The organism is Solicola agrisoli, assembly GCF_049059935.1.
In the GTDB taxonomy this organism is placed as follows: domain Bacteria; phylum Actinomycetota; class Actinomycetes; order Propionibacteriales; family Nocardioidaceae; genus JAURVT01.
The window spans coordinates 1-55316 of the sequence record NZ_JBMGQR010000020.1 but is presented as its reverse complement, the minus strand read 5'-3'; the positions used below and the strand labels follow the sequence as shown (position 1 = coordinate 55316).

The following is a 55316-nucleotide window of genomic DNA, read 5'->3' as shown; positions in this document are numbered from 1 at the left end:
GGTGGTCGCCGTAGCCGGGCACCTGGACCGACGTGGCCCACCCCTGGTCGGCGAAGGCCCAGCCGAACGCGGCGCCGTAGAAGGCCTGCGCGGCGGCGGGGTCGGCGGTGTGCAGGTTGCTGAAGTTCCAGGCGCCGGGCACGTTGGCCGCCTGCGCACCGAGCCGGCGGCGTGCCTGCCACAACCGGAACTCCGCGCCCTCGGGATCGCGCAGCACCGCCGCGCGTCCGCCGGGGCCCGCGTCCTCCGGCGGTGAGACCACGGTCGCGCCCAGACCCGTGAGGTGCGCGGCCGCCTCGTCCGCGTCGGCCACCGCGACGTACGTGCTCCACGACGGCTCGCCGTCGGCCGGGCCGCCGATGCCGGCCACGTCCTGGCCGCCCAGCGTGGCCACCACGTAGCGGCCCGGCGCGCCCGGCGGCATCGCCTCGGTGAACGACCAGCCGAGCAGGCCGCCGTAGAAGGCGAGCGCGGCGTCGACGTCGGGCTGCTCGGTGTCGATCCAGCAGGTGACGCCCGGGGGATAGGTCCGTGGCTGCTGGTCGCCTGCTCCGGTCATGGCGTCCTCCTCGGTCGGGGCACCAGGTCTACCGGGCCTACCCTCGCCCTGTGAACCCCTCGCGCACGGTCGACCACGTCCGCGACCAGGCCGCCGCGTGCGGACGGCGCGGGTCGGCCATGTACGAGGACCTGCTCACCCGGCTCGCCGACGACCTCGACGCCGGTGGCCCGACCGCCGACGTGCTGCGCGGCCACGAGGCCGACCCCGGCCCGTCCGCGCTGGCGCTGCGACTGGTCGGCGGCCTGCACCGGCTCGTCCTCGACGGCACCGTGCCCGCCCTCGCGGCCTCCTACCCGACCGTCGGCGGTCGCTGGGACGGCGACGCGGCCTGGCCGGTCGTCCTCGGGGCGCTGGTCGAGCACCGCGAGACCCTGCGCGCAGTGCTCGACAGCGCCCCGCAGACCAACGACCCGGGACGCTCGGCCGCCCTGCTCGGCGGGCTGATGCACGTGCTCGACGCCCACCCGCTGCCCGTCCGGCTGTGGGAGCTGGGCTGCAGCGCCGGCCTCAACCTGCGCTTCGACGCGTGGGACTACCGGTTCGACGGCGGCACCTGGGGCGTTCCCGACAGCCCGGTGCGGCTGGACGACTGCTGGCGCGGCCCGACCCCGCCGGTGCGCGAGACCGTCGACGTCGTCGAGCGCGTGGGCGTCGACCTCGCGCCGATCGACGTCACCACCGCCGACGGACGGCTGCGGCTGCTGTCGTACGTCTGGCCCGACCAGGCCGACCGCGTGGCCCGGCTCCGTGGCGCGCTGGAGGTGGCCGCCGAGATGCCCGTCGACCTGCTGGTCGCGAGCGCCGGCGACGCGCTCGACGAGCTCGACGTGGAGGCCGGCGTCGTCACCGTGGTGTGGCACTCCTTCGTCCGGCAGTACCTGGACCGGGCCGAGCAGGACCGGGTGTCCGCCCGGCTGGCCGAGATCGGCGGCCACGCCACCGCCGAGGCCCCGTTCGCGCACCTGCAGGTCGAGCCCGTCCGTCGGGACGACGCCTTCGAGAACCTCGTCCGGCTGACCACCTGGCCGGGGGGCTCGAGCCGGGTGCTGGGAGGATCGGCAGCGCACGGGGTTCCGACGACCTGGGAGTGACCATGACCGACGCCGCTGAGCTCTGGATCGTCCGCCACGGCGCGACGGAGTGGTCGCGCAACGGGCGCCACACGTCCGTCACCGACCTGCCCCTGCTGCCCGACGGCGAGAGCGAGGCGCGTCTGCTCGCGTCGCGGCTGGCCGAGATCGAGTTCGCAGCGGTGTTCTCCAGCCCGCGCGCCCGCGCGCTGCGCACCGCCGAGCTCGCGGGGTTCCCCGACGCGGTGGTCGACGAGGACCTCGCCGAGTGGTCGTACGGCGACTACGAGGGCCGGACGGGCGACGAGATCCGCGGCGAGCGTCCCGGCTGGTCGCTGTGGTCCGACGGTGCACCCGGCGGCGAGACCGGCCACCAGGTCTCGGCACGGCTGGACCGCGTCGTCGCCGAGGTCGAGGCCCGCGGCGGCCGCACCCTGGTCTTCGCCCACGGCCACAGCTCGCGCGCCCTCGCCGCACGCTGGCTCGGCCGCCCCGTCGCCGACGGCGGGATCTTCCACCTCGACACCGCCACCCTCAGCCAGCTCGGCCACGAGCACGGTCGCCGCGCCGTGATCCGCTGGAACGCCTGAGCCTCGTCTGAGGTGGGCGGCCGGCGGCGGGGCCGTCACCGGGGAATCGGTGTACGACCGTGTGGGCCGGTCATACGCCGATTCCTCCGTCGGCAGGGGCTGGGCCACGGCGGCTCCCGACCCCACGTGACCCCCCTCACCCTGGCTACCCACGGGTAACGTCGCTCGGCCATGATGGCCCGACACCCGTCACCGATCGAGGGAGCGCCCCATGCAGTTCGGCCGCAGCTACGAGGAGTTCGAGGTCGGTGCGACCTACAAGCACTGGCCCGGCAAGACGATCACCGAGTACGACGACCACCTGTTCTGCCTGCTCACCATGAACCACCACCCGCTGCACCTCGACGCGAACTACGCGGGCGAGACCACGCAGTTCGGCAAGAACGTGGTGGTGGGCAACTACGTCTACTCGCTGCTGCTCGGCATGAGCGTGCCCGACGTGTCCGGCAAGGCGATCGCGAACCTCGAGGTCGAGTCGCTGCGCCACGTCGCGCCGACCTTCCACGGCGACACCGTCTACGGCGAGACCACCGTGCTCGACAAGCGCGAGTCGCAGTCCAAGGACGACCGCGGCGTGGTGCACGTCGAGACCAAGGGCTACAACCAGGACGGCACCCTGGTGTGCATCTTCCGCCGCAAGGTGATGGTGCCCAAGCAGAGCTACCTCGACGCCCGCGGCGGCGAGCAGCCCGGCCGTCCCACGCTGGTCGAGTGAGACCGGACGGCGCGCCCGGCCTACCCTGACGACGTGCGCATCGACCTCCACACCCACTCCACGCGCTCGGACGGCACGGACACCCCGGCCGAGCTCGTCGCGAACGCGGTGGCGGCCGGGCTCGACGTCGTCGCGCTCACGGACCACGACGCCACCACGGGCTGGGACGCCGCCACGCAGGCCGCCGAGGGGGCGCCGCTCGAGCTGGTCCGGGGTCTGGAGATCTCGTGCCGTCACCACGGAGCGGGCGTGCACCTGCTCGCGTACGAGCCCGACGCCGCGCACCCCGGCCTGCACGCCGAGCTGCGTCGGGTGCTCGAGGGACGCAACGACCGCCTGCCGCGGACGCTCGCCAAGCTGGCCGACCTCGGCTACCCGGTCACCGCCGAGCAGGTGGCGGCGGTGTCCGGCGACGCGGCGGCCACCGGGCGACCGCACATCGCGGACGCGATGGTGGGGCTGGGCTACGTCGTCGACCGCGACGAGGCCTTCGGGCGGTTCCTGATGCCGGGCCGGCCGGCGTACGTCGACCGCTACGCCGCCGACCTCGAGACGATGATCGGCCTGGTCCGCGACGCGGGCGGGGTCACCGTGGTCGCGCACCCGTGGTCGCGGGGGAGCGGGCGGGTCCTCGACGCCGACGCGTTCGCGCACCTGCGCGACGCCGGGCTGACGGGCATCGAGGTCGACCACAACGACCACACCCCCGACAAGCGCGAGGCCCTGCGTGGTCTCGCGGGCGACCTCGACCTCGTCGCCACCGGGTCGAGCGACTACCACGGCACCGGCAAGGTCGGCTTCGACCTCGGCTGCCACACCACCGACCCCGAGCAGCTGGAGCGCCTGCGCGACGCGTGGCACGAGTCGGCCCGGGTCGCCGCGCGAGCCGGGGACGTCCTCTAGGGTCTGCGCATGCGTCCGTCGTCACGGGCCGCGCTGTGGGGCCTGCTCGGGACCGCTGCCGTCGCCGCGCTCCTCGTCTCGCCCGTGCCCGGTGCGCCCACCGCGTCGGCCGGCGCGTCCTCGGAGCCGCCGAGCATCGTGATGATCCACATGGACGACGTCTCGACCGACCTGGTGCGCACGATGCCCGAGCTGCGACGGCTGGCCGCGCGCAGCGCCCGGTTCCGCAACGCGTTCGTCGCCGACTCCCTGTGCTGCACCTCGCGCGCGAGCACGTTCACCGGCCAGTACCCGCACAACACCGGCGTGCGCACGAACTACACCGGCCCCGACCCGTCGCACCCGGTGGGCGGCTACGCGGCCTTCGAGAAGTACGGCAACCTGGCGCGCTCGTTCAACGTGGCCCTGCACGGCCAGGCGCCGGTGCGCTACGACACCGCGATCATGGGCAAGTACGTCAACGCCTTCGGGCCCAGGAGGGGCGTGCCACCGGGCTGGACGACGTTCGAGGCCGTGCTGGCCGACGGCTACCAGCAGTACGGGTACCGGATGACGAAGGCCGTCCGGGACGCACGGGGCCGCCGCGTCCTGACCACCCGGCGCTACGGCACGCGCCCCCAGGACTACGGCACCACCGTGCAGGAGCGTCGCGCGCTCAGGTACGTCCGCACGCACGAGAGGCGCACCCGGCCGTACTACCTGCAGATCTCGACCTACGCGGCGCACGCGCGCACGTCGGCACCGGCTCGCCCGGGCGACCCGCAGTTCGTCCCGGCGCCACGCGACCTCCCCGGCGGAACGAAGCCGGCGGGCAACTGCGGACGCGTGGCCTGCGGCTCGCTCGACGCCGGCCTGCTGCCGGGCTACGGCGACCGCTCGGCCGACAACGCGGCGGTGAGGGACGACGGCACACGGGTGGCCTGGCGCGGCGACAAGGCCCTGACGCCTGCCGTGCGCGCCACCCTCACCAAGCGCCTGCGCAACCGGGCGCAGATGGTGCAGGCCGTCGACCGCATGATCGGCAAGGTGCGCCGCTCGGTCGGCCCGAACACCTACGTCGTGATCACCTCCGACAACGGGTACCGGCTCGGTCAGCTGAGCATGCCCAACGGCAAGGCGACGCCGTACGACGCGGACGTGCGCGTCCCGCTCATCGTCAGCGGGCCCGGCGTGCGGCCCGGCACGCGGGACCAGGTGGTCTCCAACGTCGACCTCGCCTCGACCTTCGAGCAGATCGCCGGCGTCGCGCCGCGCGTCCGGCGAGACGGCCGCTCCTTCCTCGACGTGCTGCGCGACCCGGCGGCGGTCGGCGGTCGGGTCGCGTTCTTCGAGCACCGGCAGCCCGCGTCGGTGCCCGGCGACCCCGACAAGGAGTCGAGCACCCGCCTGGTGCCGTCCTACGTCGCGGCTCGCTCGGCGGACGCGCTGCTCGTCAAGCTCGACCTCGACCCGGGGCCGGGCGTGGAGGTCGGCTGGGAGTTCTACCGGGGACTGTCGCGCCCGGGCGGCTACGAGGCGACCAACACGTACACCACGGCGGACCCGACGGTGCGATGGCTGCAGCAGCGCATCGCGGCGTTCGAGGGGTGCTCGGGCGTCGTCTGCCGGACGGCGACGCTGTAGCCCTCAGACCAGGTGGCGGTCGAAGAACCGCGTGGTGCGGCGCATCGATCGGGCGAACTGGTCGTAGAACGTGTGGCCCTCGCGCTCGTAGGTGACGAGCTCGACGTCGCCGCCGGCGGCCTTCATCGCCTCGACGGTCGCACGGGCCCAGCGCGGCGGGCACGTGTCGTCCTGCTCGCCCTGCTGGACGAGCAGCGGCTGGGCGATGTCGCCGAGGTAGGGACGCGACGACGCCTCGCGCCAGAACGTCGGGTTCGTGTCCGGTCGCCCGTAGCGGCGCCACAGCTCGGCGACGGCCTCGTCACGCCCGCCGTCGTCCAGGTAGAACTGGCGCACGTTGTCGATCGCGACCGAGCTGGTGGGGGCGTAGACCACCGCGGCCTTGACGAGGTCGGGCCGGGCGATCAGCGCGTTGTAGGTGACCGGGCCGCCCATCGAGCGTCCGAAGTAGCCCATCCGCGCACCGTCGAGCTCGGCGACGTCGGAGTCGCGGACGGCGAGCGCGGCGTTGACGACGTCGACCGAGTACGGCAGGCGCAGCTCGACGTCGACGTCCGGGTCGTCGTCGGAACCGGCGTGGTTGCGGTAGTCGACGTGCAGCACGGCGTAGCCCTCGCGCGCCAGGTAGTCCTGCTCGCGCATCATCCCCTGGCCGGTCCGGTAGACGGCGGGATCGATGTAGCCGTGGTTGAGGATCAGCACCGGGAACGGCCCGGCGCCGCGGGGCACGTTCATCACGCCGGAGATGCGCAGGCCGTCGCCGCGGAAGGTGGCGGCGTAGCGGACGTAGGCGTCGTCGCGGTCGAGGACGCGTCCGAGCCGGAGGTCGCCGCCGTCGTACTCGCGGGTCTTGAGCGCGGGCACCGACACGGGGTTCGGGGGTGGCGCGCTGGCCGTCGGCGACGGGCTGGGCGAGGCCGACGGCGTGGTGGGCGGGGGCGTCGTCGTGGACGGCGAGGGCGTCGGCGCGTCGGAGGACCCGCTGCAGCCCACCACCGCCGTCGCGGCGAGCGGCACGGTCACGGCGAGGAGTCGTCGTCGGGTCAGCACCCCACCATCCTCCCCGACCCGGCAAGGTGGACCCCGTGATCGTGACCTTCGACCTGTTCAGCGCCCTGACCGACTCGCGCTCCGGCGCCACCGCCGCGCTCGTCGCGACGGGCCGCGACGCCGACGAGGCCGGCGCCCTCTACGACGCGTGGGACGCCCGCAACAAGCGCCTGCAGGCGGACTGCACGACGTGGGAGTCGTTCCACGACCTGTCGTTGCAGGCGCTGGGCCAGACGTACGCCGAGCGCGGCGTCGTGGGTGACGCTCCCGGCGACCTCGCCGCGCTCTGGGCGTCGATCGGCGCCTGGCCGCTGTGGCCCGACGTCGCGGACGGCGTGGCGGCGGTGGCGGGGCAGGCCCGTGTCGGCCTGCTGTCGAACGTCGACGACTTCCTCGTGGTCCGCACCCGCGGCCACGCGCTCGTCGACCCGGAGCTGGCCCTGACGTCGGAGCGGCTCGGTGCCTACAAGCCGGGGGAGCGGATCTACCGCCTCGCCCAGCAGGTGGCCGCCGACGCCGGCCACGAGCTCGTGCACGTGGCGGCGTCGGCACGCGACGTGCGCGGCGCGCTCGAGGCGGGCGTGCGCACCGTGCGCCTGGCACGGCCGGGCCACCGCGTGGATCCCGACGGCCCGGTGCCCGAGCACGAGGTCGAGGACGCCCGCGACCTGCCGGGCGTCCTCGCGTCGCTGTCCTGAGTCAGGTGGTGGGGAGCACCAGCACGGTCCAGGTGACGAGCGGGGCGATCACGACGATCGACATGCCCCACTGCATCAGCCGCTTGAACACCATGTCGCGCTGGTCCTCGGCCGTGTTGGCCACGACGAGGGCGCCGTTGGTGGAGAACGGGCTGCAGTCGACCACCGAGCTCGAGATCGCCAGGGCCGTGACCAGGGCGATGGCGTTGACCTGGTCGGTCAGCAGGAACGGCACGGCGAGCGGGATCAGGGTGCCGATGATGCCGGTGGTCGAGGCGAAGGCCGACACGAGCGCGCCGATGAAGCAGATGAGCAGCGCGGCGACGAGCGGGGCGCCGACCTCGGCGACGCGGTCGCCGAGCCAGTCGATCGTGCCCTCGCTCTCCAGGAGGGTCACGTAGGTGACGATGCCGCCGATGAGCAGCACGGTGCCCCAGGCGATCTTGTCGACGGCGCCCTTGGCCGACGCCGGGAAGACCAGCGTGAGGATGACGGCGATGGTCAGGGCCGTGAAGCCGACGTCGAGGTCGAAGCCGAGCGCGCCGACCACCAGGGCGAGCAGGCCCACGAGGGTGAAGGTGCGCTCGCCGTTGAGCGAGTAGGACTCCTCCTCGGTCGGCTGCGGCGCGGACGGGCGGGTGGACTCCTGGGCGGCGCCGGGGGTGCCCGTGACGGGGGCACGCGTCGCCGCCGTGCTGGTGCGCGCCGCGTCGGTGCCCACCTCGGCGAGCTCCTCGTCCTCGCGTCCGCGCGACAGCAGCTCGCGCCCGCCGAAGGCCAGGAAGGTGATGGTGGCGACCAGCAGGGCCGCGAACAGCGCGGCGAAGAACAAGATGGCCGGGCTGCCGTCCAGGTCGGCGCTCGAGACCACGCCGTTGGTGATCGACCCGAAGATGCCGATCGGCGAGAAGCTGCCGCCCGTCGCGCCCTGCACCACCATCATGCCCATGAGGACCGGGTGGATCCGGTAGCGCGAGGCGAACCGCAGCGCGATCGGGGCGATGATCGCCACGGCGGCGGGGCTCACGGCGCCGATGCCGGTGATGACCGCACTGACCACGAACATCGCCCACGGCACCAGGGCCACGCGGCCGCCGACGAGCCGCACCGAGCCGTGCACGATCCAGTCCACGGTGCCGTTGTTCTTGGCCAGCGCGAACAGGTAGGTGACCCCCACCAGGATGACGAACAGGTCGCCGGGGAAGCCGCCGAGGATGTCGTCGGTCGACGAGCTGTAGACGGTCAGGCCCACCACGAAGGACGCCACCAGGGCGAGCGCACCCATGTTGGCGCCGCGCACGGAGGCGATCAGGAAGACGAGGGCGAGCACCGCGAGGGCGATGACGTCGGTGGACACGGGGTCTCCAACCAGGTCGGGGGACGGGGGTCCGAGAGACACCGCAGCGGCGTCTGTGACTCAGATCATGGCAATTGGACTAGCCACTTGGCAACCCGACCAATGGGCCACCACGGGACGGACCTACCAGGACACCCCGTGCTGGGCCAGCTCGGCCTCCATCATCATCCGCTCCAGCGCGCTGACGGGCGACGTCTCCGGGGCGTCGAGGCCGAGCGAGGCGCAGCAGGCACGCAGGGTGTCGTCGTAGGCCAGTCCGATGGCCCGCATCCGGTGGCCCTTGGCCTGCTCGTCGGAGCGCTCGGCCTCGCGGTAGGCGTCCTCGAGCCGGCGCAGGTCGCTGACCATCTGCGCGAGCGACGGCCCGGCGGGTGGCTCGGGCTCGCGGGCCCAGGGGGCGTGGCCGCCACCGACGAACCAGCCGAAGAACCGCTCGAGGGCCAGCAGCCCGAGGGCAGGGCCGAAGCAGATGGCCACGTACGCCAGCAGGACATCCATGTGAGCTCCCGGGAGGCGCCGCGCGCCGTCCCTGTCGAGTGTCGCACGGATCACGTCAGGGCAGTACCCGCCGCATGGTCGTGGGGGAGGGCCACGGGTGGGGCGCCGAGGGCGACCGTCACCAGCGACCGCAGCAGCGGCAGGTGGACGCCGAGGTCGTCGGTGGCGGCGTCGCCGAACACCTCGACGAGCCACCCGTGCCCGCCGGAGCCGAGCACCTGGGCGTACCCGGTGGCGGCCAGGTAGGTGCGCTCCTCGTCCGGCCCGCTGAGCTGGGTGACGTGGAAGCCCGCGACCGCACCGCGGGCGGTCGCGTCCGAGAGCGGGTAGGCGGAGAGCTCGTGGCTGGTGACGGGCAGGTCGCTGAGGTGGGTGGGCGCCACCGGGTCCGCCGGCGGCCGCACCTGCTCGCTCAGGACGTCGTCGAGCGTGCCCGCCTCGGTCACGGCGCTCACCCACCAGGCGGCGGCGCCGACGGCACGGGCGAAGCCGCCCGCGGCCACGGCGAGCCGGGCGCTCGTCGGGGCGTCGGGCTGCAGCGAGAGGTCCTGGTGCACCCGGTGGACCACCTCGGCCATGGCCAGGGCGTCCACCCCGGGCTGCACGGTGCCGACGACGGGCGGGGCCGACGTGCCGCGCTTGCGCGCGTAGAGCTCGCCGTCGGCCAGTCGCAGCAGGGTGCGCATCATCTCCTGCGCGGTGGTGACGTTGGGCGGCGGCGCGGTGAGACGCCCCGATCCGCAGGACAGCCCGGCGCCATAGGGCAGGGACACCGACCGCAGGTCGGCGGACTCGCGCAGCGCGTCGAGCCGGGTCGTGGCCTCGCCGGTGAGGACCACGGCGAACTCGTCGCCGCCGATGCGTCCGACGACCGTGTCCCTCCCGTCGTCGCCGACCACCGCCGCGACGGCGTCGGTGAGCAGGACGCCGACCTGGCGGAGCACCTCGTCGCCGGCGTCGTGCCCGAACTGGTCGTTGGCCCGCTTGAGGCCGTTGACGTCGCACATCAGCACGGCGACCTCGCGGAACAGGTCGGTGTCGGTGCCCTGGGTGATGGCGTGGACGAGCCGCGCCTCGACGACGCGGCGGTTCGCCAGCCCCGTGAGCGCGTCGACGTGGGCGTCGGTGCGCAGCGCGCGCAGCAGCGTCCGGTTGTCGAGCAGCACCAGGAACTGGCGCACCAGGACGAGCACGAACAGCGCGAGCACGGCCCAGAGCGTCCGCTCGGACAGCGAGTCGCGCTCGTGGACCACGAGCGCGACGGCGCCGATGCAGACCGTGAGAGGGATGTAGGGCAGGGCCTGGACGCCGCGCAGGCCGAGGAGCGGACGGACCGGCCGCCCGTCGTCGCGCACGGGCGGGGCGATCGCACCGAGCGTGATCAGCAGGAAGCCCAGCACCCAGCCGAGCCCGAGCAGGTTGCCCGAGCCGTAGGTGTCCGAGCCCGTCGCGTACAGGAAGGCGGTGTCGGCGGCGGCGAGCGCGATCAGACCGGAGGAGACGAGGACGAGCGGGAGGCGTCCGTGCTCGGGGGCTCGCGAGGCGGCCAGGATCGCGACCGTCGCCAGGGCGATGTCGCCCACGGGGTACAGCACCGAGAGCGCCTGCTCGAGCCCGACCACGTCGGCGCTGGACCAGACCTGCTCCAAGGTGGTGACCCAGGCCAGCGCGAGGAAGGAGCCGCCGATGATCAGGCCGTCGAGCAGGTCGCGGACGGCACGCGTGTGACGCCGGCGGCGGGCGTTCCAGGCGCCCAGCCCCAGGCTCGCGAGCACGATGAAGGCGCTGAAGCCGACGTCGGAGGGCGAGGGGAACGGCACCTCCACCCCGCGTAGGTGGACGCTGACGGTCCACCACAGCTGGGCGAGGGTCCAGGCGGCGCAGGCCAGGGCCAGCAGCACCCAGGGCAGCGCCGCCCCGCGTCCCTCGCGACGCGCGGCCAGCGCGCAGGCGAGGGTGGCCACGGCCGCGGCGAGCAGCTGGCTGAGGTCGTCCAGGCGCGAGGCGGCCACCTCGGGGAGCAGCACGAGCCCGCCACCGACGGCCGCCACCAGCGCGGTGACGACGAGTGCCGCGGGCAGGCCGAGGAGCGCCGTCGCGCGGTCGGCGACGGCGCTGCCGGCCCCCGTGGACCGGGATGCTCCGGGCGGCGTCTCATCCATCTGGACCAATCATGATGGGTGAGGCCTGACGGCGCCCGGTTTTGGTCAGAAGGTGTCGAGCAACGCCTGGGCGGCGGCGGGCGGGTTCTCCACCGCGGGGGAGTGCGCCGACCCCGGCACCACCTGGACGGACGTGCCGTAGCGGGAGGCCATGTCGGCCTGGACGTCGTGCGGCCAGGCGTCGTCGTCGGCGCCGCGGACCACGTGGACGGGCACGCCGGTGGCCGCCACGTCGGCCACGCGGTCGGGGGCCGAGCGCAGGTGCTCGGCGATCGTGGCGAGCGACCGCGGGTCGTTGCCGGTGAACCGGGCGCGCAGGAACGCCCGGATCTCGTCGGTGACCGGTGCCGCGGCGGCCTGGCGGACCTCGAACAGGCGCTCCAGGCCCAGCTCGGGGACCGCCCGGACGAACGACGCGAGCGGGTCGAGCTTGTCGGCGCCGGTGAAGGCGCCGGGGCCGCTGCAGAGCAGCGTCAGACCGCTCCAGACCGACGGGTCGGCGACGACGGCCGCCTGCGCGACGAGCCCGCCGAAGCTGTGCCCGACCAGGTGGCTGGTGGGTCGGTCGCGCGAGGCCACCGTCCGGACGGCCAGCGCGTCGGCCGCGAACCCCTCGAGGTCGTAGTCGGCGTCGTCGGAGCCGGGCGACTCCCACTGGCCGCGCTGGTCGTACGCGGTGGCGTGCCAGCCCGCCGCGGCCAGCAGGGGCAGGACCGGCGTGAAGTCCTCCTTGCTGCCCGTGAACCCGGGTACGAGCAGCACGTGGCCGCGGACGTCGCCCTCGGGCACCGCCTCCTGGCCCGCGAGCTCGCCGCGGGGCGTCGAGATCGTCACCAGGTGGACGCCGCCTGGCAGGTCGAGGGTGCGCGGGGTGCTCATGGGGCCACCTTGCGCCCCCGGCGCGCGACCCGCGCCACCAGGCCGAGGGGTGCGTGCCGGGCGACCGTGGCGAGCACCCGGTAGCGCCGCGATGGCACGGACAGTGCCCGGCCGCGGTCGACGTCGGCCAGCGCGTCGGCGACCACGCGGTCGGCGCGCAGCCACATCCACCGCGGCACGTCGCTCGGGTCGACCCCCATGCGCTCGTGGAACTCGGTGCGCACGAACCCCGGCAGCAGCGTGGTGGTGCGCACGCCCTCGTCTGCGTAGCGGAGGTCGAGCCAGCCGCTGAGGTTCGTCAGCCATGCCTTGTGCGCCGAGTAGGTGCCGCGCGGGGTGTAGGCCGCGACGCTGGCGACGTTGACGATCTGCCCGCTGCCGCGCGGTCGCATGACGGCCAGCGCCGCGTGGCACAGGTGCAGCGGGGCGCGCACCAGGAGGTCGAGCTGGTGGTCCTCGGCGTCGAGCGGCGCGTCGCCGAAGAACCGTCCGAGCGACGAGCCGGCGTTGTTGACCAGCAGGTCGACGTCGTGCGCGGCGACGGCGTCGCACGCCGCCCCGAGGCCCTCGGTGGTGGCGAGGTCGGCGCGGACGACGTGCACCGGCACGCCGTGGGCGGCCGCGAGGTCGTCGGCGAGCGCGTCGAGCCGTGCCTGGTCGCGGGCCACGAGGACCAGGCCGTGGCCGCGGGCCGCGAGCTGACGGGCGAACTCCAGGCCGATGCCGGCCGTGGCGCCGGTGACGAGGGCGGTGCGGCGGGTGTCGTGCATGCGACAGATCGTTCCACGCGAGGGGGACGGCGTGGGACGATAGGGGCATGACCCTGACCCTGGCGATCGCCAACCAGAAGGGCGGCGTCGCCAAGACCACCACGGTCGCCTCGATCGGCGCCGCGCTCCTCGAGCAGGGGCAGCGGGTCCTGCTCGTCGACCTCGACCCCCAGGCCTGCCTGACGTTCTCCCTCGGCATCGACCCCGAGGACCTCGACGTCTCGGTGCGCGAGGTCCTGCTGGGCGAGAAGGACGCCGCCGACGTCGCCGTCGTCACCGACGAGGGGCTGCACCTGCTGCCGGCGACGATCGCGCTCGCCCAGGCCGAGGAGGCGCTGATGACCCGCACCGGCCGCGAGCAGCGTCTCTCGGCCGCGCTGCGCCGAGTCGCCGACGACTACGACTGGGTGCTGCTCGACTGCCCGCCGTCGCTCGGCATCCTCACCGTCGGCGCCCTCACCGCCGCCGACCAGGTGCTCATCCCGCTGCAGTGCGAGACGCTCGCCCACCGCGGCGTCGGCCAGCTGCTCGACACCGTCTACGACGTGCGCGAGTTCACCAACCCCCGCCTGGAGGTGCTGGGCGTCCTCCCCACGCTCTACGACGGACGCACCAAGCACGCCAAGGCCGTCCTCGACACCGTGACGAGCACCTACGACCTCGCCGTGGTCGAGCCGCCGATCCCCAAGTCGATCCGGTTCGCCGAGGCTCCCGCGGTCGGCCGCAGCATCCTGGGCACGTCGAGCTCGCACCGCGGCGCGCAGGCCTACCGCGCCGTCGCCGCCAACCTGGTCGCGCGGGCGGCTCGCTAGGATGGGGCGCATGCCCCACGACCACCGGAACCCCGGCCCGCGCCGTCGCGCGACGCCGGCCGGACGTCGTCGGGCCGAGCCGCCCCGCCGCGGTCGTCGCGCCGCCGACGTCCGCCTGCGCCGGGCCCGCGGCGTCCTGATGGCGGTGGCCGTCGCCACCACGCTCGTGGTGGCCGCGACCGCGCTGGCGCTCGGCCCGCGGTCCGCCGTCGTCGCGGCGCCCGAGCACGACGAATCCCTGCAGCCCCTCGCGTGGGCCGGCGTCGTGCACGACCGCGCGTCCGCGGCGCTCGAGGCGGCACCCGCGCCGACCCCGGCCCCCGCTCCCGACCCCACGGCCCTGCCCGCGGGCACCGGCACGGGCAAGCGCGTGGTCTTCGACCGCGACGCCCAGCGCGTCTGGCTCGTGCGCGAGGACGGCGCCGTCGCCCGCACCTACGCGGTCTCGGGCAGCATCCACGACAACCTCGACGCGGGCCGCTTCCGCGTCTACTCGCGCTCCAGGCACGCCACGGCGTTCGACTACTCGAGCACGATGAAGTACTTCGTCCGCTTCACCCGGGGCGACAACGCCGCCATCGGCTTCCACGACATCCCGGTCGACGACGACGGGCAGAAGGTGCAGACCAGGTCGCAGCTCGGCACCGCGCTGTCCTCGGGCTGCATCCGCCAGCTGCGCCCCGACGCGCAGGCGCTGTGGCGGTTCGCACCCGTCGGCACCCTCGTCGTGGTGCGCTGAGCCCCGTGGCCGGACGGATCCGCGAGGACGACGTCGCCCTCGTCCGCGAGCGCGCCAAGATCGACGAGGTCGTCGAGCAGTACGTGACCCTGCGCGGCAGCGGCGGGGGCAACCGCGTCGGCCTGTGCCCGTTCCACGACGAGAAGTCGCCGTCGTTCAACGTCACCCCGTCGCGCGGCATGTACTACTGCTTCGGCTGCGGCCAGGGAGGCGACGTCTTCACCTTCCTGCGCGAGGTCGAGGGCATCACCTTCACCGAGGCCGTCGAGCGGCTCGCCGGACGCTTCGACGTCACCCTGCGCTACGAGGACGGCCCCGGCGCGCCGCGTCGCGACCACGCCCAGCGCGGACGGCTCGTCGAGGCCAACAAGCTGGCCGCGGAGTTCTACGCCGAGCAGCTCACGTCGTCCGCCGACGCCGTGGCGGGTCGCCGGTTCCTGCACGAGCGGGGCTTCGACCAGGCCGCCGCGCTGAAGTTCGGCGTCGGGTTCGCCCCGCGCAGCGGGGAGGCGCTCGTGGCGCACCTGCGCGCCAAGGGCGTCACCGAGGACGACCTGGTCAAGGCCGACCTCGCCGGGCTCAGCTCGCGCGGCGCCTACGACCGGTTCCGTGGACGTCTGCTGTGGCCGATCCGCGAGGCGTCCGGCGACGTCGTCGGCTTCGGTGCGCGCCGGATGTTCGACGACGACCGCGTCGACGCCAAGTACCTCAACACCCGTGAGACCCCGCTCTACAAGAAGAGCCAGGTGCTCTACGGCGTCGACCTCGCGCGCCGCGAGATCTCGCGCGCCAGCCAGGCCGTCGTCGTCGAGGGCTACACCGACGTGATGGCGTGCCACGAGGCCGGCGTCAGCACCGCCGTCGCCACCTGCGGCACCGCGTTCGGCGAGGAGCACGGGCGCGTCCTGCGCCGGCTGCTGCTCGACCACGACGCGTTCCGCGGCGAGGTGATCTTCACCTTCGACGGCGACGAGGCCGGCCAGAACGCCGCCATGCGCGCGTTCGGCGGTGACGAGCAGTTCGTCACCCAGACCTACGTGGCCGTCGAGCCGTCCGGCCAGGACCCGTGCGACCTGCGGCTCTCCGGCGGCGACGCGGCCGTCCGCGAGCTGATCGCGTCGCGCATCCCGCTGTACCGGTTCGTGCTGTCCAACGTGGTGCGCCAGTTCGACCTCGATCGCGGCGACCAGCGCGTCAACGCCGTCCGGGAGGCCGTCTCGCTGCTGAGCTCGGTGCGCGACCGGTCCAAGCGCGACGCGTTCGTCCGCGAGATCGCCTCGGTGATCGGCGTCGAGGTCGACGTCGTGCGCGACGCGGCCCGCAGCGCGTCGTCACGCCCGTCGACGTCGACGCCCGTCCGCGGCACGCCGGTGGTGGCCGAGCAGGAGCCCGCCGTGCCGGCCGGTCCGTCGCTCGGCGAGGCGCAGTTCCACGACGAGCGCGAGGCCCTCAAGGCCGTCGTCCAGCTGCCGCACTTCGCCGCCGACCTCGTCGCCGACGTCGACCGCGACGACTTCACCCACCCCGCCACCGCGGCGCTGTGGGACGCTATCGTCGCCGAGGGCCTGCCCACCGCCCCCGACCCGGCGTGGGTCTCGCGGGTGTCTGCGCGCATCGACGACCCCACCGTCCAGCACGTGCTGTCGCTGCTGGCCGTCGACACGATGGTCAGCAACGGCGAGCCCACCGCGTCGCTCGTGGGTGCCCTGCTCGCGCGGGTGCAGGAGCTGACGACGCTGCGTCGCATCGAGGGCGTCAAGTCGCGGCTGCAGCGCACCAACCCCGTCGACGAGGTCACCGAGTACAACAAGATGTTCGGCGAGCTCGTCGCGCTCGAGGCCCAGCGGCGGGCCCTGCGCGAGCGCGCGATCAGCGGCGCCGTCCTGTAACGACCACGTCGGGGCGCCGTCCCTGTGGACGGACGACCGTCGTCCACAACCTTCTCGCCGGCGCCCCCACGCGGGCCCGTCGGCTCCGAGACTGTCCGGCATGGACCTCGCACACGTGCCCGAGGCGGTCTCGGCCTACCTCGACCAGATCGGCCGCATCCCCCTGCTCGACGCCCGCCGCGAGCGCGAGCTCGCCCACCGGGTCAGGGCCGGGCTCGACGCCCGCCGCCGTCTCGACACCGCCGGCGCGGGCGAGCGTGAGGCGCTCTGCGACCTCGTCGAGCACGGGGTGCGCGCCCGCGAGGAGATGATCAGCGCCAACCTGCGGCTCGTCGTCGCCCAGGCACGGCGCCTGCCGCGGGGGCCGGTGCCGTTCCTCGACCTCGTCCAGGAGGGCAACGTCGGGCTGATGGCGGCGGTCGACCGGTTCGACCCCGAGCTGGGGTTCCGGTTCTCCACCTACGCGCACGACTGGATCGCGCAGGCCATGTGGGCGGCGCTGGCGTCCGACCGGCTGATCCGGCTGCCCGCCAAGGCCGGTGCCCGTGCCACCCACTGCCGGCGCGTCCGCGAGGAGCTCGCCGTCCTGACCCGTCGCGAACCGGGCGTCGACGAGCTGGCCGCCGCCACAGGGTTCGACCCGGCCCAGGTCGAGCTGCTGCTGCGTGCCGAGCAGGTCACCGTCCCGCTCGACCTGGTGGCCCACGCGGCCGCGTCCCACGACGACCCCGGGGAGCCGGTCGAGCGCCGCGACGCGGCCGAGCGGGTGCTGCACGCGCTCGGCTGCCTGGACCCCGAGGAGCGGACGGTGCTCGAGCTCCGGTTCGGCATCGGCTCCGAGCCCTGCACGCTCGCCGAGACGGCTCGGCGCACCGGGTCGGACGTCCCGGGCGTCCGTCGTCTCGAGCGGCGTGCGCTCGACCGGCTCCGGCGTCGCCCCGCGATGGTCCAGCTGCAGGAGGCCGCGGGTGCGTGAGCGATGATGGGAGGCATGCGCTGGACCCCCTCCCGATCGGTCCCCGGAGACGTCCTCGCGGCGCTCCACACCGAGCCGGGCGAGCGCGCGCTCGCCTCGGCCCGCGACGCCGACGGCGGCTGGCTCGTGGGCACCGACCGTGCGCTGCACCGCACCGACGGCGACGGGTGGGCCGTCCACCCCTGGGAGTCGCTCGAGGGCGCCAGCTGGAACCGCGAGGACGGCGAGCTCGTCGTGGTCGAGATCGCGGAGTTCGGCGAGGTCGAGCCGCGCCACGTCCACCGGATCGAGGCGCCCGGCCGCCTGCTCGAGCTGGTCCGCGAGCGGGTCACCGCGAGCATCGTGGCCCGTCGCGCCGTGCCCGTGCGCCGCGGCTTCGACCTCCAGGTGGTGGTCCGCCGCTCGCCCACCCGGACCGGCGACACCACCTACTCGTTCGTCCTCGACCCCGGCCTCGAGCCCGACGACGACGACGTCCGCGCCGCCGTCCGTCGCGGTGTTGCCGAGGTGCGCCAGGACCTCGGCCTCTGAGGCCAACCCGTTTGGACGCGGGGGTGGCGCGGTTGCTACCGTGTCCTGCGCACCACGGCACCTCGCCGGTGCCGATCCCCTGTAGCTCAATTGGCAGAGCAGCCGACTGTTAATCGGCAGGTTACTGGTTCGAGTCCAGTCGGGGGAGCTCTCGCTCCCCGCCACCGTCCGAGCGTCCGCGTCCCCTGCGGACCAGGCTCCACGGGATGATGCAGCCCCTCACCGAGGCCGTCGCCGCGCAGGACGCGGCGATCGACCTCGGCAGCTGGGTGCAGGTGGCCGACATCGCTGTCGCGCTGCTGCTCACCGGCACGGCGGCGCTGTCGGACGTCGCCGTGGGCCTGGAGAGCATCCGCGGCGTCGTCCGGGTGTCGGTGCAGGACGCCAACGCCGACCTGGAGTGACGCTCAGGGGCGGTGACGGTCAGCCGGCGACGACGCCGCACCGCTCCATCAGGGCCATCGCGTCGAACGGGGAGCGGACCTTGGTGTCGTTGTCGAAGTAGCAGTAGACGTCGAGACCGGCGTCGCGCCAGCCCAGCAGCCGCTGTGCCCACACGTCGAGCGCCTCGTCGGTGTAGCCCGAGACGTACAGCTCGTCGTCGCCGTGCAGGCGCAGGTAGACGAAGTCGCTGGTGACCTCGCGGATCTCCGGCCAGGTGCCGGCGGTGTCGGCCATCACGAGCGCCACGCCCTCGCGACGGAACAGCTCGACGACGGCGGGCTCGGCCCAGCTCGGGTGCCGCGGCTCGACCGCGTGCCGCAGCGGGCGGTCGTCCTCGGCGACGGTGAGCGCCTGGTCGTCGGGGATCCGGTCGTCGTGCTCGGCGGCCAGGCGGGCCGCGTCCCCGGTGGTGCGGGGGAGCATCCGGAGGAACTCGGCCACCGACGACTCGTCGAACGCCAGGGTCGCCGGCAGCTGCCACAGCAGCGGACCGAGATGGGGTCCGAGGGCCAGGGGACCCGAGGCGAGGAAGTTCGCGACGGGCACGCGCGCGTCCTTGAGCCGCTTCATGTGGGTGACGAACCGCGGACCCTTGAGCGCGAGGACGCTGTGCTCGAGGACCTCGGAGCGCCAGCGCGCGTAGCTCGACGGCTTCTGCAGCGCGTAGAACGACCCGTTGACCTCGATCGAGCCCAGCCGCTCGGCGGCGTAGGCCAGCTCCCGCCTGTGCACCAGGCCGGCGGGGTAGAACGTCCCGCGCCACGGCGCGTACGTCCACCCCGAGATGCCGATCCGGATGGTCGCGCTCATCGGCCCGGCCTAGCTGCCCCAGCCCATCGGGAACACCTCGAACGCGGCGCCGAAGGTGACGCCCAGGCGGCTGCCGGTCGCGCGGGCGCCGCCCTCGAGGAACTCGGCGGGATCGAAGTCGTCCCAGCCGAGGCCGTCGATGTAGGCGCGGTGCGCCTCGAGCGAGGCGACGCCGACGTCGAAGGTGTCGGTGGTGTCGACGCCGTGGGTGGAGTCGGGCGACCCGGCGGCCCAGACCTCGCCGACGCCGCCCCACTTCTCCACCCCGTCCGTCAGCTGCTCGGGGAAGACCCACCGGTTGTCGGCGTCGCGCACGGCGTCGAGCGTGGCCCTGCCGACGGCGATGTGGTCGGCCTGGTTCAGGTTGAGCCCGCCCCAGGTGTCGCGGAAGTTGTTGGTCACCACGACGTCGGGCCGGTGCTTGCGCACCGAGGCGGCGATCGCCCGCCGCAGCTCGACGCCGTACTCCAGGACGCCGTCGGGCAGGCCGAGGAAGTCGCACGTGTCGACCCCGACGACGCGGCACGACTCGATCTGCTCGGCCTCGCGGACGCGGCGGCACTCGTCGGGCTCCATGCCGTCGATGCCCGCCTCGCCGGACGTCACCATGCAGTAGACGACGGTCTTGCCCTGTCCGGTCCAGCGCGCCACCGCCGCCGCGGAGCCGAACTCCATGTCGTCGGGGTGGGCGACCACGCACAGCATGGTCTGCCAGTCTTCGCGGAGCGGCTCGAGCGGGGCGGGGGCGTCGTCGGTCATGTCACGACCCTAGGGCGTGATGGCCGCCGAGGCACCGATGCTGACGGCCAGCAGCGCCGCGGCGACCAGCAGCGCGCCGGGGTTGAAGCCCGGCTCGGTGATGATGCGGTTGGTGCGCCCGCGCGACAGCAGGTTGAGCCCGACGATGACCACCGCGTGCACCAGGATCGTCAGCACGCCGAACACCAGGACGCCGGTGACGGCGCCGTTGACGCCCGCCTGGGTGTTGATGATCGTCGTGTAGGCGAGGTAGCCCTGGCCCACCCACGCCGCCGACAGCATCGCGGCGCCGTTGAACGACCTGTCGTCGACGATGCGGCTGATCAGGTGACCGGGTGTGATCACGTCGATCACGTAGTGGTTGACCACCAGCAGCACGAGCACGAGCGCGATGTAGCCGGCGCCGAGGGCAGCGTCCTGGAGGATGTCGATCAGCATGGCGGGTGGGGCCTTTCGGTGGAGGGGGCGTCGGGGTGCTGCGAGGCGGCGGTGGTGCCGTCGGCCTGGACGACCAGCCGCCGGACCGCGTCCAGGAGCTCCTGCTGCTCGTCGTGCGACCACGCGTCGCCGGTGCGGCGGTCGCGCTCGCCGACGAGGTGCGCGGTCCAGAGCGGCACCCAGACCATCAGCATCGAGATCATCAGGAACATGGCCACGAAGCGGCCGGGCGTGGAGGCCGGCGAGAAGTCGCCGTACCCCGTGGAGGTGCCGGTGACGACGGCCCAGTACGGGCCCTCGATCGGGCCGGTCCCCTCGATCAGGGCGTAGGCCTCCCCGCAGACGACCACGTTGAGGATGCCGGCGAGCAGGATGCGCCGGGTGCTGCAGGTGAGCCAGAGCATGCCGTCCATGACCCGGTCGTCCCACGAGTGCCAGTCGCGGACGCCGGCCCAGAACGCGGTCACGTCGGACGCTCCTCGGGGTTGAGGCGGTCGGTGATGATGTGCGGCACCACGCGGGAGTAGTAGTCGGTGACGGGACCGTCGGACTCGCGGCAGAGCATCCCGGCGGGCTCGCCGTCCACGACCCACGACCCGAGCACGAGGTGGTGCCGGCGCTCGTCGCGGTCGGTGAAGACCGGCAGCGGCCAGTACTGCTGCCAGATGTGCCCCTCGGCGCCGTAGCCGCCGGGCTGGGTGATGTCGAGCCCGTAGGTGGGGGCGTGGATGACGATGTTGTCGCCCTCGCGGCCGTGCAGCGGCTTGCGCACCCAGTCGGTCAGGTGCACCTGCGCGGCGGTCTCCTCGCGGAACGCCGGGAGCAGGTAGCGGCCCTTCTCAGGGTCCTCGCCGAAGCGGTCCCACAGGGCGACGCTGAGCATCTTGGACGACAGGACGACCTTCCAGAGCGGCTCGATCCAGGTGACCATCGCGCTCATCGGGTCGCCGTCGATGCCGGCCTTCTGACGCTTGCGGGCCGCGCGGGCGAGCGCCCCGCCGTACGTCTCGGCGACCATGTTCTCCCAGGGGTACAGGCAGAACGCGGTCTCGATGATGAGGTCGTCGGCGTCGACGAGGACGTCGCGCGTCAGCGTGGTGCCGTCGGCCATCTGGATGCCCGCACGCACCAGGTGCACGTGGTGCAGGTAGACGGTCTTGGGCTGCAGGCCCGCCCGGCGGACGGTGTCGGCCATCGCCTCGACCGTCATCCACTCCTCGGCGGTGTCGTCGCCCTGCGCGACGATCATGTGGACCAGGCGCGACGGCAGCTCGGGCACCAGCGCCGTCCAGCGCTCGACCAGCGCCTCCCACAGCCGGTTCCACTGGTCGAAGTCGCCGGGGCCGCCGTCGGGGTCGGTGAGCCAACGCCACTGCACGACCGCGGACTCCACCAGGCCGGTGGGGGTGTCGGCGTTGTACTCGAGCATCTTGACCTCGGTGCCGCCGTCGTAGACGAGGTCGAAGCGGCCGTAGACGCTCGGGGGCTCGGCCTCGAACGAGGCGAGCGCGAGGTCGAGGGTGCCCTCGGGCAGCCCGAGGTCGCCGTAGCGGCCGCTGCAGAGGTCGGGCACCACGGCCAGGCACATCTCGTGCAGGGCCTCGGTGGCGTCCCAGACGACGTCGACCTGGGCCTCGGTCACCTCGTAGCGGGCCGCCTCGTTCCAGTACGGGACGGTGCCGCCGCCCGGCAGGTCGGTGGTGGGCCAGCCGAGCCCGAGCGCGCGCACCTTGTCCTCCCAGCCGCGACGCGGTGGGACCTGTTCGCGGTACACCGGCGCCTCAGCCCGAGGCCTTGAAGCCGCCGCCAAAGCCGCCGCCGCGGATCGCCTTTGCCCCGGTGCCGCCGGACTTGGCGACCTTGCCGCGGCCGACGGTGGCGCCGGCCGGCACGGTCGTGGTGCCGCCGCTGACGCGGTCGCCGACGCCGGGGTAGCGGCCGTTGAAGCCCGACCCGAAGTAGTAGGGGACCGGCACGAAGCCCAGGTACCCGCCGCTGTTGGAGTCGTCGTCGCAGTAGTCGTCGTCGACGCGCTCCTGGTTGTCGGGGTTGACGCAGACGGCCTGGTAGTCCTCGTTCGAGCCACCGCACGCGGCCAGCCCGGCGGCGAGCAGCAGGAAGCTCGCGGACAGCGCGACGTCGCGCGACGCCCGTCGTCGACGCCCCTGGGGACGCTCGGTCATGTGACCTCCGGTGTGAAGGAGGCGGTGCCGTGGCGCCGCCGTGGACGACGGGCCGCGTCGGCGCGCGAAGCACCGACGTTCCCCCGTCTGGAACACAGCCGGATCATGGCACGGCCCGGGGTCACACCGCGCCGTCTGTGAAAGGATCGTGACCCCACGTGGCGGTAGCTCAGCTGGTCAGAGCAGGGGACTCATAATCCCTGGGTCGTGGGTTCGAGCCCCACCCGCCGCACCGACCGTCGAGGTCCGACCTGTGCAACGCATGGGCGTCCCGAGCGTTGCAGAACTCGGACCTCGACGACCCGTGAGGCCGCCCGGACGCCTCAGCCCTTCTCGAGGGTCGACTCCTTGTGCGCGGCCTGGGCGCCGGTCTTGTCGGACTCGACGATCCAGAACGGCTCGTCGTCGCTGGCCTTGAAGGTCTGCTTCTTGAGCTGGAACTCCTTGGTCTTCTTCTCCACGGCCTTGCCGTGGGTCTTGCCCTGCTCGGTGTTCCAGCTGACGGTGTCACCCTTGGAGATCGACATGGCCAGACGCTAGGACGCCCCGCCGGGGGCCGCCGATCGCGCGTAGATTCCCCCCGTGACCACCACCGTCCCGCGCACGAGGATCCACCCGGCGTGGGCCGTGGCCACGGTGGCGTTCGTGGCGCTGCTGGGGGCTGCCGGGTTCCGGGCCGCGCCGGGCGTGCTGATCGTGCCGCTGCACGAGGAGTTCGGGTGGTCGACGTCGCTGATGTCGACGGCCGTCGGCCTCAACCTCGTGCTCTACGGCCTCACCGCCCCGTTCGCGGCGGCGCTGATGGACCGGTTCGGGGTGCGGAGGGTGGCGTCGACGGCGCTGGTGCTCGTCGCGCTCGGCAGCGGGCTGACGGTGTGGATGACCGCCGCCTGGCAGCTGCTCCTGCTATGGGGCGTGCTGATCGGGCTGGGCACCGGGTCGATGGCCCTGGTGTTCGCCGCGACGATCGCCAACCGCTGGTTCGCGCAGAGGCGCGGGCTGGTGATGGGCATCCTGACCGCCGCCGGCGCGACCGGCCAGCTGGTCTTCCTGCCGGTGATGGCGGTGCTGGCCGACACGGTCGGGTGGCGGGGCGCGTCGCTGACGGTCGCCGTCGCGGCGCTGGCCGTCGTCCCGCTCGTGCTGCTGGTGATGCGCGACCGTCCCCAGGACCTGGGGCTGCGGCCGTACGGCGCCGACGAGGACGTGCCCGACCCGCCGCCGCCCGACCCGTCCGGCGCGGCCCGGCGCGCGATCCGCGCGCTGCGCGAGGCCAGTCGTACGAAGACGTTCTGGGCGCTGGCGATCGGCTTCGCGATCTGCGGCGCCACCACCAACGGGCTGGTCGGCACCCACTTCATCCCCTCGGCGCACGACCACGGGATGCCGCAGACGACGGCCGCGGGTCTGCTCGCCGTCGTCGGGATCTTCGACATCGTCGGCACCATCGCGTCCGGCGCCCTCACCGACCGCATCGACCCGCGCTACCTGCTCGTCGGCTACTACGTCTTCCGCGGCGTCGGGCTGGCCGTGCTGCCGTTCCTGCTGTCGGACGTGATCCGTCCGAGCATCGTGGTCTTCGTCGTCATCTACGGGCTCGACTGGGTGGCGACGGTGCCGCCGACGGCCGCCCTGTGCCGCGAGGCGTTCGGGGAGTCCGGGACGGTGGTCTTCGGCTGGGTGTTCGCCTCGCACCAGGTGGGCGCCGCGGTCGCGTCGGTGGTGGCGGGCGTCGTCCGTGACGCCACGGGGGAGTACACCTTCGCCTGGTTCGGCGCGGCCGGGCTGTGCGCGGTGGCGGCGTTCGTCTCGCTCGCCGTCCGCCGGACGGGGCCGCCCGCGACCGTTCCGGTGGTGGAGCCCCCGCGATAGCGTCTGTGACCATGACGACGCCGCGTCCGCTGCCCTGCCTCGACACCCGCCCCGTCGCCGCGGAGGCCGCCACCGTGCAGGGCCCCGACTGGCGCATCACGGTGCTCACCGACGGGCTGGTGCGGCTCGAGCACGCCGACGACGGCGTCTTCGAGGACCGTGCCTCCACGTTCGCGATCGTCCGCGACCTGCCCGTCCCCGACTTCACCGTGACGCGGGTCGGCGACGGTGTCGAGGTGGTCACCGACCGCTTCCGGCTCAGCTACGACGGCCGTCCGTTCTCGACCAGCGGGCTTTCGCTGCAGGTGCGCGGAGACGTCAGCAACTACCACTCGGTGTGGCGCCACGGGCAGCCCACGCGCGACCTGCGCGGCACCGCCCGCACGCTCGACGAGGCCGACGGCCGCATCCCGCTCGAGCCCGGCGTGGTGTCGCGCTGGGGCTTCTCGCTCATCGACGACTCCTCGTCCATGCTGCTCGCCGACGACGGCTGGGTGGCGCCGCGCGACGGCAGCCGCGACGACCTCTACGTCTTCGCCTACGGCCTGGACCACCGCGGGGCGCTCGACGCCTTCCACGCGGTGTCGGGCCTGCCGCCGCTGCTGCCGCGGTTCGCGCTCGGCAACTGGTGGAGCCGCTACCACGCGTACACCGAGGCCGAGTACCGCGAGCTGATCGGCCGGTTCGAGGCCGAGGGGCTGCCGTTCTCGGTCTCCGTGGTCGACATGGACTGGCACCTGGTCGACGTCGACCCCGTCCACGGCAGCGGCTGGACGGGCTACACCTGGAACCGCGAGCTCTTCCCCGACCCCGAGGAGTTCCTGGCCTTCCTGCACGCCCGTGGGCTGCGGGTGACGCTCAACGTCCACCCCGCCGACGGCGTCCGCTCCTACGAGGACGCGTACGCCGCGATGTGCGAGGCACTGGGACGCGACGCCGCGAGTGGCGAGCCGATCGCGTTCGACGTCACCGACCGCGAGTTCCTCGCCGCCTTCTTCGACGTGCTGCACCGCCGGCTGGAGGACGAGGGCGTCGACTTCTGGTGGATCGACTGGCAGTCCGGTCCGTACTCCAAGGTGCCCGGGATCGACCCGCTGTGGGTGCTCAACCACTTCCACTTCCTCGACAGCGCCCGCGACGGACGCCGTCCGCTGACGTTCTCGCGCTACGCCGGCCCCGGCAGCCACCGCTACCCGGTCGGGTTCTCCGGCGACACGGTCGTGTCGTGGGAGTCCCTGGACTTCCAGCCCGAGTTCACCGCGACGGCGACCAACATCGGCTACGGGTGGTGGAGCCACGACGTCGGCGGCCACTTCCACGGGTACAAGGACGACGAGCTCGCCGCGCGCTGGGTGCAGCTGGGCGTGTTCTCGCCGGTGCTGCGACTGCACTCGGGCTCCAACCCGTTCAACACCAAGGAGCCGTGGCGCTTCGGGCCGGTGGCGCGCGAGGCGATGAGCCAGGCCCTGCGGCTCCGCCACCGCCTGGTGCCGTACCTGCACACGATGAACCACCGCGCCGCCGGCCAGGGGCGCGCGATCGTCGAGCCGATGTACCACCTGCACCCGGCGGTCGACGCCGCGTACGAGGTGCCCAACCAGTTCGCCTTCGGCACCGAGCTGCTGGTCGCGCCGATCACGAGCAAGCACGACGTGCGCACGCAGACCGGCTCGGTGCGGGCGTGGCTGCCGTCCGGCACCTGGGTCGACGTCCTCGGCGGGCAGGTCTACGACGGCGACCGCGAGGTCGTCCTGCACCGTGGACCCGACGCCATCCCCGTCCTCGCCGCGCCCGGCGCGATCGTCCCGCTCGACGGGGCCGGGTCGCCCGGCAACGGCACGGACAACCCGGCGTCCTTCGAGGTGCTGGTGGTCGTCGGCGCCGACGGTGCCTTCGAGCTGGTCGAGGACGACGGCCGCACCCCCGCGCAGCGACTGCTCACCCCGATCTCGCTCGACCAGAAGTCCGGCGTGCTCAGCGTCGGTCCGTCGACCGGCGACCGCTCGTGCGCACCGTCCGAGCGCGGCTGGACGGTGACGTTCCTGCGCCTCGACGCCGCGGTCGAGCCGGTCGTCGAGGTCGACGGCGCCGGGGTGGACGCCGTCGTCGCGCACCACGCCCGGGGCACGAGCGTCGAGGTCGGCCCCGTGGCGTCGGACGCCGCCTTCACCGTCCGCCTCGGCCCCGACCCGTCCCTGGGGGAGGACGACGTGGCCGCGCGCCTGTTCGGTCTGCTCGACCGCGCCCAGATCGAGTTCGACCTCAAGGAGCAGGTGCGCGCCGTCGCGACGTCCGACCTGCCGCTCGCCACCCGTGTGGCCACGCTGTCGGCGATGGACCTCGGACGGGCGCTCGAGACCGCCGTGCTCGAGGTGGTCACCGCCCGCACGGTCTAGGCGTCGGGCTGTGACGCGCGCCACTACAGTGGGGCGCATGGTCCGTGTGCTCGCCGTCGCCGACGAGACCGTCGAGTCCTTCTGGCGGTCCAAGGCCCGCGACGTCGCGCCCGACCTCGTCGTCGCGGCCGGTGACCTGCCCTGGGACTACGTCGAGTTCATCGCCTCCAGCGTCGACGTCCCGGTGGTGTTCGTGCCGGGCAACCACGACCCCGAGGTGGCCACGAGCCGCGTCTCGCGCAGCGGGCTGCACACCGTCGCAGGCCTGCCGTGCGACGCCCCTCGACCCCACGGCGTCACCCACCTCGACGGCCACGTCGCCGACCTCGCCGGCCTGCGGATCGCCGGTCTCGGCGGCTGCGTCCGCTACCGCCCCGGCCCGCACCAGTACAGCCAGCGCGAGTACCGCGGCAGGCTGCGACGCCTGGCGCGCCGCGTGCGACGTCACGACCGCCGCAGCCCCGGTGGCCTCGACCTGCTCGTCACGCACGCGCCGCCGCTCGGCCTGGGCGACGGCGACGACGGCCCGCACGTCGGCATCGAGGCGCTCGTCCCGTTCCTGCTGGAGGTGCAGCCCACCTGGCACCTGCACGGGCACATCCACCCGTACGGGCGGACGATGCCCGACCGCACGCTCGGCCGCACGACCCTGCGCAACGTCATCCCCTACCGGGTGCTGGAGATCGAGCCGCTCACCGCGGGCCTGCCCGTCCGGGTCGGCTGAGGGCGAGGTCGGCGTGGCACGCGACACCGGCTCGCCCCGGGCCGATGCCGAGAGCGACTTCCTGCGGGTCCGTCGCCGGCAGGTGATGTCGGCGCTCGCCGCCTGGATCCGCCGCGACGACGACGTCGCCGTCCAGCCGCTGTCGTTCACCGAGATCGTCGACGCGCTGGGCACCCGCAGCTCGCGCAACCGCGGCTTCCAGGTGATCGACATCGACAAGATCGTCGGCTCGGTCGACAAGATGCGCGAGTTCGACCACCGCTTCCGTCCCACCTCCGGGCGTCACCGCCAGCGGTGGGAGCGCCTGGCGCTGGCGGCCCGTCGCGGGGAGGCGTTCCCGCCGATCGAGGTCTACCAGGTGGGCTCGAGCTACTTCGTGCGCGACGGCCACCACCGCGTCTCCGTCGCCCGCGCCATGGGGCTGAACAGCATCGAGGCCCAGGTCACCGAGATCGAGACCACGGTCGATCCGGCCGGGCTGGACGGACGCACCGACGTCGAGGCGACGCACTTCCGGCGGCTGCTCCACCAGCGGGTGCCCCTGCCGCCCGAGGAGCAGGACGCGATCGCGTGCACCGAGCCCGTGCGCAGCGCGCTGCTGGCCGAGATGGTCGAGGCCTGGGGGTGCCGGCTCATGCACCGCGAGCAGACCTACCTGGACCGCGACGTCGTCGCTCGTCGCTGGTTCGACGAGGAGTTCCGCCCCACGATCGCGCTGATCCGCGACGCCGACCTGGTCGACCGTCGCGAGACCGACGGCGACGCCTACATCCGGGTGGCGGGGGAGCGGTACCACCTGATCCGGGCCCACGTGTGGAACGAGGAGGTCATCAGGCGGCTGCGCGAGCAGCGCCGATGACCTCCCCGGTCCCTCCAGGCAGTGCGGTCAGACCGCGCTGTGCGCCCCCGCGCCGAGCGTGAGGTTCGCGCCCGTCTCGGCGTCGAAGACGTGCAGCTTGGACGTGTCGTACCAGAGCGTGGCCGGGGCGCCGGACTGCACGCGCGCGCCGGCGTCCAGACGGGCCGTGACCTCGTCACCCATCGCCGACATGTCCTGGCCGGCGTCGCGGGCGATCTCGTCCAGCTCGGCGGACTGCGCGCCCTTGTGGCCGGCCACCGAGAAGTAGGCGTAGATGTCCGAGCCCATCGACTCGACGATGTCGATCTGCGCCTGGAAGGTCGCACCGGGCTTGTCGGGCACCAGCCGGGCGTCCTCGAAGTGCTCGGGACGCAGGCCGAGGACGACGCCGCTGCCCGACGCCTGGCCGTGCACCGCCTGGCGCACGTGGTCGGGCATGAGCGCCTCGCCGAGCGCGCTGACGAGGTGGTCGCCCTTGACCTCGGCGGGCAGGAAGTTCATCGACGGGCTGCCGATGAACCCGGCCACGAAGAGGTTGCGCGGGTGGTCGTAGAGCTCGGTGGGCGAGCCCACCTGCTGCACGATGCCGCCGCGCATGACCACGACGCGGTCGCCGAGCGTCATGGCCTCGGTCTGGTCGTGGGTGACGTAGAGCGTGGTGGTGCCCAGCGTCTTCTGGATGCGCGAGACCTGGGTGCGCATCTGCACGCGCAGCTTGGCGTCGAGGTTCGACAGCGGCTCGTCCATCAGGAAGGCCTTCGGGCTGCGGACGATCGCGCGTCCCATCGCGACGCGCTGACGCTGGCCGCCCGACAGGTTGGCCGGCTTGCGGTCCAGGTGCTGGGTGAGCTCGAGCAGCTGGGCGGCCTCGTCGACCTTCTTCTTGATCGTGCCCTTGTCGACGCCGGCGAGCGTGAGCGGGAACGCCATGTTCTCGCCGACGGTCATGTGCGGGTAGAGCGCGTAGGACTGGAACACCATGGCGATGTCGCGGTCCTTGGGTGCCTTGTCGTTGACCACCTTGCCGTCGATGATCAGCTCGCCGGTGGTGATGTCCTCCAGGCCGGCGACCATGTTGAGGGTGGTGGACTTCCCGCAGCCGGACGGGCCCACGAGGATGATGAACTCGCCGTCGGCGATGTCCAGGTTCAGGTTGTCGACCGCGAGGGCGCCGTCGGGGTACCGCTTGACGACGTTGCGGAGGTTGATCTCGGCCACAGCTGCTCCTAGGTGGTGTGAAGGTCGGTGGGCGCGGGCCGGTCAGCCCTTGACGGCGCCGGAGGTGAGGCCGGCGACGATCCGGCGCTGGAAGAACAGGACGAAGATCACGATCGGGATCGTGATGACGACGGCCGCGGCGGCGATGGGGCCCGTGGGCACCTCGAACGTCGTGGCGCCCTGGAAGTACGACAGCGCGGCGGGGACGGTGCGCGAGCGCGACGTCGAGGTGAGCGACAGCGCGAACAGGAAGTCGTTCCAGCAGGCGATGAACACCAGGATCGCGGTGGTGAAGACGCCCGGCATCGCCAGCGGCGTGATCACCCGGCGGAACGCCTGGAACGGCGTCGCGCCGTCCATCTTGGCCGCCTTCTCCAGCTCCCACGGGATCTCGCGGAAGAACGCCGACAGGGTGTAGATCGCCAGCGGCAGCGCGAAGGTGATGTACGGGATGATCAGGCCGAGCCAGGTGTCGAAGATGCCGATCGCGGTCTCGATCTTGAACAGGGGCGTCACCAGCGCGATCTGCGGGAACATCGCGATGAGCAGCGAGACGCCCACGATGAGCCGCTTGCCCGGGAAGTCCAGGCGGGCGATCGCGTAGGCGGCCATCGTGCCGAAGACCAGGGCGGCCACCGTCGCGATCGCGCAGATGCCGATCGAGTTGACGAGCGCCCTGAGGAAGTCGCCGTTGCTGAAGATCTGGGCGTAGCTCTCGTTGGTCGGCGACGTCGGCAGGAAGTTGCCGTCGTTCAGCGAGCCGCTGTCCTTGAGCGACAGCGAGATGATCCAGATGACGGGGATGAACGCGTAGACGAGCACGATGATGTTCGCGCCGCTCCACGCGAGCTTGCGGCGGGGGGTCTCGACGGCGGTGCTCATCGCTTCTCTCCTTCTCCGGGGGCTGCTGCTCCGAAGAGCTTGATGAAGATGAACGCGATGATCGCGATGCTGAGGAAGATCAGCACCGAGATCGTCGACCCGATGCCGAGGTTGAGGCCGCCGATCAGGTTGTTGTAGCCGATCATCGAGACCGACGAGGTGTTGTTGGCCCCGCTCGTCAGCACGAAGATGTTGTCGAAGACGCGGAACGCGTCCAGGGTCCTGAACAGCAGGGCGACCAGGATCGCGGGCTTCATCAGCGGGATGGTGATCTTCCAGAACCGCTGCCAGGTGCTGGCGCCGTCCATCGAGGCCGCCTTGAGCAGGTCCTCGGGCACCAGCGCCAGGCCGGCCATCAGCAGCAGCGCCATGAACGGCACGGTCTTCCAGACCTCGGCCAGCAGGATGATCCACAGCGAGCTCCACATGCCCGTCAGCGGGGCGTTGTCGCCGGCGAGCCAGCCGAGGTCCTGGGTCCAGGCGAAGCGCCACGAGAACGCTGCGACGACCGTGACGATCGCGTAGGGCACGAGGGCCGACGTGCGGACCAGGCCGCGTCCGACGATCGTGCGGTGCATGACGATGGCCAGGACCATGCCGAGCACCAGCTCGATGGCCGCGCCCAGCACGGTGAGGAACATCGTCACGCCGAAGGCGGTCCACCAGATCGGGCTGGACAGCACGGTGACGTAGTTGTCGAGGCCGATGAACTGGTTGGCGTCGGGCGTGCGCAGGTCGGCCCGGTTCAGCGACAGCCAGAACGCGTAGACGATCGGGTACGCGGTGACGGCGAGCATGATGATCACCGCTGGCGCGCAGAGCAGGAGCCCGAGGCGTCGCTCGGCCCTCTTGCCCTCGCTGTGCCGCTGCTGGGCGATCTTGGTGCCGTCGTCGACCACCCCCTCGGCGGCCGGCTGGTTCAGGGTCTGGCTCATGGCAGGATTCCCTTTCCTTCGAGCGCGTCCTGGATCGACGACTTGAGCTCGCGGGCGGTCTTGTCCGGCTGGATCTGCGCCGGGGGCGACAACGTGGTGGACACGATCGTCGAGATGTTCTGGTAGAGCGGCGAGATGGGCCGCGACGAGGCCACCTGCAGCTCGGTGAGCATGTCCTGCCCCTGCGGGTAGGCCTTGGTGAACTCCGGCTCGGAGTAGACGGCCTCGTTGACCGGCGGGTCGCCCGCCTCCAGCGCGGTCTGCAGCTGGTGCTCGGGCGTCCGCAGGCACATGGCCGCGTCGAGGGTCTCGCGCGGGTGCTTGCTGTAGGTGCTGATGCCGTAGTTCATGCCGCCGAGGGTGACCTTGGGCGTCTCGCCGGCGACGACGGACGGGTACGGCGCGTAGCCGAGGTCGTCGTAGACCTCCTGGCTCTGCTTGTCGGTGGAGCCGGCGTCACGCATGGCGCTGAGCACGTAGGGCCAGTTGAGGATGAACGCGGCCTTGCCCTGCTGCATCTGCGCGAAGACCTCGGGCTCCTGGCTGTTGGAGAGCGAGGCGCTCGCGACGCCGGAGGTGGCGAACTTCTTGATCAGCGCGAGGGCCTGGACGGTCTTGCCGTCGACGGTGGCCTCGGTGCTGTTGGCGTTGACGAGCTCGCCGCCGTAGGAGGAGAGGATGGTGTTGAAGCCCACCACGTAGCCCTCGTACTGCGAGCCGGTGAAGCCGATCTGGTACGGCTTGCCCTCGGACTTGAGCTGCTTGGCCATGTCGATCATCTCGTCCCACGTCGTCGGTGGGGTGGGGACGAGCGACTTGCGGTACCAGAGCAGCTGGACGTTGGTGTGCTTCGGGACGCCGTAGAGCTTGTCCTTCCACTCGGCCGTCGCGATCGTCGGGGCGAGGGTGCCCTCCGTGGCGGCGGTCTTGTCGGCGCCCTTGATCTCGCGGATCCAGCCGGCTTCGGCGAACTCGGCGGTCCACACCACGTCCATGCCGATCAGGTCGAGCCCGTCGTCCTTGGCCGCGAGACGGCGGACGAGCTGCTCGCGCTGGCCGTCGGCGTCGCTGGGGAGCAGGTTGCCGACGATGCGGTACTCGCCGTCGGCCTGGTCGTTGCAGTCGGCGATGATCTTGTCGAACCCCGCTGCCGCCGCACCGCCGTAGAGGTTCACGACGGGGACGCCGCCGTCACCGCCGCCGCACGCGGCCAGGCCGCCCGCGGCGAGCACGAGGGCGAGACCTCGCGCGACGTACCTCGTGCTCAGACGCCGTGGGTGCCTCGAAGCTGGTCGATCCGTCATCTGACTGCCTCATCTCCTGCGCGCCGAGCGCGAGTGTCTGGTGTGACCGAAGTCACTGCTGGGGTGAACCTAAGCCCGTCTGACGTGCGGCGACAAGGAGTGCGTGCCGATTAGCGGACGTCTGGCCAGGACGGACGAGGACCTGCGCGGATCGCTGGGCGAGCCAGTCGACCGGGCGGGTGGACGAGGGTCACACCGACGGACGCGCCGGACCTGTTGACCGACAGGTCCGGTGCCGTCCTACACTGATGAGGTTTGCCTCACCTTCACTGACTCGCGGGTCGGTGCCGCACCCCTAGGACCGTCATGACCGCATCCCTGCGCGGACTCGGCGCCGGCATCGCCGCGCTCGCCCTGCTGCCCGCCCTCGCCTCCTGTGCGACCGACCCCGAGCCCGCGGCCGGGGGCAGCAGCTCGGGCGCGGTCACCGTCGCGGCCTCCGACGACGCGTGCACGGTCAGCAAGACCTCGCTCGAGGCCGGACCGTCCACGTTCACCGTCAAGAACGAGGGCGACAAGACCACCGAGTTCTATGTGTACGCCGAGGGCGACCGGATCATGGGCGAGGTCGAGAACATCGGCCCCGGCCTGTCGCGCGACCTCGTCGTCGACCTCGACCGCGGCACGTACGAGGGCGCCTGCAAGCCGGGCATGATCGGCGACGGCATCCGTCAGGACATCAAGGTCAGCGGTGAGGCCGCCACGAAGCTCTCGGACTCCGAGGAGCTCAAGGCCGCGGCCCGCAGCTACTCGCGCTACGTCCAGAGCCAGACCGGCGCGCTGGTCACCGAGACCACCAAGTTCACCGACGCGGTCAAGGCGGGCAAGGTCGACGAGGCCAAGGCCCTGTTCCCGCGCGCACGGACCTACTGGGAGCGCATCGAGCCCGTCGCGGAGATCTTCGGCGACCTCGACCCGATCACCGACGGCCGCGAGCCCGACGTCGAGCCCGGTCAGGACTTCACCGGCTGGCACCGGATCGAGAAGCAGCTCTGGGTCGAGAACGACACCGACGGCATGGGCCCGTACGCCGACCAGCTGCTGGCCAACGTCAAGGAGGTCGTCAAGCGCTCGAAGGAGCAGCCGCTGACGGCGCTGCAGCTCGCGCAGGGCTCCAAGGGCCTGCTCGACGAGGTCGCCACCGGCAAGATCACCGGCGAGGAGGACGAGTTCAGCCACACCGACCTGTGGGACTTCAAGGCCAACATCGAGGGCTCGCAGGCGGCCATCTCGTCGCTGCGCCCCGTCCTGGAGAAGCAGGACCCCGCGCTCGTCAAGCAGCTCGACACCCGCTTCGCCGCGCTCGACAAGGAGCTCAACCAGTACCAGAAGGCCGATGGCTCCTGGGTCTTCTACGACGAGCTGACGCAGCCGCAGGTCAAGGAGCTCTCCGACAGCGTCGCCGCGCTGAGCGAGCCGATCAGCAAGGTCGCCGGCGTCATCGCCGCGAGCCAGTGAGGACGCGACCGTGACCGAGCGACGTCCCGGGCTGTCCCGCCGCGCCCTGCTGGGCGGGGCGGGTGCCGGCGCGCTCGCGGTCGGCGGGGGGCTCGGCTACGTCACCCGCTCGGCCACCGCCGACACCCCGTCCGCCGCCCCCGACCCGGCCGCGATGCCGGTGGCGTTCGACGGCAGGCACCAGGCGGGCATCACCACGCCTGCGCAGGACCGGCTGCACCTGGCCGTGTTCGACGTCGTCACCACCGACCGCGACGAGCTCGACGCGCTGCTGCAGGAGTGGACGGCCGCCGCGCGCAAGATGTGCTCGGGCAACGACGTCGGCGACTTCGGCTCGGTCGCCGGACCCGCCGAGGTGCCGCCCGAGGACACCGGCGAGGCCCAGGGCCTGCCGCCGTCGGCCCTCACCCTGACGATCGGGTTCGGGCCGTCGCTGTTCGAGACCGCCGACGGCCAGGACCGCTTCGGGCTGGCCGCCAAGCGTCCCGCGGCGCTCGTCGACCTGCCCGCGTTCAGCGGCGACCGGCTGCGTCCGGAGGTCAGCGGCGGCGACATCGTCGTCCAGGCGTGCGCCAACGACCCGCAGGTGGCCGTCCACGCGATCCGCAACCTGGTGCGCATCGGGTTCGGCGTGGTGTCGATCCGGTACTCCCAGCTCGGCTTCGGGCGCACGTCGTCGACGTCGAGGGCGCAGGCGACGCCGCGCAACCTGTTCGGCTTCAAGGACGGCACGGCGAACATCAAGTCCGAGGACACCCGGGTGGTCGACGAGCACGTCTGGGTGGGCGACGACGCCGACCAGGACTGGATGGTCGGCGGCAGCTACATGGTCAACCGCAAGATCATGATGCGGATCGAGACCTGGGACCGCGAGTCGCTCGCCGGCCAGGAGAACATCATCGGCCGCACCAAGGGCTCGGGCGGGCCCATGTCGGGCGGCGACGAGCTCGACGAGCCCGACTTCGACGCCAAGGCTGCCGACGGCGAGCCCGCGATCGCGCTGAAGTCCCACGTCAGGCTGGCGCACCCGGACTTCAACGGCGGCGCGCAGATCCTGCGTCGCGGCTACAACTTCGTGGAGGGCAACGACGACCTCGGCCAGCTGGCCGCGGGACTGTTCTTCATCTGCTTCCAGGACGACCCCGCCACGGGGTTCGTCCCGATCCAGCGCTCGCTGGCCGGGCCGTCCAACGACCTGATGAACGAGTACGTCACGCACGTCGGGTCCGGTGTGTTCGCGTGCCCCGGCGGGCTGACCGCGGACGGGTACTGGGGTCAGGCCCTGCTCGCTCGATGACCTGGACGTCGCGGCTGGCGGCCGCGGCCCTGGTGCTCTACCTCGCCGTGGTGGCGGTGATCGTCCTCGAGCCGTCCAACGGGCTGCCCAGCTCGAGCATCGAGCACATCCTCGCCGCGCTGCGCGACAACGGCGTCCCGGCGGGCCTGGCGACCTTCGGCAGCGTCGAGGTCGTCACCAACGTGCTGCTGTTCGTGCCCCTGACGCTGCTCGGCAGCCTCGCGGCGCCCCGCTGGCGCTGGTGGGCGTGGCTCCCCGTCGCGGCGGCGCTGAGCACCGTCATCGAGCTCGTCCAGGGGGCGTTCCTGCCGGCACGCACGCCGTCGGTGTCGGACGTCGCGGCCAACGTGACGGGCGCGGCTGTCGGGCTGGTGCTGGCGTGGGTGCTCAGCCGGGCTGTCCGGCGGCGCCGGCCGTCGCGCTGACCGGGGCCTTCTGCTTCGGCGGACGCAGGAACAGGACCATGGTGGGCACCAGGTACAACACCCAGACGACCGCCTGCAGCACGGTCGGGTTCGGCTGGAAGTTGATCGTCCCCTTGAGGATCGTGCCGACCAGCCCCGACGGGTCGATGGTGCTGCTGACGTCGAAGGCCAGGTCGTTCAGGCCGGGCAGGAACCGGGCCTCCTGGAGGTCGTGCACCCCGTAGGCCAGGACGCCGGCGGCGACCACGATGAGCAGCGCGCCGGTGGTGCGGAAGAACACCGCGAGGTTGATCTTGAGGGCGCCGCGGTAGAGCAGGTAGCCGAGCGCGACCGCGACGCCGATGCCCAGCAGCGCGCCGAGCAGCGGCGTGGTGCCGTTGGTGGCGGTGTCGGACGCGGCCCACAGGATGAGCGCCGTCTCCAGACCCTCGCGGCCGACCGCGAGGAACGCCACCGACACCAGGGCCAGCGGCCCGAGGCGCAGGGCGTCGTCGAGCCGGCCCTGCAGCTCGGCCTTGATGCCGCGCGCGGCGCCGCGCATCCAGAACACCATCCAGGTGACGAACCCGACCGCGACGATCGACAGCGACCCGCCCAGCAGCTCCTGCTGCTCGAACGTCATGTCGCGCGAGGTGAACTCGAGCAGCGCGCCCGCACCGATGCTGAGCGCCAGGGCGACGGCGACGCCGGCCCAGATGTAGCGCAGCGCCGACCGCTGCCCGCTCTTGACCAGGTAGGCGATCAGGATGCTGACGATCAGGCTGGCCTCGAGGCCCTCGCGCAAGCCGATCAGGAAGTTGCCGAGCATCGCCTGGTGCCTCTCGCCGGGAGCAGGAGAAGTCCCGCCGTGACCCAGGGCAGCCTACCCTCCCCTCGCCGCCCCTTCACGCCGAGCGGCGCAAGATCGGGCCGACACGCCGTCAGGAACCCCGGATCTGCGCCACTCGTCCGCACGTTTGCGCCACTCGACGTCAGGGACGCGACGAGCGACGACGGCGGGAGCTCGACGTCGCCTGCGGATCGGGCGTGGTCGCCGGTGCGGGCCGTCCCGTCGAGTGGCGCAGAAGCCGACCCGAGTGGCGCAAGTTCGGGCCGGCCACCGCGTGTCGACCCCGAACTTGCGCCACTCGGCGGTCGGGGGAGGGCGGAGCGGGGCGGGCGGAGGGGGGAGGGCTAGAGGCCGAAGCGGGGGCGCTGCGCCTCGGGGACGAGGTGGAGGTGCTCGGGGTGGTCGCGGAGGACGCGAGGGACGAACGGGCACAGGGGGAGCACCGAGCCGCCCTCGGCGTCGATGGCCTCGAGCGCGCCGAGGACGAGGGTGGCGCCGAGACCGCGTCCACCGAGGGAGGGATCGACCTCGGTATGGGTCAGCGCCCAGGTGTCGCCGTCGCGGGCGTAGTCGAGCAGGCCGACGCGCTCGCCGTCCACCAGGAGGTCGAAGCGGGACGCGTCGGGCACGTGGGTCACCTGTGTCTGCACGCTCCCAGCGTGACACGCCCACAGGCGTGGCACGAGCCGGGCGAATGTGGCTAGGATGGTCGCAACGGGCCGGTGCTCGTGTGTGCCCGAGGGGCCGAGGAACGCTGGGGAAGGCGACTCTCGATCCAGGAGGCACAGATGAGCACCGCCACCCGGGGCGTCTTGTACGTCCACGCCGCCACGTCGGCACTGTGCCCTCACATCGAGTGGGCAGTCGCCGGCGTGTTCGGCATGCCCGCACCGCTGCAGTGGACCCCGCAGCCCGCCGCCCACGGCACCTACCGGTGCGAGTTCTCGTGGCAGGCCAAGGTCGGCACGTCCGCATCCATCGCGTCGGCCCTCCGCGACTGGGGCAAGCTGCGCTTCGAGGTCACCGAGGAGCCCACCGCCGGCTCGGAGGGCGCGCGCTACTCCTACACGCCCGACCTCGGCGTCTTCCACGCCGTCACCGGTCTGCACGGCGACATCATGATCCCCGAGGACCGCCTCAAGGCCGCCATGGTCAAGGCCGCCCTCGGCGAGACCACCCTCGAGCTCGAGGTCGACAAGCTGCTGGGCGCCCCCTGGGACGCCGAGCTCGAGCCCTTCCGCCACGCCGGCGACGGGGCCCCCGTCAAGTGGCTCCACCAAGTGATCTGAGCGCCCTGGCATCCCGCCTGGCGGCGTTGCGGCCGGTTCGCAGGGCAAACCCGGCCCAGCTTCACCGTCCGCGCCTTGCCCGGCGGGCGCCTGACCACTCAGATCGGCCCGACACCGGTGCTGTCAGCCGATGGTGATCGTGACGGGGGGCGTGGCCGTCTCGCCCGCGGACACCCGGAACTGCTGCTCGCCGGCGCGGCTGGTGAGGATGTAGGTGGAGAAGGTGCCGTCGTCCTTGGTGCGGGCGTTGACCGGGAAGTCGGTCCACTTGCCGCCCTCCTGACGCTGCACCTGCAGGGCGGTGCCGCCGTCGAGGTCGGGGAAGGCGCCGCTCAGGGTCACGCGCTCGCCCGGTGACGCGTCGGTGGGGGAGGCCTCGATGCGGGGCTGGGGACGCGGGGCCGGGGCCTCGGTCGTCGGCGCAGCCGTGGGCGTCACGCTGGCCGCGGCCGAGGGGGCGGCCGACGCGGACGCCGACGGGGTGGGTGGCGGCGGGTCGGTGGCCTTGATGCCGACGGCGTCGAGGACGGTGGCGCTCACCATGCCCACGAAGACGCCGATCGCCGCGCCCACGAGCACGAGCCCCACGACGACCTTGACGAGCAGCTGGTTGCGGCGGCCCGCGTCGGTCCTACGGCTGAACTCCACGCGACGGCTCCTCCCACCCAGGCGACGACCCCATCATGGCAGCCCGGACAAGCCTTCTCAGAGCGGGATGTTGCCGTGCTGGCCGCGCACCGGCGGGTAGGCCAGCTCGGCGGCGATCGACTCGGCGATCCGCCGGCGCGAGTGCGACGGCTCGACGATCTCGTCGACCACGCCGATCTCGACGGCCTTGTCGACGCCACCGGCGATCCGCTCGTGCTCGGCGGCCAGCTCGGCCTCGACCTGCGGACGGATGTCGGGCTCGACCTCGGCGATCCGGCGGCGGTGCAGGATCCGCACCGCGGCCACCGCGCCCATGACCGCGACGACCGCGCCCGGCCAGGCCAGGACGCGCGTGGCGCCGAGCGAGCGGCTGTTCATCGCGATGTACGCGCCGCCGTACGACTTGCGGGTCACCAGGGTCACGCGGGGCACGGTGGCCTCGCCGAACGCGTGGAGCAGCTTGGCGCCGCGACGGACGACGCCGTCCCACTCCTGGCCGACGCCCGGCAGGTAGCCCGGCACGTCGACGACGACGACCAGCGGCACGCCGAACGCGTCGCACATCCGCACGAAGCGCGAGGCCTTCTCGGCCGACAGCGAGTCCAGGCAGCCACCGAGACGCAGCGGGTTGTTGGCGATGACGCCCACCGTGCGTCCGCCGAGACGGCCCAGCGTGGTGGTGATGTTGGGCGCCCAGCGGCCGTGCAGCTCGACGACCTCGCCGTCGTCCAGCAGGTCGTCGACGAGCGGGTGCACGTCGTACGCGCGCCGCACCGACTCCGGCAGCGAGCGGGCGAGGTCGATGTCCTCGACGTCGCCGGGCACGAGTGTGCCCTGGTTGCCGAGCAGCTGGGCCAGCACGCTCGCCCGGTCGATGGCCTCGGCCTCGGAGTCGGTGAGCACGTGGACGACGCCGGAGCGGCGACCGTGCGGCTCGGGGCCGCCGAGGCGCAGCATGTCGACGTCCTCGCCCGTCACCGAGCGGACGACGTCGGGGCCGGTCACGAAGATCCGGCCCTCGGGGCCGAGGATGACGATGTCGGTGAGCGCGGGGCCGTAGGCCGCACCGCCCGCGGCGGGCCCGAGCACGACCGAGATCTGCGGGATGCGACCCGACGCCTTGGTCATGGCGTGGAAGATCTCGCCGACGGCGTGCAGCGAGAGCACGCCCTCGGCCAGCCGGGCGCCGCCGGAGTGCCACAGCCCGATGATCGGGACCTGCTCGAGCATCGCCCGCTCGTACGCGGCGACCACGGCCTTGCAGCCGTCGTGCCCCATCGCCCCGCCCATGACGGTGGCGTCGGAGCAGAACGCGACGACCTTGGTGCCCCCGACCGTGCCGATGGCGGACAGCATGCCCGACAGGTCGTCCTCGGTGATGAGCTCGAGGGAGCCCTCGTCGAACAGGGCCGCGAGCCGCAGGTTCGGGTTGCGCGGGTCCTCCTCGCGGGGGAGCTTGGCGGGCTTCGCCTTGGTCTCGGGCGTGGCAGTGGTCATCGGGTCCGCCTCAGGCGTAGGTGGAGAACGCCACGGCGACGTTGGCGCCGCCGAAGCCGAAGGAGTTGTTCAGCGCCGCGAAGTCGCCCTGGGGGAGGTCGCGGGGCTTGGTGGCGATGTCGAGGTCGACGCCCGGCTCGAGGTCGTCGAGGTTGATCGTCGGGGGAACCACGCGGTGGTGGAGCGCCAGCACGACGGCCAGCGACTCCAGCGCGCCGGCCCCGCCGAGCAGGTGGCCGGTCATCGACTTGGTGCTCGTGACGACGACGTCCTCCACCGCCTTGCCGAGGGTGGCGTGCAGCATGATCGCCTCGGCGACGTCGCCCTTGGGGGTCGACGTGGCGTGGGCGTTGACGTGCCGGATGTCCGCGGGCGACAGGTCGGACTCGAGCAGCGCGCGGTTGATCGCACGGGCGCCGCCGCGACCCTCGGGGTCGGGCTGGGCGATGTCGTGGGAGTCGGCGGTGATGCCGGCGCCGCGGACCTCGGCGTAGATCTTCGCTCCGCGGGCCTTGGCGTGCTCCTCGGACTCGATGACGAGCACCGCCGAGCCCTCGCCGAGGACGAAGCCGTCGCGGCCGGTGTCCCACGGGCGCGAGACGGCCGTGGGGTCGCCCTCGCGCTTGGACAGCGCCATCATCTGGGCGAACGCGGCCATCGGCAGCGGATGGATGGCCGCCTCGGTGCCGCCGACGAGGACGACGTCGGCGCGTCCCAGACGGATCTGGTCGATGCCGATCGCGATGCCCTCGTTGCCCGACGCGCACGCCGAGACCGGCGCTTGGACGCCGGCCTTGGCGCCGACGTAGAGGCCGACGTTGGCCGCCGGCGCGTTCGGCATCAGCATCGGGACCGACAGCGGGGAGACCCGGCGCGGGCCCTTCTCCTTGAGCACGTCGTAGTTCGACAGCAGCGTCTGCACGCCGCCGATGCCCGAGGGCAGGCAGACGCCGAGCCGCTCGGGGTCGACGCCGCCGTCGGCGAGGCCGGAGTCGGCCCACGCCTCCATCGCCGCCACGAGCGCGAACTGCGAGGACCGGTCGAGGCGACGCGCCTTGACGCGCTCGAGCACCTCGGTGGGCTCGACCGCGACCTCGGCCGCGATCTTCACCGGCAGCTCCTGGGCCCAGTCCTGCTCCAGGGGCGCGACGCCGGAGCGCCCGGCGAGGAGCGCCTCCCAGGTGCTGGCGACGTCACCGCCGACGGGGGACGTCGTCCCCAGTCCGGTGACCACGATGCGGGTCTGGCTCATCGATCGATTCCTCTTCGCGTTCTCGGGTGTGGCGGCGACGGGGTGGTGAGGCTCAGGCCTGGGCGCGCTCGATGAACGCGACGGCGTCGCCGACGGTCTTGAGGTTCTTGACCTCGTCGTCGGGGATCTTGACGTCGAACTTCTCCTCGCAGGCCACGACGACCTCGACCATGGAGAGCGAGTCGACGTCGAGGTCGTCGGTGAACGACTTGTCGAGCTGCACGTCGTCGGCGGGGATGCCGGCGACCTCGTTGACGATCTCGGCGAGGTCGGAGCGGATCTCTTCGGTGGTGGCCATCAGGCGCGTCCTTTCGGGTGTCCCGGGAGGGGAGTCGTGGTGGTGCCGGCGTGGGAGGAGTCCCGCGCCGTGGTGCAGGTCAAGGGAGCGTGACGACCTGCGCGGCGTAGGCGAGGCCTGCGCCGAAGGCGATGAGCAGGGCGGTGTCGCCGCTGCGGGCCTGGCCGTCGGCGAGCATGCGCTCCATGGCCAGGGGGACCGACGCCGCGGACGTGTTGCCGGCGTCGATGATGTCGCGGGCCACGGCCACCGTGGGGGGCAGTCCGAGGGCCTTGATCATGGTGTCGGTGATGCGGTTGTTGGCCTGGTGCGGGATGAACGCGTCGAGGTCGGACGGCGTGATGCCCGCCGCCTCGATCGCCTCGCGGGCGACCTTGGCCATCTCGTAGGAGGCCCAGCGGAAGACCGCGTTGCCCTGCATGGTCAGCGTGGGCCAGGTGCGGTCGTCCTCCTCGGCATCCCACACGTGGTCCCAGGCCTGCGTCATGGTGATCAGGTCGTGCTTGGAGCCGTCCGACCCCCAGACCGTGGGCCCGATGCCCGCGACGTCGGACGCGCTCACCACGACGGCGCCCGCGCCGTCGGCGAAGATGAACGCCGAGCCGCGGTCGTGGGGGTCGGTGATGTCGGAGAGCTTCTCGACGCCCACCACGAGCACGTGCTCGGCGGTGCGCGCGCGCACCATGTCGGACGCGAGGCCGACGCCGTGGCAGAACCCGGCGCAGGCGGCGGAGATGTCGAACGCCGCGGCGGGCGTGCAGCCCAGCTCGTCGGCGATCATCGTGGCCACCGCGGGGGTCTGCATCAGGTGCGAGACGGTCGCGACGATGACGCAGTCGATGTCGGACGGGTCGAGGTCGGCCTGCTTGATCGCCTGGTGGGACGCGGCGACCGACATCGACTGGACGGTCTCGTCGTCGCCGGCGAAGCGGCGGGTCTCGATGCCCGAGCGGGTACGGATCCACTCGTCGCTGGAGTCGATCTTGTCGACGATCTCGGAGTTGGGCACCAGGCGGCGCGGACGGTACGCGCCGACGCCGGTGACCTTGCTGAACCGGTCGGCGGGGCGGGGACGGAGCGTGGTCACTGGCCGGCCTCCGGGTGCAGGCGGACGAGGGGCATGCCGGGTGCGACCGGGTCGCCCTCCTCGACGAGGAGCTCGACGACGGTGCCGCCGTGCGGTGCGCTCACCGGGATCTGGTCGCGCAGGCTGGTGACGACGCCGACGGTCTGGCCGGCGGAGAGCACCGCGCCCGACGTGAGCGCCGGGTCGAGCGCGAAGGTGCCCTTGGCGGGCGAGACGAGCAGGCGCCAGGTGGGGCTCGCGTCCATCTCCGACGCGCCCTCGGCGTGGTTGGCGACGAACGCGCGTGCGTCGTCGAGCATGTCGGGGGTCTTGAGCGCGAAGGTCTCGACGCCCTTGAGCGCGCGCTTGGCGATGCCCGTGAGCGTGCCGGCCGGCGGCACCTCGAGGATGCCGGTGACGCCGAGCTCGCGCATGGTGTCCATGCACAGGTCCCAGCGGACGGGGTTGGCCACCTGGGTGACGATGCGGCGGAGGACGTCGTCGCCGTCGTGCACGACGTGGCCGTCGCGGTTCGAGATCAGCTTGGTGCGCGGGTCGTGCGTCGAGACCGACCGGGCCAGGCGGCCGAGGTGCTCGACGGCCGGGGCCATGTGCTCGGTGTGGAAGGCGCCGGCGACGCTGAGCGGGATCAGACGGGCCTTGGCGGGGGCGTCGTCGCCGAACGCCTCGAGCTGCTCGACGGTGCCCGCGGCGACGACCTGACCGGGACCGTTGTCGTTGGCGGCGGTGAGGCCGTGGCGCTCCAGGCTCTCGAGCACCTCGTCGCGGTCGCCGCCGAGCACGGCGGTCATCGACGTGGGCGTGCGGGCCGAGGCCTCGGCCATCGCCTTGCCGCGCTCACGCACCAGCACCATCGCCTGCTCGGCGGTGATGACGCGCAGGCCGGCGGCCGCGGTGATCTCGCCGACGCTGTGCCCGGCCGCCGCGCCGACGGACTGGAACGCGTCGCCGGGGTGGGGGAACAGGGCGAGGGCCGACAGCATGCCGGTCGCGACGAGCAGCGGCTGGGCCACGGCGGTGTCGCGGATGGTCTCGGCGTCGGCCTGCGTGCCGTAGTGGGCGAGGTCGAGGCCGGCGACGGTGGACAGCCACTCGAGGCGGCCCGCGAAGGACGGGTCCTCGAGCCACGGGGTGAGGAAGCCGGGTGTCTGGGCACCTTGGCCGGGGGCGACGATCACGAGCACGAGATCCACCCTGGCGGTTACGCGCCGGTTCGTGCGCTCGTCGACCCGACGAAATCCGCAACCACTTTGTTGTGGGGTTCCTACAAGTCGGCGTCGTCGGCGCTCTCGGGACGCAGGAGCCTCCCCAGCGTCAGGGCGATGCGCAGGGTGTAGCCCTCGCGGGGGTGCGTGGGGCGCAGGCCGGTGACCTCGGCGACCTTGCGCAGGCGGTACCGCACGGTGTTGGGGTGCACGTAGAGGGCGCGGGCGGTGCCCTCGATGGACGCACCGGAGTCGAAGAACGTCCGCACGGTGTCGACGAGAGGTGCGTCACCCCTGGTCAGGGGTAGGTAGACGTCCTGCGCGAGGGCCCGGCGTGCGTGGCCGTCGCCGGCCAGGGAGCGCTCGACGAGCAGCTCGTCGGCCTGCACGGGGCGCGGCGCGCCCACCCAGGCGCTCGCCGAGCGCCAGGCGGCGGTCGCCGAGCGGGCCGATCGGTACGCCGTGCGCAGGTCGTCGGCGCGCGGCCCGACCACCACCGGGCCGGGTCCGAAGCTCCCCGCGACGCTCGTCCCGGCTTTGTCGAGGTCGTCCACATCGCCGAGGATGACGACGAGCCGGTCGCCCTGCACGGACGACAGCGCCACGAGCCCGGCGAGCCGGGCGGCGCGGTGCACCGACTCCACGACGCCGCCGGTGCCGCCGTCGGTGGGCGTGCTCGTCGGGGCGTCGCCGATGACGACCGCGACCGCGCCCCGGGCCGACCAACCCACGGCGGCCGCCCGCGAGGAGATCGTCTCGTCGGTCTCGCCGCGCAGCACCGAGTCGACCACCAGGGCCTCCAGGCGGGCGTCCCAGGCGCCCCGGGCCTCGGCGGCGCGGGCGTAGACGTCCGCCGCGGCGAAGGCGAGCTCACGGGCGTAGAGGGCGATCTCGAGCCGGATCGGGTCGTGGTCGGCGGGGTCGAAGAGGTCCTCGACCTTGGACTCCACCAGGTCGATGGTGGTGCGCACCATGGCGACGGTCTGCTGGAGGGTGACGACGCGCGCCAGCGCCCGGGGCGCGCTGCCGAACGGGTCGGTCGTCGCGTCCGACGACGGCGCGGGCGAGCGCAGCCAGTCGATCATGCCCGAGATGCCGCCGTGCGCGATCGCGCCGATCCACGAGCGGTGCTGCGCGTCGAGGGCGGCGTACCAGGGGAGCGTCGCGTCCATCCGGGCGATCGCCGACGTGGTCAGCTCGCCGAGGGACCCCTCCAGGACCTCCGCCCACCGCTCCCGCTCGACCTGCTCCACGCCGCCAGCCTAGGGCGAGGGCCGTCCGAGTGTGTCCGTCCGGCTGCCGTCGGGTGGACGTGCGGTTATCGTGGGTCGACCGCTGGCTGCATGGGGCGACCGGCGCCGACCTCGGGAGCTCCGATGGACGTCGCACGTGCCGCAGACCCGTTCGCCGTGCGCGAGGTGGTCGTCCACGGGCACCGCCGGGCGTACCGGATGGCCGGCGAGGGTCCCGTCCTCCTGCTGCTGCACGGCCTGGGGTGCGACTCCAGCACCTGGCTGCCGGTGCTGCCCGAGCTGTCCCGGCACTTCACGGTCCTCGCGCCCGACCTGCTCGGTCACGGGGCGTCCGACAAGCCCCAGGGCGACTACTCGATCGCCGGCTACGCCAACGGCATGCGCGACCTGCTGACGGTGCTCGGCATCGACCGCGTCACCGTCGTCGGCCACAGCTTCGGCGGCGGCGTCGCCATGCAGTTCGGCTACCAGTTCCCCGAGCGCACCGAGCGGATCTGCCTGGTCGCCCCCGGGGGCCTCGGCGCCGAGGTCTCGCCGCTCATCCGTGCCCTGACGGTCCCCGGCGCCGCCCTGGTCACCGCCGCGGCCGCTGCCGCCCCGCTGCGCCCGTTCGTCCGCGGGACCCTGCGGGCGCTGGCCGCCACCGGCTCGTCCTACACGCGCGACCTCGGCGAGGTCGCCGACGTCTACTCGGCGATGTGCGACCCCGACGGGCGACGGGCGATCCGCACGGTCACCAGCCACGTCGTCGACTGGCGCGGGCAGATCCTGTCGATGACCGACCGGGCCTACCTGGCCCAGCTGGTCCCGCTCTGCGTCGTCTGGGGCGAGCAGGACCACGTCATCCCCGCCCGGCACGCCTTCACCGCGGCGACCCACGTCGCCGACTCCGAGGTGCACGTGTTCGCCGACTCCGGCCACTTCCCGCACAAGGACCACCCCGAGCGGTTCGCCCGGACGCTGGTCGACTTCGTCGACGGCCACGCCCCGGCCCGGTACCACCGCGGCCGCTGGCGCGAGATGCTCAAGCGCGGCGACCGCGCCCAGCTCTCCACGGTGACGGCGAGCGTCACCGCCTGAGGCTCAGGCCGATCCCTCGGCCAGCCCGGCCGCCTCGCGCTTGCGGTTGCGGGCGGACACCGACGCGTTGCCGGTGACGATCGCGCCGATGTAGACCGAGAGCCAGGCGATGAACGCGCCCGCGACGTCGTCGGCGATGAAGTGCCAGCCGAAGTAGATCGTGGCGGTGACCGTCAGGGCGAAGTACACCCAGACGAACCGTCGCAGGTAGCGGTGGGCGCCGATCCGGTGCAGGAAGATGCACACGGTGAACACCACCGAGACGTGCAGCGACGCGAACCCGGCGATGCCGTGGATCTTCTCGGTGCCCCACGGGTCGTCGAGCACGTCGATCCTGGCGGAGAACAGGCTGCGCTGCAGGCCGGTGACCGACGTCTCGGCGAGGTCGGCGTAGCGCTGCGGCTCGGAGAACGCCGGGCCGAGCGAGGGGAAGATGTAGTAGCTGCAGACGCCGAGGATCCAGTTCAGGCAGAGCGCGGTGGCGTACCAGGCGCCGCGGCTCAGGTCGCGGCTCCAGACCAGCATCGCGGCGAGCGAGGCCGGCACCACGATCAGGTAGCTGACGTAGACGAACGCCAGGACGTGCGCGGCGTAGTCGGTGCCGAGCAGACCGTGCAGGATCCGCTCCGGCGGGTGGTTGAACATCAGGAAGTAGTCGACCCGGAACAGCCAGTGGTCGTCGATCGTGTCGGGACGGACGAACGGCAGGAAGCTCTTGAGGTTCCGGTAGCAGACGTAGCAGATGTAGAAGATGATCAGGCCGGTGGCGATGTAGCCCAGGCGCCGCCAGGTCCACTCGTTCCTGACGATCGCGACGGCCTCGGGCCACACGCGCCACGAGCGGGCGCGCCACAGCGCCTGGAGGAAGATGCCGCCCGCGACGAACGACAGGCCCATGACCGGCAGACGCACGTAGGCCGGGCCGAGGAATCCCTCGGGGTCGCGCAGCGGGAGGTCGAGCAGCTGCGCCGACGTCAGCGTGACCGCCAGCACCACCGCCGAGAAGACGACGGAGAACGTGTACGGCCATGCGCGTGCGCGAGCGAGGAACGAGGCCCCGGCGGGACCCCCCGCACGCGTCTCTTCCCGGGTAACCACAGGGGCATCCTAACGGCGCGGGGCAACCCGGCGCGCCGCGCGACGATCACCTGCCGGTCACCGGGCGTTCAGGCGTCGCTCCCTTCCTGCGGGACGCCCGCGACGGCGGTGGGATCGCCCAGCGAGAAGCGCTCGTAGGCCTCCACGACCGTGGCGGGCTTCACGTCGCCCTGCGCGGCGAGCGTCTGCAGGGCGCTCACCACGATCGAGGCGGCGTCGACCTGGAAGAAGCGACGGGCGGCCGCGCGGGTGTCGGCGAAGCCGAACCCGTCGGTGCCGAGCGACTGCCACCGTTGCGGCACCCACCGCGAGACCTGGTCGGGGACGGCCCGCATGAAGTCGCTGACGGCGACCACCGGTCCGGGGGCGTCGGCCAGCAGCGACGTGACGTACGGGACGCGCGCGTCGGCGTCGGGGTGGTTGAGGTTCCACCGCTCGACGTCGACGGCCTCGCGGTTGAGCTCGTTCCACGACGTCACCGACCACACGTCGGCGGCGACGCCGTAGTCGTCGGCCAGCACCTGCTGGGCCTCCAGCGCCCACGGCACCGCGACGCCCGAGGCCATCAGCTGCACGCGCGGGGCGTGCTCGTCGTCGAGCTGGGCCCGGCGGAACACGTACGCGCCGCGCAGGATGCCCTCGACGTCGATGCCCTCGGGCTGAGGTGGCTGCACGACCGGCTCGTTGTAGACCGTCAGGTAGAAGATCACGTCCTCGCCCTGCGGGTGCTCGTCGGTCGACCCGTACATCCGGGCCAGCCCGGACCGCACGAGGTGGCTGATCTCGAAGCCCCACGCCGGGTCGTAGTGGACGACGGCCGGGTTGGAGGCCGCGAGCAGCGGCGAGTGGCCGTCGGCGTGCTGCAGGCCCTCTCCGGTGAGCGTGGTCCGGCCGGCCGTCGCGCCGACGAGGAACCCGCGGGACAGCTGGTCGGCCATCGCCCAGATCGAGTCGCCGGTGCGCTGGAAGCCGAACATCGAGTAGAAGATGTAGACCGGGATCATCGGCTCGCCGTGCGTGGCGTAGGAGCCGCCGGCCGCGATCGCCGAGCCCATGGCACCGGCCTCGCTGATGCCCTCGTGCAGCAGCTGGCCCCGCTCGGACTCCTTGTAGGCCAGCAGCATCTTGCCGTCGACGGACTCGTAGGTCTGCCCGTGCGGGCTGTAGACCTTGGCGGTGGGGAACATCGAGTCCATGCCGAAGGTGCGGTACTCGTCGGGGGCGATCGGGACGATGCGGTGGCCGATCTCGGGGTCCTTCACCAGGTCGCGCAGCAGCCGGACGAAGGCCATCGTCGTGGCGATGGGGTGCTTGCCGGAGCCGGCCTGCAGCTCGGCGTACGCGTCGTCGCCGGGGAGCGTCAGGGGCGCCGACCGGTTGACGCGGCGCGGCACCGGCCCGCCGAGCTGCCTGCGGCGGTCGAGCATGTACTGGATGTGCTCGTGGTCGCGTCCGGGGTGGAAGAACGGCGCGACGTCCGCGTCGTCGATCTGGGCGTCGCTGATCGGCAGGTAGAGCCGGTCGCGGAACTTCTTCAGGTCGTCCTTGGTGAGCTTCTTCATCTGGTGGGTCGCGTTGCGACCCTCCAGCGAGTCGATCGTCCAGCCCTTGACGGTGTGCGCCAGGATCACGGTCGGCTGCCCGACGTGCTCGGTGGCGGCCTTGAACGCGGCGTAGACCTTGCGGTAGTCGTGGCCGCCGCGGGGGAGCTTCTCGATCTGCGAGTCGCTGAGGTGCTCGACCAGCCTCGCCAGGCGCTCGTCGGCGCCGAAGAACGTGTCGCGGACGTAGGCGCCGTCGGCGATCGAGATGGTCTGGAACTGGCCGTCGGGCGTGCGGTTCATCTGGTTGACGAGCACGCCGTCGACGTCGCGGGCGAGCAGGTCGTCCCACTCGCGCCCCCACACGACCTTGATGACGTTCCAGCCGGCGCCGCGGAACGTCGACTCGAGCTCCTGGACGATCTTGCCGTTGCCGCGCACGGGTCCGTCGAGCTGCTGCAAGTTGCAGTTGACGACGAACGTGAGGTTGTCGAGCTCCTCACGGGCGGCCACGCCGATGGCGCCGAGCGACTCGGGCTCGGCCATCTCGCCGTCGCCCAGGAACGCCCAGACGTGCTGGTCGCTCGTGTCCTTGACGCCGCGGTGCTGCAGGTAGCGGTTGAAGCGCGCCTGGTAGATCGAGTTGATCGCCGTCAGCCCCATGGAGACGGTGGGGAACTCCCAGAAGTCGCTCATCAGCCGCGGGTGCGGGTACGACGACAGGCCTTGGCCGGCGCCGTGCGAGACCTCCTGGCGGAAGCGGTCGAGCTGGGACTCCTCGAGCCGCCCCTCGAGGAACGCCCGGGCGTAGATGCCGGGGGAGGCGTGGCCCTGGATGTAGACCTGGTCGCCGCCGCCGGGGTGCTCCTTGCCCCGGAAGAAGTGATTGAAGCCGACCTCGTACAGGCTCGCCGCCGACTGGTACGTCGCGATGTGGCCGCCGACGCCGAGACCGGGGCGGTTGGCCCGCGACACCATCACGGCCGCGTTCCAGCGGATGTACGCCCGGATGCGGCGCTCGATCTCCTCGTTGCCGGGGAACCACGGCTCGCGCTCGGGCGGGATGGTGTTGATGTAGTCCGTGCTGCGCAGGGCGGGCACCCCGACGTTGCGCTCACGGGCGCGCTCCAGCAGGCGCAGCATCACGTAGCGGGCGCGGTCGCGTCCGCGCTCGCCGATCATCGCCTCGAGGGAGTCGACCCACTCGGTCGTCTCGTCGGGGTCGATGTCGGGCAGCTGGGTGGGCAGCCCCTCGTGGATGACGGGGGGTCGGTCCGACGATGTGGCCACGGTCGTCCTTCCGGTGCGACGGTCGGGCCGCGGCGTGATGCGGCCCACATCGATCTTGTCACCGCGCCCGCCACCTTTCATCCCTACCGACTGGTAGGACCGCGGCGGGCCGAATCTGGGACGAAGTGCGCCACCTCCCCAGGTGGTGGCGCTAGTGTGAGCCGCCAGAGCCGCCCGGCCGGGCGGCGGAGCCTCGGCCCTCGGTCGAGGAGGCAAGGAGGCACGGGTGAGCGCGACCGCGCGCGACGCGGACGGACCTCAGCTGGCGCAGCACCTGGGCTTCGAGCCCTCGACTGTGGTCCAGGAGCTGGGGTGGGACGAGGACGTCGACGACGACCTCCGTCTGGCGATCGAAGAGGTGACCGGCAACGAGCTGGTCGACGGGGAGTACGGCGACGTCGTCAGCGGCGTCCTGTTCTGGTGGCGCGACGGCGACGGAGACCTCGTCGACGCGCTCGTGGACTCCCTGCGCGACCTGGACGAGGGCGGTGGCGTCTGGCTGCTGACCCCGAAGGTGGGGCGCGACGGCTACGTCGACAACGCCGACATCGCCGAGGCGGCCCCGGTGGCCGGCCTCGTGACCACGACGACCTCGTCGGCCGGCGCCGACTGGGCCGCGACGCGTCTCGCCGCGCCCAAGGGGCAGCGCCGCTGACCGGTGTGACCCGCAACGTGTTGTGACGCGACACCCTGCCCGCCTATGGTGTAACTCCCGTTTACTTCTGCAGGTGGGAACGCCATGACCCATGAGCTCCTGGGGCCCGGGACGACCCGGCCCCGTGCGGCCCTGTCCAGCCTGTCCGCGCTCGCGTCGACGGGGATCGTCCGTCCCTACGGCCCGCGGACGCTCGTGCGCCTGGGCGCGGCGCTGACCCGCTGGGGCACCGGGCCCGCGGGCGGGTTCGCCTCGCTCGCGGCGCGGATGCCCCGTGCGGCGGCGGTGGAGGACGAGGCCGGGTCCCTGACGTTCGCTCAGCTGCACGAGCAGGCCAACGCCCTGGCCCGCGTCCTGGCCCGCGAGGGCGTCGGCGAGGGCGACGGGGTGGCGCTGCTCGCCCGCAACCACCGCTGGTTCGTGCTGTCGACCATCGCGGTCTCGCGCCTCGGTGGACGCATCCTGTACCTCAACACCGCCTTCTCCGGGCCGCAGACCGTCGAGCTGCTCGAGCGCGAGCAGCCGGTCGTCGTCCTGCACGACCAGGAGTTCTCTCCCGTGGTCGAGGACGTGCCCGCGCACCTGCCCCGGCTGCTCACCTGGCGCGAGGACGACGCGGAGCCGTCGGCGGCGCGCTACGTCGGCGACCTGGTCGAGGGCGTCGCCACCGGCGACCTCGAGCCCCCCACGCAGGAGGGGCGGAGCGTCATCCTGACCTCGGGCACCACCGGCACGCCCAAGGGCGCCAACCGTGCGTCGGGCTCGCTCAGCGCGGCGGGGGCGCTGGTCTCGCGCATCCCGCTGCGGCACCAGAGCCGCATGCTCGTCGCCGCGCCGATGTTCCACACCTGGGGCTGGGCGCACCTGAACCTCGCCATGCTCCTGGGCTCCACGCTGGTGCTGCGGCGCCGCTTCGACCCCGAGGACTTCCTGGCCGCCGTCGAGCGCGAGCGGTGCGAGGTCGCGGTCGTCATCCCGGTGATGCTCTCGCGCGTGCTCGAGCTGCCCGCCGACGTCCGTGAGCGCTACGACACCTCCAGCCTCAAGGTCGTCACCGCCAGCGGGTCCGCGCTGCCCGGCGACCTCGCCACCCGGTGGATGGACGCGTTCGGCGACAACCTCTACAACACCTACGGCTCCACCGAGTGCGCGTGGGCGACGATCGCCCAGCCCGGCGAGATGCGGGCCCGTCCCGGCACCGCCGGCCGGCCGCCCATCGGCACCGTCGTGGCGCTGTACGACGACGACGGCGAGCCCGTTCCTTACGGCGGCACGGGGCGCATCTTCGTCTCCAACGGCGCGCAGTTCGAGGGCTACACCAACGGCGACACCAAGCCGGTGATCGACGGCCGGATGGCCACCGGCGACCTCGGACGGTTCGACGACGGCCTGCTCTTCGTCGAGGGGCGCGACGACGAGATGATCGTCTCGGGCGGCGAGAACGTCTACCCGCAGGAGATCGAGGACTGCATCGCCCGGCACCCGGCGGTGGCCGAGTGCGCCGTGGTCGCGGTGGACGACGACGAGTGGGGCCAGCGCCTGGCGGCGTACGTCGTGCTCGAGGCCGGTCAGGACGCCGACGAGGACGCGATCAAGGCCCACGTCAAGACCCACCTCGCGCGGTACAAGGTGCCGCGCGACGTACGCTTCATCGACGGCCTGCCCCGCAACGAGACGGGCAAGGTGCTCAAGCGCGAGCTGTCGAAGGACTGAGCCGAGGGGACGGGGAGCCACGTGGTCGACGTCGGTGACCGGGCCCCCGACTTCGAGCTCGACGACCAGCACGGGCAGCGTGTGCGCCTGTCGTCGTTCCGCGGCCGCAAGCGGGTGGTCGTGCTGTTCTACCCGTTCGCGTTCTCGCCGGTCTGCTCGGCCGAGATGCGCGCCGTCCGCGACGACGTCGAGGGGCTCGGCGGCGACGACGTGGTGGTGCTCGCCGTCTCGTGCGACTCACGGTTCGCGCTGCGCTACTTCGCCGACCAGCTCGGCTCGTCGCACCCGCTGCTGAGCGACTTCTGGCCGCACGGCGAGGTGTCGCGTCGGTACGGCGTCTTCGACGAGCGACGGGGGTGCGCCACGCGCGGCACGTTCGTCATCGACCTCGACGGCGTGGTCCGCTGGAAGATCCACAACGGTCTGCCCGACGCCCGCGACCAGGGTGCCTATCTGCGTGCCTTGGCCGATATCGCCCGGTGAGCCCGTTTGCTCGCATTTGACCCTCGCGCCGGCGGTCCCGGTGTGTCATGATCGTCCGTGTGGCCGCTGGTGACCCGAGACGCCAGCGGCCACGCCTATGCCTGCTCCACCCGCTGCGCCCGGCCAGACGCTAGGGTGACGCCGCGCCTGCGCAGCAGGTCGCCCGGGCGTATAGCTCAGCGGTAGAGCTCCTGCCTTACAAGCAGGCGGTCGGGGGTTCGATCCCCTCTGCGCCCACCCTCAGCGGCGAGCCAGGTGCTCGAGCACCAGCGGCACGAGCAGGTCGGGACGCTCCTCGACCATGAAGTGGCCGGCGTCGACCGACGTGCCGGTGGCCCGCGGGAACCACCGTCGCCACCGCTCGAGCGGGTCCTCCTGGGCACCGACGACGCCCTTCGCGCCCCACACGACGGTGGCGGGGACGTCGACCGTGCGGCCGAGGTCGGCGGCGTCGTGCTCGCGGTCCTCGTGCGCGGCGGCCCGGTAGTCGGCGCACCAGCCGTGCACGACGGCCGGGTCGCGCGCGGCCTCCTCGTAGGCGGCGAGGGCGCGGGGGTCGAGCACGTCGGGCCCGGCCCCGAGGGCGCCGAGCGCCTGGTGCAGGTAGGTGACCGGGTCGCCGCCGATCAGCCGCTCGGGCAGTCCGCCGGGCTGGGCCAGGAAGGTCCAGTGGTAGTAGCGCAGCGCCAGCCAGGAGTCCATCAGGCGCCAGACGTCGAGCGTGGGCAGGACGTCGAGGAGCATCACCGACGCGACCCGTCCGGGGTGGTCGAGCGCGAGCCGGTGCGCCGTGCGGGCGCCGCGGTCGTGCCCCACGACGTGGAAGCGGTCGTGGCCGAGGTGGTCCATCAGCGCCACGACGTCCGAGGCCATCGCGCGGAAGGTGCGGTCGTCGCCGGTCGTGCGCGAGGCACCGTAACCGCGGAGGTCGGGGACGACGACGGCGTGGTCGGGTGCCACGGACGACGCCACCTGGTGCCACATCGCGTGGGTCTGGGGCCAGCCGTGCAGCAGCAGGACCGGGTCGTGACCGGCGCCGGACCGGGCGTGGACGGTGGTCCCACCGAGGTCGAGGTCGACGACGTCCAGGTGCTCGAAGAGGTCCGTGGTCACCCCGGGGACGCTAGTACTTCCGGCGGCCGCCGCCCGACTTCCGGCCGTGGCGGGGTGGGCACCGCCGGTGCTGGACTGGCCGCATGCGCACCCGCTGGCTCCCGGTCCTCGCCGTCCTGCTGCTGTCGCCGGTGTGCGCGGAGTACCTGTCGGCGTACGACGTCTCGGCCGCCGCCCTGCCGACCCTGGCCGCCGGCCTCCTGGTGCTCGCCCCGCTGTACGGCGCCCCCGCGCTGCTGGTGCGCGAGCTGGTGGTGCGCCGGGGTCTCGGCTGGCCGTCCCTGCTGCTGCTCGTCACGGCGCTGGGCGTGCTGCAGGCGGTCGTGGTCGACCAGAGCGTCGTCAACCCCGACTACCGGGGCTTCGAGGGCTGGAGCGACCTGTGGCGGCCGACGTACGTCCCGGCGCTCGACCTCTCGGCGTACGCGGCGGTGGCGTTCGTCCTGGGGCACACGGTGGCGTCGTTCGGTGCGCCACTGGCGGTCGTCACGGTGGTGTCGCGGGACGGTCGTCGTCCGTGGCTCGGAGCGTGGACGGCCCTCGGGCTCGGCGGTCTGTACCTCGCCGCGGCGGGGATCGTCCTCGCCGACCACCTCACGTCCGAGGGTCCGCAGCTGTCCACCGGACAGCTGGTGGGAGCCTCGGCCGTCGTCGCGTCGCTGCTCGTCGCCGCGCTGTGGCCGACGGGGGAGCGGGGGCGCCGCGCCTGGCGTCCGCCGCCGCCGTGGCTCCTGGTGGCGGTCGGCGCGGCGGTGGAGTCCGCGCTGGGCTGGTCGATCGTCTGGCCGGCGCTCGTCGCGACGGTGGCCGGTCTCGTCCTGCTCGCCGTCGCACTCGTGCGGTGGGGGAGGAGCCCGACCTGGACGGACCGGCACGTCGCGGCCCTGGCCGTCGGCGTGCTGCTCTCACGGGCGCTCGGGGGCTTCGTGGTCGACCCCGTCGACGGCGGGCGGTCGGTGACCACCCTGCTCGTGAACGTCGGGGCGACGCTGCTCGTGGCCGTGCTCGCCGCGCTCGCCTGGCACGCGACGCGCCGCGACCCCCGGCACCAGACGGTGCCGGGGGCCGCGACATGAGCTCGGCGTGTCAGTTGTTGGAGGTGTTGACCTCGCCGTTGACGCCCTTGGGGTAGAAGCCGCCCTTGGTGGTCTTCTTGG

55 protein-coding genes and 3 tRNA genes (1 of these 58 running past the window's edge) are annotated in these 55316 nt (G+C 72.7%); 28 read left to right on the top strand and 30 right to left on the bottom strand.

Features of this window, described 5'->3' with window-relative positions; translation table 11 throughout:
- Positions 1 to 559: the 5' portion of a VOC family protein gene (locus ACI6PP_RS09750; RefSeq protein ID WP_421111187.1), read on the bottom strand. It extends 284 nt beyond the left edge of the window; the window shows 559 of its 843 coding nt (coding positions 1-559); it begins with the start codon at positions 557 to 559; its stop codon lies beyond the left edge, outside the window.
- A gap of 50 nt (positions 560 to 609) precedes the next feature.
- On the opposite strand from ACI6PP_RS09750, the gene ACI6PP_RS09745 reads away from it, so the two are divergent.
- The 5 genes from ACI6PP_RS09745 (at position 610) to ACI6PP_RS09725 (ending at position 5463) form a co-directional block, all read left to right on the top strand.
- A complete protein-coding gene (locus ACI6PP_RS09745) occupies positions 610 to 1653 on the top strand; it encodes a DUF2332 domain-containing protein (protein ID WP_421111185.1) in 1044 nt (347 codons plus the stop codon).
- Positions 1654 to 1655: 2 nt separating this feature from the next.
- Positions 1656 to 2222, top strand: a complete 567-nt coding sequence (locus tag ACI6PP_RS09740) for a histidine phosphatase family protein (RefSeq protein ID WP_421111184.1) — start codon at positions 1656 to 1658, stop codon at positions 2220 to 2222.
- Between the two features lie 211 nt (positions 2223 to 2433).
- Positions 2434 to 2937 carry a MaoC family dehydratase gene (locus tag ACI6PP_RS09735; RefSeq protein WP_421111182.1) on the top strand — a complete coding sequence of 168 codons (504 nt, stop codon included), beginning with the start codon at positions 2434 to 2436 and terminating at the stop codon, positions 2935 to 2937.
- A 33-nt stretch (positions 2938 to 2970) separates the two neighbouring features.
- Positions 2971 to 3840 (top strand): PHP domain-containing protein, encoded by an 870-nt coding sequence (locus ACI6PP_RS09730; protein WP_421111181.1) that lies wholly within the window; start codon positions 2971 to 2973, stop codon positions 3838 to 3840.
- Positions 3841 to 3849: 9 nt separating this feature from the next.
- Complete coding sequence (locus ACI6PP_RS09725) at positions 3850 to 5463, top strand: sulfatase-like hydrolase/transferase (protein ID WP_421111179.1); 1614 nt, start codon at positions 3850 to 3852, stop codon at positions 5461 to 5463.
- A 3-nt stretch (positions 5464 to 5466) separates the two neighbouring features.
- Here ACI6PP_RS09725 and ACI6PP_RS09720 read toward each other — a convergent pair whose 3' ends face one another.
- Entirely contained in the window at positions 5467 to 6513 is a 1047-nt protein-coding gene (locus ACI6PP_RS09720; RefSeq protein ID WP_421111177.1) for an alpha/beta hydrolase family protein, read from the bottom strand.
- 35 nt (positions 6514 to 6548) lie between these two features.
- Here ACI6PP_RS09720 and ACI6PP_RS09715 point away from each other — a divergent pair, with 35 nt between their 5' ends.
- Positions 6549 to 7211 carry an HAD family hydrolase gene (locus ACI6PP_RS09715; RefSeq protein WP_421111175.1) on the top strand — a complete coding sequence of 221 codons (663 nt, stop codon included), beginning with the start codon at positions 6549 to 6551 and terminating at the stop codon, positions 7209 to 7211.
- Between the two features lies 1 nt (position 7212).
- On the opposite strand, the gene ACI6PP_RS09710 is transcribed toward ACI6PP_RS09715, so the two are convergent.
- From ACI6PP_RS09710 to ACI6PP_RS09690, 5 genes are all read right to left on the bottom strand, one after another.
- Entirely contained in the window at positions 7213 to 8568 is a 1356-nt protein-coding gene (locus ACI6PP_RS09710) for an SLC13 family permease (protein ID WP_421111174.1), read from the bottom strand.
- Positions 8569 to 8691: 123 nt separating this feature from the next.
- The gene (locus ACI6PP_RS09705; RefSeq protein WP_421111172.1) at positions 8692 to 9066 is read right to left on the bottom strand and encodes a hypothetical protein; all 375 of its coding nucleotides are present in this window, start codon (positions 9064 to 9066) and stop codon (positions 8692 to 8694) included.
- A 50-nt stretch (positions 9067 to 9116) separates the two neighbouring features.
- Positions 9117 to 11228: a GGDEF domain-containing protein gene (locus ACI6PP_RS09700; RefSeq protein WP_421111170.1), complete on the bottom strand. Its 2112-nt coding sequence runs from the start codon at positions 11226 to 11228 to the stop codon at positions 9117 to 9119.
- A 45-nt stretch (positions 11229 to 11273) separates the two neighbouring features.
- Positions 11274 to 12107, bottom strand: a complete 834-nt coding sequence (locus ACI6PP_RS09695) for an alpha/beta fold hydrolase (RefSeq protein ID WP_421111168.1) — start codon at positions 12105 to 12107, stop codon at positions 11274 to 11276.
- Positions 12104 to 12877, bottom strand: coding sequence for an SDR family NAD(P)-dependent oxidoreductase (locus ACI6PP_RS09690; RefSeq protein WP_421111166.1), 774 nt, complete (start codon positions 12875 to 12877; stop codon positions 12104 to 12106). Before ACI6PP_RS09690 ends, ACI6PP_RS09695 begins: the two co-directional genes overlap by 4 nt.
- A 47-nt stretch (positions 12878 to 12924) precedes the next feature.
- On the opposite strand from ACI6PP_RS09690, the gene ACI6PP_RS09685 reads away from it, so the two are divergent.
- From ACI6PP_RS09685 to ACI6PP_RS09655, 7 genes are all read left to right on the top strand, one after another.
- Positions 12925 to 13689 carry a ParA family protein gene (locus ACI6PP_RS09685; RefSeq protein ID WP_421111164.1) on the top strand — a complete coding sequence of 255 codons (765 nt, stop codon included), beginning with the start codon at positions 12925 to 12927 and terminating at the stop codon, positions 13687 to 13689.
- A 10-nt stretch (positions 13690 to 13699) separates the two neighbouring features.
- Complete coding sequence (locus tag ACI6PP_RS09680; RefSeq protein ID WP_421111162.1) at positions 13700 to 14428, top strand: L,D-transpeptidase; 729 nt, start codon at positions 13700 to 13702, stop codon at positions 14426 to 14428.
- 5 nt (positions 14429 to 14433) lie between these two features.
- Positions 14434 to 16317 (top strand): DNA primase, encoded by a 1884-nt coding sequence (gene dnaG, locus ACI6PP_RS09675; protein WP_421111160.1) that lies wholly within the window; start codon positions 14434 to 14436, stop codon positions 16315 to 16317.
- Between the two features lie 100 nt (positions 16318 to 16417).
- A complete protein-coding gene (locus ACI6PP_RS09670) occupies positions 16418 to 17293 on the top strand; it encodes a sigma-70 family RNA polymerase sigma factor (RefSeq protein WP_421111158.1) in 876 nt (291 codons plus the stop codon).
- A gap of 15 nt (positions 17294 to 17308) precedes the next feature.
- Positions 17309 to 17824: a hypothetical protein gene (locus ACI6PP_RS09665; RefSeq protein WP_421111156.1), complete on the top strand. Its 516-nt coding sequence runs from the start codon at positions 17309 to 17311 to the stop codon at positions 17822 to 17824.
- Between the two features lie 75 nt (positions 17825 to 17899).
- A tRNA-Asn gene (locus ACI6PP_RS09660) sits at positions 17900 to 17972 on the top strand.
- Positions 17973 to 18030: 58 nt separating this feature from the next.
- A complete protein-coding gene (locus ACI6PP_RS09655) occupies positions 18031 to 18228 on the top strand; it encodes a hypothetical protein (RefSeq protein WP_421111154.1) in 198 nt (65 codons plus the stop codon).
- A gap of 19 nt (positions 18229 to 18247) precedes the next feature.
- Here the strand turns inward: ACI6PP_RS09655 and ACI6PP_RS09650 are convergent, their stop codons facing one another.
- From ACI6PP_RS09650 to ACI6PP_RS09625, 6 genes are read right to left on the bottom strand one after another with little or no spacing between them, the layout of a single operon-like run.
- On the bottom strand, positions 18248 to 19078 hold the full coding sequence (locus ACI6PP_RS09650; protein WP_421111152.1) for a DUF72 domain-containing protein: 831 nt from the start codon (positions 19076 to 19078) through the stop codon (positions 18248 to 18250).
- 9 nt (positions 19079 to 19087) lie between these two features.
- A complete protein-coding gene (locus ACI6PP_RS09645; protein ID WP_421111150.1) occupies positions 19088 to 19837 on the bottom strand; it encodes a PIG-L deacetylase family protein in 750 nt (249 codons plus the stop codon).
- Between the two features lie 9 nt (positions 19838 to 19846).
- Positions 19847 to 20275 (bottom strand): DUF350 domain-containing protein, encoded by a 429-nt coding sequence (locus ACI6PP_RS09640; protein WP_421111148.1) that lies wholly within the window; start codon positions 20273 to 20275, stop codon positions 19847 to 19849.
- Positions 20269 to 20742 carry a potassium channel family protein gene (locus tag ACI6PP_RS09635; RefSeq protein WP_421111147.1) on the bottom strand — a complete coding sequence of 158 codons (474 nt, stop codon included), beginning with the start codon at positions 20740 to 20742 and terminating at the stop codon, positions 20269 to 20271. The genes ACI6PP_RS09640 and ACI6PP_RS09635 overlap by 7 nt, the downstream gene beginning before the upstream one ends.
- A complete protein-coding gene (locus ACI6PP_RS09630) occupies positions 20739 to 22049 on the bottom strand; it encodes a glutathionylspermidine synthase family protein (protein WP_421111145.1) in 1311 nt (436 codons plus the stop codon). The genes ACI6PP_RS09635 and ACI6PP_RS09630 overlap by 4 nt, the downstream gene beginning before the upstream one ends.
- 7 nt (positions 22050 to 22056) lie before the next feature.
- Entirely contained in the window at positions 22057 to 22458 is a 402-nt protein-coding gene (locus ACI6PP_RS09625; protein WP_421111143.1) for a hypothetical protein, read from the bottom strand.
- A gap of 158 nt (positions 22459 to 22616) precedes the next feature.
- On the opposite strand from ACI6PP_RS09625, the gene ACI6PP_RS09620 reads away from it, so the two are divergent.
- Positions 22617 to 22690: transfer RNA gene (locus tag ACI6PP_RS09620), tRNA-Ile, on the top strand.
- 91 nt (positions 22691 to 22781) lie between these two features.
- Here ACI6PP_RS09620 and ACI6PP_RS09615 read toward each other — a convergent pair.
- Positions 22782 to 22985 (bottom strand): hypervirulence associated TUDOR domain-containing protein, encoded by a 204-nt coding sequence (locus ACI6PP_RS09615; protein WP_421111141.1) that lies wholly within the window; start codon positions 22983 to 22985, stop codon positions 22782 to 22784.
- A gap of 55 nt (positions 22986 to 23040) precedes the next feature.
- On the opposite strand from ACI6PP_RS09615, the gene ACI6PP_RS09610 reads away from it, so the two are divergent.
- The 4 genes from ACI6PP_RS09610 to ACI6PP_RS09595 are packed head-to-tail and all read left to right on the top strand — an operon-like array spanning position 23041 to position 28309.
- The gene (locus ACI6PP_RS09610; RefSeq protein WP_421111139.1) at positions 23041 to 24330 is read left to right on the top strand and encodes an MFS transporter; all 1290 of its coding nucleotides are present in this window, start codon (positions 23041 to 23043) and stop codon (positions 24328 to 24330) included.
- An 11-nt stretch (positions 24331 to 24341) separates the two neighbouring features.
- Entirely contained in the window at positions 24342 to 26726 is a 2385-nt protein-coding gene (locus ACI6PP_RS09605) for a glycoside hydrolase family 31 protein (RefSeq protein ID WP_421111137.1), read from the top strand.
- Between the two features lie 37 nt (positions 26727 to 26763).
- Positions 26764 to 27450, top strand: coding sequence for a metallophosphoesterase family protein (locus ACI6PP_RS09600; protein WP_421111135.1), 687 nt, complete (start codon positions 26764 to 26766; stop codon positions 27448 to 27450).
- Between the two features lie 13 nt (positions 27451 to 27463).
- Positions 27464 to 28309 (top strand): chromosome partitioning protein ParB, encoded by an 846-nt coding sequence (locus ACI6PP_RS09595; protein WP_421111133.1) that lies wholly within the window; start codon positions 27464 to 27466, stop codon positions 28307 to 28309.
- A 27-nt stretch (positions 28310 to 28336) separates the two neighbouring features.
- On the opposite strand, the gene ACI6PP_RS09590 is transcribed toward ACI6PP_RS09595, so the two are convergent.
- The 4 genes from ACI6PP_RS09590 to ACI6PP_RS09575 are packed head-to-tail and all read right to left on the bottom strand — an operon-like array spanning position 28337 to position 32576.
- Positions 28337 to 29527, bottom strand: a complete 1191-nt coding sequence (locus tag ACI6PP_RS09590; protein ID WP_421111131.1) for an ABC transporter ATP-binding protein — start codon at positions 29525 to 29527, stop codon at positions 28337 to 28339.
- 42 nt (positions 29528 to 29569) lie between these two features.
- A complete protein-coding gene (locus ACI6PP_RS09585) occupies positions 29570 to 30409 on the bottom strand; it encodes a carbohydrate ABC transporter permease (protein WP_421111129.1) in 840 nt (279 codons plus the stop codon).
- Positions 30406 to 31344, bottom strand: a complete 939-nt coding sequence (locus ACI6PP_RS09580) for a carbohydrate ABC transporter permease (protein ID WP_421111127.1) — start codon at positions 31342 to 31344, stop codon at positions 30406 to 30408. Before ACI6PP_RS09580 ends, ACI6PP_RS09585 begins: the two co-directional genes overlap by 4 nt.
- The gene (locus ACI6PP_RS09575; protein ID WP_421111125.1) at positions 31341 to 32576 is read right to left on the bottom strand and encodes an ABC transporter substrate-binding protein; all 1236 of its coding nucleotides are present in this window, start codon (positions 32574 to 32576) and stop codon (positions 31341 to 31343) included. Before ACI6PP_RS09575 ends, ACI6PP_RS09580 begins: the two co-directional genes overlap by 4 nt.
- 378 nt (positions 32577 to 32954) lie before the next feature.
- On the opposite strand from ACI6PP_RS09575, the gene efeO reads away from it, so the two are divergent.
- The 3 genes from efeO to ACI6PP_RS09560 are packed head-to-tail and all read left to right on the top strand — an operon-like array spanning position 32955 to position 35828.
- The gene (efeO, locus tag ACI6PP_RS09570; RefSeq protein WP_421111123.1) at positions 32955 to 34106 is read left to right on the top strand and encodes an iron uptake system protein EfeO; all 1152 of its coding nucleotides are present in this window, start codon (positions 32955 to 32957) and stop codon (positions 34104 to 34106) included.
- A gap of 10 nt (positions 34107 to 34116) precedes the next feature.
- Positions 34117 to 35403, top strand: a complete 1287-nt coding sequence (gene efeB / locus ACI6PP_RS09565; protein ID WP_421111121.1) for an iron uptake transporter deferrochelatase/peroxidase subunit — start codon at positions 34117 to 34119, stop codon at positions 35401 to 35403.
- Positions 35400 to 35828, top strand: a complete 429-nt coding sequence (locus ACI6PP_RS09560) for a VanZ family protein (protein WP_421111119.1) — start codon at positions 35400 to 35402, stop codon at positions 35826 to 35828. Before efeB ends, ACI6PP_RS09560 begins: the two co-directional genes overlap by 4 nt.
- On the opposite strand, the gene efeU is transcribed toward ACI6PP_RS09560, so the two are convergent.
- Both efeU and ACI6PP_RS09550 read right to left on the bottom strand, forming a co-directional pair.
- Complete coding sequence (efeU, locus tag ACI6PP_RS09555; protein WP_421111117.1) at positions 35791 to 36636, bottom strand: iron uptake transporter permease EfeU; 846 nt, start codon at positions 36634 to 36636, stop codon at positions 35791 to 35793. The two genes, ACI6PP_RS09560 and efeU, sit on opposite strands and share 38 nt — an antisense overlap.
- Positions 36637 to 37001: 365 nt before the next feature.
- Positions 37002 to 37307 (bottom strand): GNAT family N-acetyltransferase, encoded by a 306-nt coding sequence (locus ACI6PP_RS09550; RefSeq protein ID WP_421111115.1) that lies wholly within the window; start codon positions 37305 to 37307, stop codon positions 37002 to 37004.
- A 138-nt stretch (positions 37308 to 37445) separates the two neighbouring features.
- Here ACI6PP_RS09550 and ACI6PP_RS09545 point away from each other — a divergent pair, with 138 nt between their 5' ends.
- The gene (locus ACI6PP_RS09545; protein WP_421111113.1) at positions 37446 to 37946 is read left to right on the top strand and encodes a DUF3145 domain-containing protein; all 501 of its coding nucleotides are present in this window, start codon (positions 37446 to 37448) and stop codon (positions 37944 to 37946) included.
- 123 nt (positions 37947 to 38069) lie between these two features.
- On the opposite strand, the gene ACI6PP_RS09540 is transcribed toward ACI6PP_RS09545, so the two are convergent.
- From ACI6PP_RS09540 to ACI6PP_RS09510, 7 genes are all read right to left on the bottom strand, one after another.
- A complete protein-coding gene (locus ACI6PP_RS09540; protein ID WP_421111111.1) occupies positions 38070 to 38594 on the bottom strand; it encodes a hypothetical protein in 525 nt (174 codons plus the stop codon).
- A 57-nt stretch (positions 38595 to 38651) separates the two neighbouring features.
- Positions 38652 to 40091, bottom strand: a complete 1440-nt coding sequence (locus ACI6PP_RS09535) for an acyl-CoA carboxylase subunit beta (protein ID WP_421111109.1) — start codon at positions 40089 to 40091, stop codon at positions 38652 to 38654.
- Between the two features lie 10 nt (positions 40092 to 40101).
- Positions 40102 to 41343, bottom strand: a complete 1242-nt coding sequence (locus tag ACI6PP_RS09530; protein WP_421111107.1) for a beta-ketoacyl-[acyl-carrier-protein] synthase family protein — start codon at positions 41341 to 41343, stop codon at positions 40102 to 40104.
- Positions 41344 to 41395: 52 nt separating this feature from the next.
- Complete coding sequence (locus ACI6PP_RS09525) at positions 41396 to 41641, bottom strand: acyl carrier protein (RefSeq protein WP_476712930.1); 246 nt, start codon at positions 41639 to 41641, stop codon at positions 41396 to 41398.
- A gap of 79 nt (positions 41642 to 41720) precedes the next feature.
- Complete coding sequence (locus ACI6PP_RS09520) at positions 41721 to 42728, bottom strand: beta-ketoacyl-ACP synthase III (RefSeq protein ID WP_421111105.1); 1008 nt, start codon at positions 42726 to 42728, stop codon at positions 41721 to 41723.
- Positions 42725 to 43912: an acyltransferase domain-containing protein gene (locus ACI6PP_RS09515; RefSeq protein ID WP_421111104.1), complete on the bottom strand. Its 1188-nt coding sequence runs from the start codon at positions 43910 to 43912 to the stop codon at positions 42725 to 42727. The genes ACI6PP_RS09520 and ACI6PP_RS09515 overlap by 4 nt, the downstream gene beginning before the upstream one ends.
- A gap of 80 nt (positions 43913 to 43992) precedes the next feature.
- Complete coding sequence (locus tag ACI6PP_RS09510; protein ID WP_421111102.1) at positions 43993 to 45186, bottom strand: PucR family transcriptional regulator; 1194 nt, start codon at positions 45184 to 45186, stop codon at positions 43993 to 43995.
- Positions 45187 to 45309: 123 nt separating this feature from the next.
- Here ACI6PP_RS09510 and ACI6PP_RS09505 point away from each other — a divergent pair, with 123 nt between their 5' ends.
- Complete coding sequence (locus tag ACI6PP_RS09505; RefSeq protein WP_421111100.1) at positions 45310 to 46266, top strand: alpha/beta fold hydrolase; 957 nt, start codon at positions 45310 to 45312, stop codon at positions 46264 to 46266.
- A gap of 3 nt (positions 46267 to 46269) precedes the next feature.
- Here the strand turns inward: ACI6PP_RS09505 and ACI6PP_RS09500 are convergent, their stop codons facing one another.
- A complete protein-coding gene (locus ACI6PP_RS09500) occupies positions 46270 to 47364 on the bottom strand; it encodes a phosphatase PAP2 family protein (protein WP_421111098.1) in 1095 nt (364 codons plus the stop codon).
- Positions 47365 to 47432: 68 nt separating this feature from the next.
- Positions 47433 to 50195: a pyruvate dehydrogenase (acetyl-transferring), homodimeric type gene (gene aceE, locus ACI6PP_RS09495; RefSeq protein WP_476712929.1), complete on the bottom strand. Its 2763-nt coding sequence runs from the start codon at positions 50193 to 50195 to the stop codon at positions 47433 to 47435.
- A gap of 226 nt (positions 50196 to 50421) precedes the next feature.
- Here aceE and ACI6PP_RS09490 point away from each other — a divergent pair, with 226 nt between their 5' ends.
- The 4 genes from ACI6PP_RS09490 to ACI6PP_RS09475 all read left to right on the top strand — a co-directional run bounded on the left by ACI6PP_RS09490 (position 50422) and on the right by ACI6PP_RS09475 (position 53283).
- Positions 50422 to 50850, top strand: coding sequence for a DUF3052 domain-containing protein (locus ACI6PP_RS09490; RefSeq protein ID WP_421111097.1), 429 nt, complete (start codon positions 50422 to 50424; stop codon positions 50848 to 50850).
- Between the two features lie 84 nt (positions 50851 to 50934).
- Positions 50935 to 52563 carry an AMP-binding protein gene (locus ACI6PP_RS09485; RefSeq protein ID WP_421111095.1) on the top strand — a complete coding sequence of 543 codons (1629 nt, stop codon included), beginning with the start codon at positions 50935 to 50937 and terminating at the stop codon, positions 52561 to 52563.
- 21 nt (positions 52564 to 52584) lie between these two features.
- Positions 52585 to 53046, top strand: a complete 462-nt coding sequence (locus ACI6PP_RS09480; RefSeq protein WP_421111094.1) for a peroxiredoxin — start codon at positions 52585 to 52587, stop codon at positions 53044 to 53046.
- 165 nt (positions 53047 to 53211) lie between these two features.
- Positions 53212 to 53283 (top strand) — tRNA-Val (locus ACI6PP_RS09475).
- A gap of 3 nt (positions 53284 to 53286) precedes the next feature.
- Here ACI6PP_RS09475 and ACI6PP_RS09470 read toward each other — a convergent pair.
- The gene (locus tag ACI6PP_RS09470; RefSeq protein WP_421111092.1) at positions 53287 to 54159 is read right to left on the bottom strand and encodes an alpha/beta fold hydrolase; all 873 of its coding nucleotides are present in this window, start codon (positions 54157 to 54159) and stop codon (positions 53287 to 53289) included.
- Positions 54160 to 54242: 83 nt separating this feature from the next.
- Between ACI6PP_RS09470 and ACI6PP_RS09465 the strand changes: the two genes are divergently transcribed.
- Positions 54243 to 55235, top strand: a complete 993-nt coding sequence (locus ACI6PP_RS09465) for a hypothetical protein (protein ID WP_421111090.1) — start codon at positions 54243 to 54245, stop codon at positions 55233 to 55235.
- Positions 55236 to 55316: the final 81 nt, after the last annotated feature.

What these genes read in the sequence shown, in the direction of transcription:
- ACI6PP_RS09740 (WP_421111184.1), top strand. Translation starts at nt 1,656, where the DNA reads ATGACCGACGCCGCTGAGCTCTGGATCGTCCGCCACGGCGCGACGGAG.
- ACI6PP_RS09735 (WP_421111182.1), top strand. Translation starts at nt 2,434, where the DNA reads ATGCAGTTCGGCCGCAGCTACGAGGAGTTCGAGGTCGGTGCGACCTAC.
- ACI6PP_RS09725 (WP_421111179.1), top strand. Translation starts at nt 3,850, where the DNA reads ATGCGTCCGTCGTCACGGGCCGCGCTGTGGGGCCTGCTCGGGACCGCT.
- ACI6PP_RS09705 (WP_421111172.1), bottom strand. Translation starts at nt 9,066, where the DNA reads ATGGATGTCCTGCTGGCGTACGTGGCCATCTGCTTCGGCCCTGCCCTC.
- ACI6PP_RS09700 (WP_421111170.1), bottom strand. Translation starts at nt 11,228, where the DNA reads ATGGATGAGACGCCGCCCGGAGCATCCCGGTCCACGGGGGCCGGCAGC.
- ACI6PP_RS09695 (WP_421111168.1), bottom strand. Translation starts at nt 12,107, where the DNA reads ATGAGCACCCCGCGCACCCTCGACCTGCCAGGCGGCGTCCACCTGGTG.
- ACI6PP_RS09690 (WP_421111166.1), bottom strand. Translation starts at nt 12,877, where the DNA reads ATGCACGACACCCGCCGCACCGCCCTCGTCACCGGCGCCACGGCCGGC.
- ACI6PP_RS09685 (WP_421111164.1), top strand. Translation starts at nt 12,925, where the DNA reads ATGACCCTGACCCTGGCGATCGCCAACCAGAAGGGCGGCGTCGCCAAG.
- ACI6PP_RS09680 (WP_421111162.1), top strand. Translation starts at nt 13,700, where the DNA reads ATGCCCCACGACCACCGGAACCCCGGCCCGCGCCGTCGCGCGACGCCG.
- ACI6PP_RS09670 (WP_421111158.1), top strand. Translation starts at nt 16,418, where the DNA reads ATGGACCTCGCACACGTGCCCGAGGCGGTCTCGGCCTACCTCGACCAG.
- ACI6PP_RS09665 (WP_421111156.1), top strand. Translation starts at nt 17,309, where the DNA reads ATGCGCTGGACCCCCTCCCGATCGGTCCCCGGAGACGTCCTCGCGGCG.
- ACI6PP_RS09655 (WP_421111154.1), top strand. Translation starts at nt 18,031, where the DNA reads ATGATGCAGCCCCTCACCGAGGCCGTCGCCGCGCAGGACGCGGCGATC.
- ACI6PP_RS09650 (WP_421111152.1), bottom strand. Translation starts at nt 19,078, where the DNA reads ATGAGCGCGACCATCCGGATCGGCATCTCGGGGTGGACGTACGCGCCG.
- ACI6PP_RS09645 (WP_421111150.1), bottom strand. Translation starts at nt 19,837, where the DNA reads ATGACCGACGACGCCCCCGCCCCGCTCGAGCCGCTCCGCGAAGACTGG.
- ACI6PP_RS09640 (WP_421111148.1), bottom strand. Translation starts at nt 20,275, where the DNA reads ATGCTGATCGACATCCTCCAGGACGCTGCCCTCGGCGCCGGCTACATC.
- ACI6PP_RS09625 (WP_421111143.1), bottom strand. Translation starts at nt 22,458, where the DNA reads ATGACCGAGCGTCCCCAGGGGCGTCGACGACGGGCGTCGCGCGACGTC.
- ACI6PP_RS09615 (WP_421111141.1), bottom strand. Translation starts at nt 22,985, where the DNA reads ATGTCGATCTCCAAGGGTGACACCGTCAGCTGGAACACCGAGCAGGGC.
- ACI6PP_RS09605 (WP_421111137.1), top strand. Translation starts at nt 24,342, where the DNA reads ATGACGACGCCGCGTCCGCTGCCCTGCCTCGACACCCGCCCCGTCGCC.
- ACI6PP_RS09600 (WP_421111135.1), top strand. Translation starts at nt 26,764, where the DNA reads ATGGTCCGTGTGCTCGCCGTCGCCGACGAGACCGTCGAGTCCTTCTGG.
- ACI6PP_RS09585 (WP_421111129.1), bottom strand. Translation starts at nt 30,409, where the DNA reads ATGAGCACCGCCGTCGAGACCCCCCGCCGCAAGCTCGCGTGGAGCGGC.
- ACI6PP_RS09580 (WP_421111127.1), bottom strand. Translation starts at nt 31,344, where the DNA reads ATGAGCCAGACCCTGAACCAGCCGGCCGCCGAGGGGGTGGTCGACGAC.
- efeO (WP_421111123.1), top strand. Translation starts at nt 32,955, where the DNA reads ATGACCGCATCCCTGCGCGGACTCGGCGCCGGCATCGCCGCGCTCGCC.
- ACI6PP_RS09560 (WP_421111119.1), top strand. Translation starts at nt 35,400, where the DNA reads ATGACCTGGACGTCGCGGCTGGCGGCCGCGGCCCTGGTGCTCTACCTC.
- efeU (WP_421111117.1), bottom strand. Translation starts at nt 36,636, where the DNA reads ATGCTCGGCAACTTCCTGATCGGCTTGCGCGAGGGCCTCGAGGCCAGC.
- ACI6PP_RS09545 (WP_421111113.1), top strand. Translation starts at nt 37,446, where the DNA reads ATGAGCACCGCCACCCGGGGCGTCTTGTACGTCCACGCCGCCACGTCG.
- ACI6PP_RS09535 (WP_421111109.1), bottom strand. Translation starts at nt 40,091, where the DNA reads ATGACCACTGCCACGCCCGAGACCAAGGCGAAGCCCGCCAAGCTCCCC.
- ACI6PP_RS09530 (WP_421111107.1), bottom strand. Translation starts at nt 41,343, where the DNA reads ATGAGCCAGACCCGCATCGTGGTCACCGGACTGGGGACGACGTCCCCC.
- ACI6PP_RS09525 (WP_476712930.1), bottom strand. Translation starts at nt 41,641, where the DNA reads ATGGCCACCACCGAAGAGATCCGCTCCGACCTCGCCGAGATCGTCAAC.
- ACI6PP_RS09505 (WP_421111100.1), top strand. Translation starts at nt 45,310, where the DNA reads ATGGACGTCGCACGTGCCGCAGACCCGTTCGCCGTGCGCGAGGTGGTC.
- ACI6PP_RS09485 (WP_421111095.1), top strand. Translation starts at nt 50,935, where the DNA reads ATGACCCATGAGCTCCTGGGGCCCGGGACGACCCGGCCCCGTGCGGCC.
- ACI6PP_RS09465 (WP_421111090.1), top strand. Translation starts at nt 54,243, where the DNA reads ATGCGCACCCGCTGGCTCCCGGTCCTCGCCGTCCTGCTGCTGTCGCCG.